The sequence below is a fragment of the Polymorphospora sp. NPDC051019 genome, from assembly GCF_040683055.1.
In the GTDB taxonomy this organism is placed as follows: domain Bacteria; phylum Actinomycetota; class Actinomycetes; order Mycobacteriales; family Micromonosporaceae; genus Polymorphospora; species Polymorphospora lycopeni.
Genome location: NZ_JBFBCH010000001.1, coordinates 703,372 through 760,394, shown reverse-complemented (window position 1 = coordinate 760,394; position 57,023 = coordinate 703,372). Strand labels below are relative to the sequence as shown.

The 57,023-nt window shown below is 71.7% G+C and carries 49 protein-coding genes (1 of these 49 running past the window's edge); 29 read left to right on the top strand and 20 right to left on the bottom strand.

All coding sequences use genetic code 11. The features are described from left to right. Positions 1-72 precede the first annotated feature (72 nt). Both AB0M79_RS03350 and AB0M79_RS03345 read left to right on the top strand, forming a co-directional pair. A complete protein-coding gene (locus tag AB0M79_RS03350; protein WP_364207344.1) occupies positions 73-2,238 on the top strand; it encodes a SpoIIE family protein phosphatase in 2,166 nt (721 codons plus the stop codon). A gap of 9 nt (positions 2,239-2,247) precedes the next feature. Continuing rightward, positions 2,248-2,925: an HAD family hydrolase gene (locus tag AB0M79_RS03345; protein ID WP_364207342.1), complete on the top strand. Its 678-nt coding sequence runs from the start codon at positions 2,248-2,250 to the stop codon at positions 2,923-2,925. Positions 2,926-2,956: 31 nt separating this feature from the next. On the opposite strand, the gene AB0M79_RS03340 is transcribed toward AB0M79_RS03345, so the two are convergent. Continuing rightward, complete coding sequence (locus AB0M79_RS03340) at positions 2,957-3,898, bottom strand: sensor histidine kinase (RefSeq protein WP_364207340.1); 942 nt, start codon at positions 3,896-3,898, stop codon at positions 2,957-2,959. A gap of 333 nt (positions 3,899-4,231) precedes the next feature. Here AB0M79_RS03340 and AB0M79_RS03335 point away from each other — a divergent pair, with 333 nt between their 5' ends. The 3 genes from AB0M79_RS03335 (at position 4,232) to AB0M79_RS03325 (ending at position 7,389) form a co-directional block, all read left to right on the top strand. After that, positions 4,232-5,611: a glycoside hydrolase family 6 protein gene (locus tag AB0M79_RS03335; RefSeq protein WP_364207338.1), complete on the top strand. Its 1,380-nt coding sequence runs from the start codon at positions 4,232-4,234 to the stop codon at positions 5,609-5,611. A gap of 350 nt (positions 5,612-5,961) precedes the next feature. Further along, a complete protein-coding gene (locus AB0M79_RS03330) occupies positions 5,962-6,828 on the top strand; it encodes a helix-turn-helix transcriptional regulator (RefSeq protein ID WP_364207336.1) in 867 nt (288 codons plus the stop codon). A 429-nt stretch (positions 6,829-7,257) separates the two neighbouring features. Next, positions 7,258-7,389 (top strand): hypothetical protein, encoded by a 132-nt coding sequence (locus tag AB0M79_RS03325; protein ID WP_357537875.1) that lies wholly within the window; start codon positions 7,258-7,260, stop codon positions 7,387-7,389. An 11-nt stretch (positions 7,390-7,400) separates the two neighbouring features. Here AB0M79_RS03325 and AB0M79_RS03320 read toward each other — a convergent pair whose 3' ends face one another. Together AB0M79_RS03320 and AB0M79_RS03315 are read right to left on the bottom strand one after the other, a co-directional pair. After that, on the bottom strand, positions 7,401-8,387 hold the full coding sequence (locus tag AB0M79_RS03320; protein ID WP_364207334.1) for a pirin family protein: 987 nt from the start codon (positions 8,385-8,387) through the stop codon (positions 7,401-7,403). A gap of 84 nt (positions 8,388-8,471) precedes the next feature. Further along, positions 8,472-8,936: a MarR family transcriptional regulator gene (locus tag AB0M79_RS03315; protein WP_364207332.1), complete on the bottom strand. Its 465-nt coding sequence runs from the start codon at positions 8,934-8,936 to the stop codon at positions 8,472-8,474. 214 nt (positions 8,937-9,150) lie between these two features. Here AB0M79_RS03315 and AB0M79_RS03310 point away from each other — a divergent pair, with 214 nt between their 5' ends. Together AB0M79_RS03310 and AB0M79_RS03305 are read left to right on the top strand one after the other, a co-directional pair. Beyond that, entirely contained in the window at positions 9,151-10,176 is a 1,026-nt protein-coding gene (locus AB0M79_RS03310; RefSeq protein ID WP_364207330.1) for an aldo/keto reductase, read from the top strand. Then, on the top strand, positions 10,176-10,772 hold the full coding sequence (locus AB0M79_RS03305; protein ID WP_364207328.1) for a DUF1684 domain-containing protein: 597 nt from the start codon (positions 10,176-10,178) through the stop codon (positions 10,770-10,772). The genes AB0M79_RS03310 and AB0M79_RS03305 overlap by 1 nt, the downstream gene beginning before the upstream one ends. A 48-nt stretch (positions 10,773-10,820) precedes the next feature. On the opposite strand, the gene AB0M79_RS03300 is transcribed toward AB0M79_RS03305, so the two are convergent. Both AB0M79_RS03300 and AB0M79_RS03295 read right to left on the bottom strand, forming a co-directional pair. Further along, a complete protein-coding gene (locus tag AB0M79_RS03300; protein WP_364207613.1) occupies positions 10,821-11,363 on the bottom strand; it encodes a general stress protein in 543 nt (180 codons plus the stop codon). 96 nt (positions 11,364-11,459) lie between these two features. Continuing rightward, a complete protein-coding gene (locus AB0M79_RS03295) occupies positions 11,460-12,722 on the bottom strand; it encodes a phosphotransferase (RefSeq protein WP_364207326.1) in 1,263 nt (420 codons plus the stop codon). 352 nt (positions 12,723-13,074) lie between these two features. Between AB0M79_RS03295 and AB0M79_RS03290 the strand changes: the two genes are divergently transcribed. Next, positions 13,075-13,842 (top strand): SigB/SigF/SigG family RNA polymerase sigma factor, encoded by a 768-nt coding sequence (locus AB0M79_RS03290; protein WP_357538144.1) that lies wholly within the window; start codon positions 13,075-13,077, stop codon positions 13,840-13,842. Positions 13,843-14,686: 844 nt separating this feature from the next. Beyond that, positions 14,687-15,667 (top strand): hypothetical protein, encoded by a 981-nt coding sequence (locus tag AB0M79_RS03285; protein WP_364207324.1) that lies wholly within the window; start codon positions 14,687-14,689, stop codon positions 15,665-15,667. Between the two features lie 99 nt (positions 15,668-15,766). On the opposite strand, the gene AB0M79_RS03280 is transcribed toward AB0M79_RS03285, so the two are convergent. Next, positions 15,767-16,846, bottom strand: coding sequence for a M14 family zinc carboxypeptidase (locus AB0M79_RS03280; protein WP_364207322.1), 1,080 nt, complete (start codon positions 16,844-16,846; stop codon positions 15,767-15,769). Positions 16,847-17,172: 326 nt separating this feature from the next. Here AB0M79_RS03280 and AB0M79_RS03275 point away from each other — a divergent pair, with 326 nt between their 5' ends. After that, a complete protein-coding gene (locus AB0M79_RS03275; protein WP_364207320.1) occupies positions 17,173-17,574 on the top strand; it encodes a peptidase inhibitor family I36 protein in 402 nt (133 codons plus the stop codon). Positions 17,575-17,601: 27 nt separating this feature from the next. On the opposite strand, the gene AB0M79_RS03270 is transcribed toward AB0M79_RS03275, so the two are convergent. The 3 genes from AB0M79_RS03270 to AB0M79_RS03260 all read right to left on the bottom strand — a co-directional run bounded on the left by AB0M79_RS03270 (position 17,602) and on the right by AB0M79_RS03260 (position 22,171). Further along, a complete protein-coding gene (locus tag AB0M79_RS03270; RefSeq protein ID WP_364207318.1) occupies positions 17,602-18,420 on the bottom strand; it encodes a MerR family transcriptional regulator in 819 nt (272 codons plus the stop codon). Positions 18,421-18,460: 40 nt separating this feature from the next. Then, the gene (locus tag AB0M79_RS03265) at positions 18,461-18,967 is read right to left on the bottom strand and encodes a hypothetical protein (protein ID WP_364207316.1); all 507 of its coding nucleotides are present in this window, start codon (positions 18,965-18,967) and stop codon (positions 18,461-18,463) included. Between the two features lie 105 nt (positions 18,968-19,072). Further along, positions 19,073-22,171: a beta-L-arabinofuranosidase domain-containing protein gene (locus AB0M79_RS03260; RefSeq protein ID WP_364207314.1), complete on the bottom strand. Its 3,099-nt coding sequence runs from the start codon at positions 22,169-22,171 to the stop codon at positions 19,073-19,075. A gap of 694 nt (positions 22,172-22,865) precedes the next feature. Between AB0M79_RS03260 and AB0M79_RS03255 the strand changes: the two genes are divergently transcribed. Together AB0M79_RS03255 and AB0M79_RS03250 are read left to right on the top strand one after the other, a co-directional pair. Further along, entirely contained in the window at positions 22,866-24,068 is a 1,203-nt protein-coding gene (locus AB0M79_RS03255; RefSeq protein ID WP_364207312.1) for a cytochrome P450, read from the top strand. Between the two features lie 97 nt (positions 24,069-24,165). After that, positions 24,166-25,671, top strand: a complete 1,506-nt coding sequence (locus AB0M79_RS03250; RefSeq protein ID WP_364207310.1) for an aminopeptidase P family protein — start codon at positions 24,166-24,168, stop codon at positions 25,669-25,671. A 63-nt stretch (positions 25,672-25,734) separates the two neighbouring features. Here AB0M79_RS03250 and AB0M79_RS03245 read toward each other — a convergent pair whose 3' ends face one another. Next, complete coding sequence (locus AB0M79_RS03245; RefSeq protein WP_364207308.1) at positions 25,735-27,120, bottom strand: hypothetical protein; 1,386 nt, start codon at positions 27,118-27,120, stop codon at positions 25,735-25,737. A gap of 4 nt (positions 27,121-27,124) precedes the next feature. After that, complete coding sequence (locus AB0M79_RS03240; protein ID WP_364207306.1) at positions 27,125-28,468, bottom strand: MFS transporter; 1,344 nt, start codon at positions 28,466-28,468, stop codon at positions 27,125-27,127. Between the two features lie 1,038 nt (positions 28,469-29,506). On the opposite strand from AB0M79_RS03240, the gene AB0M79_RS03235 reads away from it, so the two are divergent. The 6 genes from AB0M79_RS03235 to AB0M79_RS03210 all read left to right on the top strand — a co-directional run bounded on the left by AB0M79_RS03235 (position 29,507) and on the right by AB0M79_RS03210 (position 35,452). After that, on the top strand, positions 29,507-30,436 hold the full coding sequence (locus AB0M79_RS03235; protein WP_364207304.1) for an acetaldehyde dehydrogenase (acetylating): 930 nt from the start codon (positions 29,507-29,509) through the stop codon (positions 30,434-30,436). Then, positions 30,433-31,458 carry a 4-hydroxy-2-oxovalerate aldolase gene (gene dmpG, locus AB0M79_RS03230; RefSeq protein ID WP_364207302.1) on the top strand — a complete coding sequence of 342 codons (1,026 nt, stop codon included), beginning with the start codon at positions 30,433-30,435 and terminating at the stop codon, positions 31,456-31,458. The genes AB0M79_RS03235 and dmpG overlap by 4 nt, the downstream gene beginning before the upstream one ends. A gap of 62 nt (positions 31,459-31,520) precedes the next feature. After that, positions 31,521-32,330 (top strand): cupin-like domain-containing protein, encoded by an 810-nt coding sequence (locus tag AB0M79_RS03225; protein WP_364207611.1) that lies wholly within the window; start codon positions 31,521-31,523, stop codon positions 32,328-32,330. Then, on the top strand, positions 32,327-33,580 hold the full coding sequence (locus AB0M79_RS03220) for an aminotransferase class I/II-fold pyridoxal phosphate-dependent enzyme (RefSeq protein WP_364207300.1): 1,254 nt from the start codon (positions 32,327-32,329) through the stop codon (positions 33,578-33,580). Before AB0M79_RS03225 ends, AB0M79_RS03220 begins: the two co-directional genes overlap by 4 nt. A 58-nt stretch (positions 33,581-33,638) precedes the next feature. Beyond that, a complete protein-coding gene (locus AB0M79_RS03215) occupies positions 33,639-34,499 on the top strand; it encodes an aldolase/citrate lyase family protein (RefSeq protein ID WP_364207298.1) in 861 nt (286 codons plus the stop codon). Beyond that, entirely contained in the window at positions 34,496-35,452 is a 957-nt protein-coding gene (locus AB0M79_RS03210; protein ID WP_364207296.1) for an ornithine cyclodeaminase family protein, read from the top strand. The genes AB0M79_RS03215 and AB0M79_RS03210 overlap by 4 nt, the downstream gene beginning before the upstream one ends. 3 nt (positions 35,453-35,455) lie before the next feature. On the opposite strand, the gene AB0M79_RS03205 is transcribed toward AB0M79_RS03210, so the two are convergent. Further along, complete coding sequence (locus tag AB0M79_RS03205) at positions 35,456-35,947, bottom strand: MaoC family dehydratase (RefSeq protein WP_364207294.1); 492 nt, start codon at positions 35,945-35,947, stop codon at positions 35,456-35,458. A gap of 150 nt (positions 35,948-36,097) precedes the next feature. Between AB0M79_RS03205 and AB0M79_RS03200 the strand changes: the two genes are divergently transcribed. Next, positions 36,098-37,459: a hypothetical protein gene (locus AB0M79_RS03200; protein WP_364207292.1), complete on the top strand. Its 1,362-nt coding sequence runs from the start codon at positions 36,098-36,100 to the stop codon at positions 37,457-37,459. 10 nt (positions 37,460-37,469) lie between these two features. Here the strand turns inward: AB0M79_RS03200 and AB0M79_RS03195 are convergent, their stop codons facing one another. The 4 genes from AB0M79_RS03195 to AB0M79_RS03180 all read right to left on the bottom strand — a co-directional run bounded on the left by AB0M79_RS03195 (position 37,470) and on the right by AB0M79_RS03180 (position 41,256). Beyond that, complete coding sequence (locus AB0M79_RS03195; protein ID WP_364207290.1) at positions 37,470-38,228, bottom strand: DUF4184 family protein; 759 nt, start codon at positions 38,226-38,228, stop codon at positions 37,470-37,472. A gap of 182 nt (positions 38,229-38,410) precedes the next feature. Beyond that, positions 38,411-38,950, bottom strand: coding sequence for a DUF1349 domain-containing protein (locus AB0M79_RS03190; RefSeq protein ID WP_364207288.1), 540 nt, complete (start codon positions 38,948-38,950; stop codon positions 38,411-38,413). Positions 38,951-39,077: 127 nt separating this feature from the next. Beyond that, positions 39,078-40,262, bottom strand: coding sequence for a HEAT repeat domain-containing protein (locus AB0M79_RS03185; RefSeq protein WP_364207286.1), 1,185 nt, complete (start codon positions 40,260-40,262; stop codon positions 39,078-39,080). Positions 40,263-40,308: 46 nt separating this feature from the next. Continuing rightward, the gene (locus AB0M79_RS03180; protein ID WP_364207284.1) at positions 40,309-41,256 is read right to left on the bottom strand and encodes a helix-turn-helix domain-containing protein; all 948 of its coding nucleotides are present in this window, start codon (positions 41,254-41,256) and stop codon (positions 40,309-40,311) included. Between the two features lie 70 nt (positions 41,257-41,326). Between AB0M79_RS03180 and AB0M79_RS03175 the strand changes: the two genes are divergently transcribed. Then, entirely contained in the window at positions 41,327-42,271 is a 945-nt protein-coding gene (locus AB0M79_RS03175; protein WP_364207282.1) for a saccharopine dehydrogenase, read from the top strand. A gap of 44 nt (positions 42,272-42,315) precedes the next feature. Here the strand turns inward: AB0M79_RS03175 and AB0M79_RS03170 are convergent, their stop codons facing one another. Together AB0M79_RS03170 and mltG are read right to left on the bottom strand one after the other, a co-directional pair. Next, positions 42,316-43,086 (bottom strand): cutinase family protein, encoded by a 771-nt coding sequence (locus AB0M79_RS03170; protein ID WP_364207280.1) that lies wholly within the window; start codon positions 43,084-43,086, stop codon positions 42,316-42,318. Positions 43,087-43,457: 371 nt separating this feature from the next. Continuing rightward, the gene (gene mltG / locus AB0M79_RS03165) at positions 43,458-44,603 is read right to left on the bottom strand and encodes an endolytic transglycosylase MltG (protein WP_364207278.1); all 1,146 of its coding nucleotides are present in this window, start codon (positions 44,601-44,603) and stop codon (positions 43,458-43,460) included. Between the two features lie 163 nt (positions 44,604-44,766). Here mltG and AB0M79_RS03160 point away from each other — a divergent pair, with 163 nt between their 5' ends. Continuing rightward, entirely contained in the window at positions 44,767-45,387 is a 621-nt protein-coding gene (locus AB0M79_RS03160) for a M23 family metallopeptidase (RefSeq protein WP_364207276.1), read from the top strand. A gap of 40 nt (positions 45,388-45,427) precedes the next feature. Here AB0M79_RS03160 and AB0M79_RS03155 read toward each other — a convergent pair whose 3' ends face one another. Beyond that, on the bottom strand, positions 45,428-46,099 hold the full coding sequence (locus tag AB0M79_RS03155; RefSeq protein ID WP_364207274.1) for an NADPH-dependent F420 reductase: 672 nt from the start codon (positions 46,097-46,099) through the stop codon (positions 45,428-45,430). 343 nt (positions 46,100-46,442) lie between these two features. Between AB0M79_RS03155 and araB the strand changes: the two genes are divergently transcribed. The 8 genes from araB to AB0M79_RS03115 all read left to right on the top strand — a co-directional run bounded on the left by araB (position 46,443) and on the right by AB0M79_RS03115 (position 56,452). Continuing rightward, positions 46,443-48,125, top strand: coding sequence for a ribulokinase (gene araB / locus AB0M79_RS03150; RefSeq protein ID WP_364207272.1), 1,683 nt, complete (start codon positions 46,443-46,445; stop codon positions 48,123-48,125). Next, positions 48,122-48,814: an L-ribulose-5-phosphate 4-epimerase gene (locus tag AB0M79_RS03145; RefSeq protein ID WP_364207270.1), complete on the top strand. Its 693-nt coding sequence runs from the start codon at positions 48,122-48,124 to the stop codon at positions 48,812-48,814. Before araB ends, AB0M79_RS03145 begins: the two co-directional genes overlap by 4 nt. Positions 48,815-48,949: 135 nt before the next feature. After that, entirely contained in the window at positions 48,950-49,951 is a 1,002-nt protein-coding gene (locus tag AB0M79_RS03140) for an ABC transporter substrate-binding protein (protein ID WP_364207268.1), read from the top strand. 113 nt (positions 49,952-50,064) lie between these two features. Continuing rightward, positions 50,065-51,606 carry a sugar ABC transporter ATP-binding protein gene (locus tag AB0M79_RS03135; RefSeq protein WP_364207266.1) on the top strand — a complete coding sequence of 514 codons (1,542 nt, stop codon included), beginning with the start codon at positions 50,065-50,067 and terminating at the stop codon, positions 51,604-51,606. After that, entirely contained in the window at positions 51,603-52,670 is a 1,068-nt protein-coding gene (locus tag AB0M79_RS03130; RefSeq protein WP_364207264.1) for an ABC transporter permease, read from the top strand. Before AB0M79_RS03135 ends, AB0M79_RS03130 begins: the two co-directional genes overlap by 4 nt. Then, entirely contained in the window at positions 52,667-53,656 is a 990-nt protein-coding gene (gene yjfF / locus AB0M79_RS03125) for a galactofuranose ABC transporter, permease protein YjfF (RefSeq protein ID WP_357536936.1), read from the top strand. The genes AB0M79_RS03130 and yjfF overlap by 4 nt, the downstream gene beginning before the upstream one ends. 26 nt (positions 53,657-53,682) lie before the next feature. Next, positions 53,683-55,185: an L-arabinose isomerase gene (gene araA / locus AB0M79_RS03120; RefSeq protein ID WP_364207262.1), complete on the top strand. Its 1,503-nt coding sequence runs from the start codon at positions 53,683-53,685 to the stop codon at positions 55,183-55,185. A gap of 280 nt (positions 55,186-55,465) precedes the next feature. Then, positions 55,466-56,452 (top strand): LacI family DNA-binding transcriptional regulator, encoded by a 987-nt coding sequence (locus AB0M79_RS03115; protein ID WP_364207260.1) that lies wholly within the window; start codon positions 55,466-55,468, stop codon positions 56,450-56,452. A gap of 35 nt (positions 56,453-56,487) precedes the next feature. Here AB0M79_RS03115 and AB0M79_RS03110 read toward each other — a convergent pair whose 3' ends face one another. Further along, a protein-coding gene (locus AB0M79_RS03110) for an AAA family ATPase (RefSeq protein ID WP_364207258.1) crosses the window boundary here: on the bottom strand, positions 56,488-57,023 show its 3' portion. Its footprint extends 2,401 nt past the window's final position; only the last 536 of its 2,937 coding nucleotides appear in the window; its start codon lies off the right edge, out of view; it ends in the stop codon at positions 56,488-56,490.

The window sequence follows — 57,023 nt, the reverse complement described above, 5'->3', positions numbered from 1 at the left end:
TCGACCCGCTCCCTGAGCTGCGGCGTCTCCACCGATCGGGCCGGACTCGATTCCGCCGGATAGGCTGCTCCCATGCCAGCCACGGCAGGGCGCACACCCGCGGTTCCCGTATCCGTGCCCGCCGCCCGTACGGCCGGCGGGCCGCACGCGGACGCCCGGCCGGCCCGCCCCTGGTCGCAGACCGGGCTCGGCGACCCGTCCGGTTGGGATCCCGCGCTACGCGCCATCGTCGACCTGGTGCTCGGGTCGCCGGTCGCGATGGCACTGATGTACGGCGACGACCTGACCCTGGTCTACAACGACGCCTACGCGGCGGTGCTCGGGGTCAAGCATCCCGAGGCGTTCGGCCGGCCGGCCCCCGAGGTGCACGCCGACGTCTGGGCGATGCCGGGCGTCGGTGACGTCTTCGAGCGGGTGCGTCGCACCGGTGAACCGTTCCTGGAGACCGAGGCGGCGCTGCCGGTGATCCGGGCCGCGGCCGGCACCCTGGAGCACGCGGTCTTCACCCGCGGCCTGTCGGCGGTCCGCGACAGCCACGGCCGGATCGTCGGTGTGCTCACCGTCGCCGCCGAGACGACCCAGGTGACCCGGCGGTTGCAGGACCTCGGCGAACTCGCGTCGGCGCTGTCGGCGACCCTCACCCTCGACGACGTCGCCCGGGTGGTGCTGCGTTACGCCGTGTCGTCGCTCGACGTCGACCAGGCGTCCTTCGGCGTCGACGACGGCGGCGGGTGGCGGACCACCCGCCGGGTACGCGGCGAGGTCATCGACGAGGCCGACGAGCGGCTCCCCCCGCTGTGGCGGCGGCTGTCCGGCGACTCGGCGGCGCCGCTGATCGTCGCCGCCTCCGACGGCACCGCGACGTTCCGCAGCGACGGCCAGCCGCTGCGGCGCACCGCCCTGGACCGGCACGACCAGAAGGTACGCGCGCTGGCCGCACTGCCGCTGCGCAGCGCGTCGCTGCGGGGTGCGCTCACCTTCGGGCTGGAGGCCGCCCATCCGTGGCCGCCGGCCGAGCGGGCCCTGCTCGCCGCGACCGCCGAACTGGTCGCCCAGGCGGCCGAACGGGCCCGGCGGTTCGAGACCCAGCACGGCACCGCGCAACTCCTCCAACGCAGCATGCTGCCCGAGCACCTGCCCGACATCCCCCGGTTCCGGATCGCCGCCCGCTACGAGGCCGGTGTCGACGGCAACGCCGCCGGTGGCGACTTCTACGACGCGTTCCCGCTGGCCGGCGGGAAGCTGGCGATCGTCCTCGGTGACGTCGCCGGGCACGACGTGCGGGCCGCCGCGCTGATGGGCCAGGTACGCGCCGCGTTGCGGGCGCTCGCGCTGACCGACCCGGACCCGGCGTCGGTCCTGCTCGGCCTGGACCGGCTGGTCGCCAACCTGGCCGCCGAGATGCGCAGCGACGAGATCTTCGTGACCGTCACCTACGGGGTCGCCGACCCCGAGGTGGGCCGGCTGACGCTGGCCAGCGCGGGACATCCCGCTCCCCTGCTGCGCCGGTCGGGCAGCGGGCGGGAGCCGGCGCCGGCCGCCGGATACCTCGACGTACCGCCGGGGCCGCCGCTCGGCCTGGGCGGGCGACGGACCGCCGTCGCCGTCGACTTCGCCCCCGGTGACACGGTGCTGCTGTTCAGCGACGGTGTCGTCGAGCGCCGCGACCGCGGTCTCGCCGAGGGGTTCGACACCCTCGCCGCCGCAGTGTCGGCGGCCGGTGGCTCCGACCCGCGCAGCCTGTGCGCGGTCGCCGCCGGTGCGGTGCCCGGCCCGACCGAGGACGACGTCGCGGTTCTGGCCGTCGAGCACGCCAGCAAGCCGAGCCGGTCGGCCGGTATCCGGGTGCCGGCCGAGCCGACCGCACCGGGCCGGGTACGGCACTGGATGACCGCCCAGCTCACCGAGTGGGCGGTGCCGGAGCCGGTCGTCGCGGCGGCGGTGCTGTGCACCAGCGAGCTGACCACCAACGCGCTCCTGCACGCCGGCACCTCGGCCCGGGTGGAGATCGACCTGAGCCCGGAACGGCTGCTGGTGTCGGTCGCCGACCGGGGCACGCGGGGCACGGTGACCAGGACACAGACCGATCGGCTGAGCAGCCGGGGCCGCGGGTTGTCGCTGATCGAGCAACTGAGCGATGCCTGGGGCACCGATCCGACCGTACGGGGGTCCACCGTATGGTTCGAGATCCTCATCCCCGGCGGTCCGGCAGGAGTCACCCCCGCCGCCGACGGGTAGGGGGACCGGATGGACGCGAACGGCCCGGCCGGAGTGCTCTTCGACCTCGACGGCACCCTGGTCGACACCACCTACCTGCACACGGTCGCCTGGTGGGAGGCGCTGGGCCGGGCCGGATTCGACGCGCCGATGGCGCGGGTGCACCGCGGCGTCGGGATGGGTTCGGACCGGCTGCTCGACCACGTCCTGGGGCCGGAGCGCGACCGGGGTGCCGACGACCGGATCCGGGCCGGTCACCGGGAGATCTTCGCCCGGCACCGGAACCGGCTGTGTCCGCTGCCGGGCGCCGCCGACCTGCTGCGGGCCTGCGCCGACCGCGGGCTGCGGGTGGTCCTGGCCTCGTCGGTGTCCGGCGACGACCTGACCGCGCTGCGGTCCGCTCTCGCCGCCGACGACGCCGTGGCGGCGGCGACCTGCGCCGACGACGCGCCGGAGAGCCGGCCCAGCCCGGACATCCTGGTCGCCGCCCTGCACAAGGCGGGCCTGGCGGCCCGCCGCGTGGTGTTCGTCGGTGACTCGGTCTGGGACGTGGCCGCGGCCCGGCATCTCGACATCCCCTGCGTGGCGCTGACCTGCGGCGGCACCTGCCGGGCGGAGCTGGCCGGGGCCGGTGCGGTCGCGGTCTACGACGATCCGGCCGCCCTGCTCACGGCTCTCGACGAGTCTCCGATCGCGGCTCTCACCTGACGACCGCCGCCCGCGCCGCCGCCGGCCCGGGTCAGCGGTCCATGAGCAGGCGGACCGTCGTCGAGTCGTCGGTCGTGTGCACGTGGACCAGGTCGCACAGCAGGTTGACCAGGAGCAGGCCGCGGCCGCGCTCGGTGGTGTGCGGGGGCGGGATGCGGCCGGCGAGCCGGTCGGTCAGCACGCTCGACCCGGTGATCTCGCACAGCAGCCCGTCCGGCTCGGTCCACACCCGCAGGACGGCCGGTCCCGGCGCGTTCGCGACGGCGTTGGTGGCCAGTTCGTTGACCGCGATCCGCAGGTCGGTCACCCGGCCGGGACGCAGCCCGGCCTCGGTGGCCAGCGCGACGACGAGACCGCGTACGCCGGACAGGCCGGCCGCCTCGAAGACCAGCACGGTCGCCGGCGTGCCGGGCTCGGGCAACGGGCGGTTGAACGCGTCGACGATCCGTTCCGGGTGGGCGTAGCCGAGGCTGGCCCGGCGGTCGCCGCCGCGGGTCAGCACCGGGTGGGTGCTGGCGGCGTCGGCCAGCACGTCGAGGTCGAGCCGCACGGCGTCGTACGGGCACAGGATCCGCACCGGCTGGTCGGCGAACGCGAGGTTGACCAGGGCCTCGTGCTGCACGCACCGCGGATAGTCGGCCGCGGCCCGGCCGGGCCAGATCGGCTCGCCGACGACGCGGACCGGGCGGCCCGGGTGCGAGGCGGTGAAGGCGTGCAGCACGCCGGGGATGATCCGGGCCGGGTTGCGGCCGGCCTCGACCATGTCCACCAGGCGTACGCCCTCGACGCCGTCGAACCGGCGCAGCAGGTGCAGCCCGGGCGCGGGTACGGCGATCAGCACGGGCTCGCCGGCCGCGAGTCCGGCCTCGACGAAGGGCACGGTGGTCTCGAGGTAGTCGTCGTCACCGGTGTAGAACAGCGCCTCGTGCCACTGCGACCCGCGCGGGGGCGCGACGACCGGGCGATCCGTCATCGGCAGCCGCGGGCCCGTACGCCGACGGCGCGGCTAATGACCGTGATGCCCCCGTCGGGACCGGTACCAACGGCGCTCCCGTCGGGGCCTGCGCCCACGGCGTCCTCACCGCGGGGATCGGTCGCGACCGGAAATGCCATCACTGGTTACCCAACCGTCCCTCCCGGCTCATCGGGAGCCTACGCCCTCCGGACCGGCCGGGTCACGCGACGCGGGCGGGCAATCAGGCAGACACGAGGGCTTCACACGAGCGCAACATCCCCGTACGGTGTTGCTTGTCATGGGAGCGCTTCCATGGAGGACGCTCGATACCGTACCCGAGGGGGTCACCGCATGCCCACCCGATCAGCGCTCGCCGCCGGCGCGACCGCCGCCCTGGCGGTGGTCGCGGCCACCGCGGCCGGCATCGGTCTGCTGTCGCCGCAGCCGGCCGAGGCCGCGCAGTCCGTGTTCTACGTCGACCCGCAGACCAACGCCGCCCAGTGGGTCGCGGCCAATCCCGGCGACTCGCGCGCCGGCGTCATCCGTGACCGGATCGCCAACGTGCCGCAGGGTCGCTGGTTCACCCAGTACAACCCCTCCACCGTGCGGGGTCAGGTCGACGCGTTCGTCGGCGCGGCCGCCGCCGTGGGCAAGATCCCGATCATGGTCGTCTACAACATCCCGAACCGCGACTGCTCCAACCACAGCGCCGGTGGCGCTCCCAACCACGCCTCCTACCGCCAGTGGATCGACCAGGTCGCGGCCGGCCTCGGCAACCGGCCCGCCACGATCATCCTGGAACCCGACGTGCTCGCCCTGATGGGCACCTGCATGAACGCCAGCCAGCAGGCCGAGGTGCGGGCCTCGATGGCGTACGCCGGCAAGCGGCTCAAGGCCGGCTCGGCGCAGGCGAAGGTCTACTTCGACGCCGGCCACTCGGCCTGGCACTCCCCCTCGGCGATGGCCGGCATGCTCGTCGGCGCCGACGTGGCCAACAGCGCCGACGGCATCTCCAGCAACGTGTCCAACTACCGGGCGACGAGCGAGGTCGTCAACTACGTCAAGGCGGTGATCGCGGCGACCGGCGCCAACCACCTGACGGCCGTGATCGACACCAGTCGCAACGGCAACGGCCCGCTGGGCTCGGAGTGGTGCGACCCGGCCGGCCGGGCGATCGGCACGCCGAGCACCAACCAGACCGGCGACGCGAAGATCGACGCCTTCCTGTGGATCAAGCTGCCCGGCGAGGCCGACGGCTGCATCGCCGCCGCCGGACAGTTCGTGCCGCAGCGGGCGTACGACCTGGCCGTCGCCGCCGGCCCGCCGCCGACCACGCCGCCGCCCAGCCCGAACCCGACGACGCCGCCGCCCACGACCCCGCCGCCGACCACTCCCCCGCCGACCACCCCGCCGCCGGCCGGTGGCTGCGCGGTGACCTACACCGCCAACGCCTGGACCGGTGGTTTCACCGCCGAGATCCGGGTGACCAACCGGGGCCCGGCGGTCAGCGGGTGGACGCTGACCTTCACCGCCGGGGCCGGCGTACAGCTCAGCAACGGCTGGAACGGGACGTGGAGCCAGTCCGGCAACCAGGTGACGGCGCGCAACGCCGCCTGGAACGGAGCCCTGGCGACCGGGGGCACGACCAGCATCGGCTTCCAGGGCACCCAGAACGGCGCCGGCACGCCGGCACTGACGGGCTTCGCCCTCAACGGGACGCCCTGCGCCTGACCGCCGAACGGCACGCCGCGCGACAGGGATCGCGCGGCGTGCCGCACGTCCCCGCGTCGCGTACCGTGTCCGGTGCGAGGTGGTTGATTCGTCCGCTTCTCAACACCGACCGCCCTAGATCGACGAAGAGGTACGGGTCGGGTGCGGGCTGGTAGGCGGCATCCGTGATACATATGTTCCAGTCCATTGCAGTCGGCGATCAGCACACACCTGATCGTGCAATTTAGGCCCGCGAAGCCTCTCCGCCGCTCGTCCCGCGAAGACGGGCGGCGTCGATAGCGCAGTGGCGACGCTCTCAACGCATCGCGTTTGGAGCAACGCATCCACAGTGCTTTCCGAGAGGTGGTTCGATGCCGTTCAAAGAACCTGTCCAACGCACCCTGCGCGCCCAGTGGCTCGGCCATCAGATGCGCGAGCTGCGCCGCCAGCGGGGGATGACCCTGAAGTCCACCGCCGACTACCTCGGCCGCGACCACTCCGCGCTCGCCCGCTACGAACGCGCCGAATGGCCGTTCAAGCACCACGACGTCGCGGCCCTGCTCGACATATACGGCGTCTTCGACGGCCGCACCCGGGCCCGCCTGCTCCGCCTGTGCCGGGACACCTGGCGCACCAACCAGTGGGACGTCGACTTCACCGACGTGCTCCCCGAGCGCGCCTACGTCAACCACACCTGGCTGACCGGGCACGCCGCCGTGATCTGTGCCTACCACACCCATCTCGTGCCCGACCTGCTCCAGACCCCGGCCTACGCCGAGCGCACGCTGCGGCTGCGGGAGCCGGCCACCCCGGCCGCCGACCGGGCCGCCCGGCTCGACGACCGCATCGCCAGCCAGCGCGCCTTCGAGGCCGGCGGCAACAACCTCTCGGTGGTGCTCGACGACGCCGTGCTCCACCGCGATCTCGGCGACCCCGAGCTGATGCGGGCCCAGCTCGACCATCTCGTCGCCCTCGCCGCCCGGCCACGGATCGAGATCCGGGTCCTGCCCGCGGGTGCCCACGCCACGCCCCGGTTCGACGGCTCGTTCCAGGTCTTCCGGATGCCCGAGCCCTATCCCGAGGTCGCCTACGTGGAGAACCTCGCCGGGCAGATCTACGTCGAGGCGCCGCAGAGCAAGCGGTTCGTCCTCGCCTTCGACCACCTGCGTGACGCCGCCCTCACCGCGGCGGAATCCACACAGCTCATCACCGCGGCCGTGCTCCACCAGCGGGCCTGAGACGCGGCTGCCGGGGCCGGTGCGACAGGCGCGGCCCCGGCAGCCGCGCGGGCGGCCACATGCCCCCGACGGCCGTTCGGCCGGGCACCGACGACCGGTCGGCGCGGTGAGACTGTCGCCACGTTTGGCGCCGCCGCCCGCGCCGGCCACGCGGGCGGAGCCGATCGCGGCGGGGATTCGGCGGTTCGGGCGTGATTCGCCGGGCGCCATCCGGGTAACCCCGTGGCCGGGTCACACCGCCCGCGGCGCCGAGAACGTAGTCCGCACGGGCGGCTCCCCTGAGGTCGACGACGCCCTCACCCCGCAGGACGGCCGGCGGCCGCCCGCACCTGCCGACAGGTGGGCACGGGCGGCACTAAACCGGGATTCCGCCACGTCGACGTCCTCATACCGTCAATGTCACCGGAGCGACGCTGAGGAGCAGCCGCAATGACCACCGACACCATCAACGCCGCCGAAACCGCCCGCCCCGACACCCTCGACACCGAGCGCGGCCTGCTGTTCGCCGTACTCGTGATGGTCCTGCTGGGGGTTGCCGGGATGTTCCTGATCTCCGCCTGACCCGCCGGGCCTCAGGGCCGGTCCTGGCCGCCGGAGTGCGGCACCCGGGCGGCGGGGATGACGCCGAGCTTGCCAGCCTGGTAGTCCTCGAACGCCTGCACCAGCTCGGCCCGGGTGTTCATCACGAACGGGCCATAGTGGGCCACCGGCTCACGGATCGGCTTGCCGCCCATGATGTAGAGGTCCAGCACCGGGGTGTGCGAGTCCTGCGCCCGGTCGGCGGTGAAGGTCAGCACGTCGCCGGGCCCGTAGACCGCCAACTGACCGGTGTGCACCGGCCGCCGGTCGGTGCCGACCGTACCCTTGCCGCCCAGCACGTAGACCAGCGCGTTGAAGTCCGGTCGCCACGGCAGGTCGACCCGCGCCCCCGGCTGCACCGTCACGTGCGTGATGGTGATGTCGGTGTGGGTCGTACCGGGTCCCCGGTGGCCGTCGACCTCGCCGGCGATGACCCGCAGCAGCGCGCCACCGTCTGGTGTGGTCAGCAGCGCCGACTCACGGCCCCGGATGTCCTGGTAGCGGGGCGGGTTCATCTTGGCCACCCGGGGCAGGTTGACCCACAACTGCAGGCCGTGGAAGAGCCCGCCGCTGACGACCAGGTGCTCTGGCGGGGCCTCGATGTGCAGCAGTCCCGAGCCGGCGGTCATCCACTGCGTGTCGCCGTCGGTGATGGTGCCACCGCCGCCGTTGGAGTCCTGGTGGTCGAAGATCCCGTCGATGATGTACGTGACGGTCTCGAAGCCGCGGTGCGGGTGCCACGGGGTGCCCTTCGGCTCGCCCGGCGCGTAGTCCACCTCGCCCATCTGGTCGAGGTGGATGAAGGGGTCGAGTTCCGGCATGGGTACGCCCGCGAACGCCCGGCGAACCGGGAAGCCCTCGCCCTCGAAACCGCTCGGTGCGGTGACGATCCGGCGGACCGGCCGGAAGGCGGTGGCGGCGTCGTCGAGGCGGGGCAGGCGGGGCAGGACGAGGACGTCGTCCACGGTGATCGCTGGCATGGCTTCCTTCTTTCGGGTGGTGGAGCCGGTGGCGCGGGTGGCGCCCCGGGCTCCGGGTTCGCGGTCCGCTCGGGCGGGTCGCGGTCAGTCGCTGGTGCGGGCCGCGGTCAGCCGGTCGCCGAGCCGGGTGAAGACGCGGGTGAGGCAGGCCATCTCGGCCTCGTCGAGGTCGTCCATCAGGTGCCGGCGCACCGACGCGAGGTGGTGCGGTGCCGCCTCGCGCAGGGCGAGCAGTCCGGTGGCGGTGAGCACCGCCTGGCTGCCGCGCCGGTCCTCGGGACAGCTCTCCCGCACGACCAGGCCGCGCCGCTCCATGGTGGAGACGTGGTACGTCAGCCGGCTCGGCGAGAAGACCAGCCGGCTGGCCAGTTCGCCCATCCGTAACCGCTGCCGGGGCGCCTCGGAGAGCAGCACCAGCACGTGGTAGTCGGGCAGGCTCAGTTCGCTGTCGGCCCGCAGGTCCTCCTCGAGCTGGGTGATCAGGCGCTGGCTCGATTCGATGAAGGCCCGCCAGCAGGCCATCTGCGTGTTGTCCAGACTCTCGACCACGCTCCGAGAATAGCACTCCTTCAAATCTGAACAACCCAACCGACGAAGAGCTTCGTCACATCGTCAGCGGGGAATTCCAAACCTGAACAGAATGTTCGTCGGGCGTTGCGTCTTTGGAGCCCCTCCGCCACGACACCGCGCCGACGGAAGCTGGTCGGGACAAAATGCTGTGGGCGGACAGATTGGCGCCCACAACCCAACCGAGAGGCGAGGTATGCGTTACCGCACCCTGGGCACGACCGGCACGGTCGTGTCCACCTACTGCCTGGGCACCATGACCTTCGGCGCGGAGACCGACGACGACGAGGCGTTCGCGCAGCTCGACCTGTTCGTCGAGCGGGGCGGCACGTTCATCGACACCGCCGACGTCTACTCCGCCGGGATGTCCGAGCAGATCGTCGGGCGGTGGTTCGCCGAGCGCCCCGGAATCCGCGACCGGGTCGTACTGGCCACCAAGGGCCGCTTCCCGATGGGGCCCGGCGCCAACGACGCCGGCCTGTCCCGCACCCACCTCACCCGGGCGCTGGAGGCCAGCCTGCGCCGGCTGGAGGTCGAGACCATCGACCTCTACCAGGCACACGCCTGGGACCCGCTGACCCCGATCGAGGAGACCCTGCGGTTCTTCGACGACGCGGTCCGCGCCGGCAAGATCCGTTACGTCGGCGTCAGCAACTTCACCGGCTGGCAGCTCCAGAAGGCCGCCCTGATCGGTCGCCACCTCAACCTCTCACCGGTGGTGACGTTGCAGCCGCAGTACAACCTGCTCGCCCGCGACGTCGAGTTCGAACTCGTACCGGTCTGCGAACAGGAGGGCATCGGCATCCTGCCCTGGTCACCGCTCGGCGGCGGCTGGCTGACCGGCAAGTACAGCCGGGACAGCCGGCCGGCCGGCGCCACCCGGCTGGGCGAGAACCCGCGACGCGGCATGGAGGCGTACGACCCGCGCAACCGCGACGAACGCACCTGGCGGGTGGTCGACACCGTACGCGACATCGCCGCCGAACGTGGCGTCTCGATGGCCGCCGTCGCGCTGGCCTGGCTGGTCGACCGGCCGGCGGTGACCTCGGTCATCCTCGGCGCGCGTACCCTCGCCCAACTGGAGGACAACCTGACCGCCACCGGGCTGACCCTGGACGCGAAGGAACGCGAACGGCTCGACGAGGCGAGCGCCCCGGTGGTGGCCGACTACCCGTACGGCGCACCCGGGCGGGAGCAGCGCGACCGGCGGGTGCCGGGCTGATGGACGACCTCGACCTGCTGGACTGGCGCGAGCAGGTGGCCCGGCTGTACCTCGGCGGGCTCGACCTCGCCGGCTTCCGGGCCGCCCGGGACGCGTTGTTCGCCGGCCACCCGCAGTCCCCGATCCCGCTCGACCGGCGGGCCGACTTCACCGGGCTGGACTACTTCCCGCCCAACCCGGACGCGGTCGTCGACGTGCCGCTGCGCCCCGCCTCCGGCACCGAGACCATCGACACCGGCGGCCCGGACGGTGTCGTGCGATACCGGCGGGTCGGCATCGCGGAGACCCCGTGGGGCCCGCTGACCCTGTGGTGGATCGAGGCGTACGGCGGCGGTCTGTTCGTGCCGCTGCGCGACGGCACGAGCGGACGGGAGACGTACGGCGGGGGCCGCTACCTGACCGACACCGTCAAGGGCACGTACGGCCGCGGCCTGGTCGTCCTGCCCGGCAGCCGGGTACGCCTCGACGTCAACTACGCCTACAACCCGAGCTGCGCGTACGACGACCGGTGGGCCTGCCCGCTGGCGCCGCCGGAGAACCGCCTGGCGGCCCCGATCCCGGCCGGCGAGAAGACGTACCGGCCGGTAACCGCATGATCGACGCGGCCGGCCGGGCGCTCCCCCGGCCGGCCGCGCCATCCGGGCTCAGCGCACCCGCGCCGGCTGTTGTTGCTGGTTCGCCGGCTGCTGCCCCTGGTTCGCCGGCTGGTTCTCGGCCTGCCAGTTCATCCGGGCCAGCACCTGCCGGCCCTGCTCGGCCTGGTCGGCGTCGACCACGACGGTGTAGCGGCCGGCCCGCAGCGAACTCGCCGAGGTGAAATCGCGGCGGCCGCCGGTCATCGCATGGGCGATGGCACCGAAGATGGCACCCCAGACCGCACCGATGATGACGGCGGTGACGATCACCGCCAACCACGCGGTCGTGGCGAAGATGCCGAACAACAGGCCGATGAACAGACCGAACCAGGCACCCGTGGCCGCACCGGCCAGCGCCGCACGACCGGTGGTCATCCGGCCCAGCACCGTCTCGACCAGCGTCAGGTCGGTGCCGACGATCGCCGTGCCCTGGACCGGGAACTTGTTGTCGGACAGGAAGTCGACGGCCCGCTGCGCCGACGCGTAGTCGGGGTAGGCCGCGAGCATGACCGTCGGACGACCGAGGTCGGTCCCGCCGTGAGCGCCCGGCATGGCCGGTTGCTCGCCGGCCGGACCGGCGGGCAGGTTGTCGCCGCCCGGCCACATGGTGGTGGGCATCGTAGCTCTGCTCATCTCTCGCCTCCTTCGTCAACTGATCGGGTTCCCGCCACCTTTTCGAGGTAACGCGGCCGCCCGGGCGAGATGGTCCGGCACGTCGCCGGCGTGGAACGGGTGTTCGGCGGGTTCGATCCGGGCCAGGAAGTCCGCGTAGACGGCCGCCATCCGCAGTTCCGCGACCGGCCGCAGCAGGTCCAGGGCGCGCTCCGGGTCGCAGCCGGGCACGCTCGCCCGCCAGCGGGCCGCCCAGGAACGGGTCAGCGCGGCGGCGACCGCCGGATCGGTCCGTTCGGTGAGTCGCAGGACGTCGAAGGCGGGGTGACCGACCAAGGCGTCCCCCCAGTCGATGACGACCCGCGCGGCCCCACCGGCCCCACCCGCACCGCCGGTCCCGGTGCCGCGGACGTTGCCCGGGTGCAGGTCACCGTGCACGAGCGTGTCCGGGACGCCGCAGTCGGCCACCCGGGCCAGCCGCTCGTCCAGGCCGTCGAGCAGGCCCGCCACCGGTGCCAGGTCGGCGCCGTGCGCGGTCAGTACCCGGCGCACGTACGCCGCCAGGGCCGCGCCCCGCCGGTCGGGTACGCCGGCCGCGACCAGCGCCGCCACGTCGGCGGCCGCCCGGGTCTGGATCTCGTGGTGGTCGACGCCGATCGCCTCGCGTTCGGCCGGGCCGGCGCCGTACCGGTCCTCGCCGCGCACATGGTCGAGCAGGATCCGGCCGGTGCCGTCGGCGCCGAGCAGCACCGGGGCGAGCCGTGGCACCGCCCGGCCCAGCCAGCGCAGCACCGCCGCCTCGTGCGCGAGGAAGCCCGGCACCTGCTTGACCCAGACCGGATCGCCGGCCGGGTCCGCACCGGCGGCGTCTGGACCGGCCGGGTCGAGGCGCCAGATCGCCGACAGGTTCCACGCCCGCCGCTGCACCGGCCGGTACGCCCCCCGGCCGAGTTCCTCCAGCCGGTCCATGGCCCAGCGCAGCGTACGGTCGGGACCGCCCGGGTCGGCCCAGGGCGCCCGCCGGGGGTCCGGGGACAGATCGGTGGCGGCCGGGACCGGCAGCAGTCCGTCCGGGGCGGTGTCGACCTGGGCCAGGTAGGTCACCGTGCCGCCGGGTGGCGCCGGGCGATCGGCGGTGAGCAGCCGCAGCACGGTCACCTCGACGTGGTGCCGGGCGCGGGCGGTGGCCACCACGTCGGCGACGTCCTGCCACCACGGGTCGGGTGCGTCGAACGGGGCGAGGGCACCGAGCGGCGCGCCGGTCGGATCGACCAGGATCAGGTTCACGGTACGGGGCACGGGCCGCGACGCTAACCGCCGCGGCGGTGGCCGGCCATCGGTTTTGCCGGCCGCCACCGGGTGAGCCGGGTCACCCGGCCGGGCGATCGGGCCGGGCGGAACCCGGCCTCGGAGCGCGTCGGGCGCCTACATCGAAGGATTTCGTCGCACAAAATGCCAGGCCTGCCCATCGATATCCCTTTTATCCATCGTCCGTTCGGCTAGATTTCCGGGATACCTTCGGGCTAGGGTTAGACCACTGAACGGCCGAACATGCACCTGAACGACTGACATATCCCGCGGACGGGGTGCAGGGAGGATCACCATGACCGCGACGATCGAGCAGACCGGGACCGCTACCAGGTCCGTGGAAATGCCCGAAGTCAAGCCCGCCGACAGCGCGGCCGAACTGCTGGACGCGATGGCGGCGTTGCCCGCCGACCATCCGTCCCGGCCAGCGCTGCGGGACCGGGCGATCGAGGCCTGGCTGCCGCTGGCCCAGCATCTCGCCCACCGCTACAGCGGCCGGGGCGAGCCGACCGACGACCTGATGCAGACCGCGGCGGTCGGCCTCATCAAGGCGGTCGACAAGTTCGACCCGAGCCGTGGCGTCGACTTCGCCGGTTACGCCATCCCGACCATCATCGGCGAGCTCAAGCGCCACTTCCGGGACCGCACCTGGGACATCCGGGTGCCCCGCCGCCTGCAGGAACTGCGGCTGAGCATCTCCGAGGCGAACAGCACCCTGCTGCAGAGCCTGGGCCGCTCGCCGACGGTCGCCGACATCGCCGCCCACCTCAAGCTCACCGAGGAAGAGGTGCTGGAGGGCCTGGAGGGCGCCCGCGCCTACAACGCGGTGTCGCTGTCGACCCCGACCGGCGACGGCGAGCGGGCCACCGAACTCGGCGACATGCTCGGCGGCGAGGACGGCGAGTTCGAGCTGGCCGAACTGCGGGTCGCGCTCGGGCCGGCACTGTCCACGCTCGACGAGCGTGAGCAGAAGATCCTGACCCTGCGCTTCTACGGCAACCTCACGCAGTCGCAGATCGCCGAGCAGATCGGGGTCTCCCAGATGCACGTCTCGCGGCTGCTCGCCCGCGCCCTGGTGAAGCTGCGCGGCCAGCTCAGCGACACCTACTGACCTTGTTGGTCGGCAAGCGGCGGCCGGATCCTGTGGTGGGGGTCCGGCCGCCGCGCCGTGTCCGGGGGGGGGGGGGGGGGGGGGGTGGGGGGGGGGGGGGGGGCCGGGGGCGCGGCGGGGGGTATACTGGAGCCCCCCCCCCCCCACACGCCGCAAAAAAACCCCCACAGGCGCGGCCCCCCGCGACAGCAATAGGTGGCCGCTGCGCACCCGCTGCACACTCCGCTTGGGTGACCGTCGGGCCATGGCCGGGCCGCACCTGTCGCGACGTCCGGCCCGGCAGACACCGCGCCGGAAAAGTGGCCGGCCGGGCGGGCATCGCGCGGGGCACCGCCCGGCCGGGCGGGCGTCGGGCGGGGACCGGCCGGCCGGGCGGGCGTCGGGCGGGCACCGCCGGCTGAGCGGGTACCACGTGAGGAGCGGCCGACCAGGCGCGCATCGGGCCGGGGAGCGGCCGGCCTCCGGAGTGGCGAAACGGCCCATGAACAGGTGGAGGTAGTCGACCCCCTCCAGCCCGTCGACCCGATCAAGGTTTGGCAACTCGGGCGCGGCGAGCGCCTCCGCCGGCGCACCAGCAGGCGCGCCCGGCACCCAGGCGGACGCCCATCTTCTGCGCCGCCGTCCCGCCTACTGTCCGTGCCGTGCCCGAACACCAGGGCCGGCCACCGACAGGAAACCCGGCCCGCCGGGTAGCGGTGGCACGGTCGTCTCGTCGACATGTTCGGCGAGGAGCCGTCGGTCGGTCGTCCACTGTGCGCGGCGCCGCCGCTCGGCTAGCGTCCTGATCACCGATCCGGGCGACGGTGGGATGCCCGGATCTTCTCCGCGACATCGAGGAGCCGGGATGGATCGAGCAAAGCTGCGCGGGCTCGCGACGCTGGTCGTACCGCTGCTGGTCGCCGTCGTGGGGGTCGGACCACCGGCGTACGCCGCCGACCCGCCCGGCCTGAGTATCCGGACGAAGATCGTCGACGGCGCCACCGCCGCACCGGTACGCGACATCTGCGTCTTCGCCGTCCCGGTGCTGACCTTCCGCCTCCCGGACACCTGCCCGCAGCGCAGCGACGTCGTCGGACAGGTGACCGTCACGGTGCCGGAACCCGGCTCGTACAACCTCTTCGTGCTGCCGGATTCCGGGAGCCGGTACGGCGCGCAGTGGGTGGGACCGGCCGGCGGCACCGGAGCGCAGCAGGGCGCCCGCCGGATCACGCTCGCCGCCGGCGATGCCAAGTCCGTACCGATGATCCGGCTGGACCGGCGGGCGGTCATCAGTGGCCGGGTGGGCCCGGCGGCGGGGGAGGGCACCGTCGGCATCGTCGGCCCCGACCCGTACGGCCGGGTCGATCCGCGTTACGCGCCGATCGCCGCCGACGGTACGTTCCGGATCGACTGGCTCGGCCCGTACGGGTGGCCGCTGCTGTTCCGTACGGATCATCGTCCGTACCAGTGGAGCGGTAACGTCGGCAACCGGCTGCTGGCCGACCTGGTGCCGGCGACGGTCGGCGAGCCGGTTCCCGGCTACCACCACCTCGACCAGGGTGCCCTGGTCACGGTCAGTGTTCCGGAGCCGCCGCCGGTCGGTGGCCGGCTGGTGATCCGCAACGCGGTGACCCAGGACCCGATCGGTGTGGCCGACCGGGTCAGCCCGTGGGCGTTCGCCCCGGTGATGGAGATCCTCGGTGGCCAGCAGGTCAAGATCCAGTGCCTGTGCGGTGACACGGTCCGCTGGCACGGTGGCACCGACTTCGCCAGCGCGACCCCGGTCGTGATCCGTACGCACCAGCCGACGCTGGTCGTCCTGGCCGACCCGCCCGCCGTGAGCTGACCCCCGGCCGGCTTTCCCGCAACGAGAAGCCGGGACCACCGGCGGCGGCCGTCCGGAGACGGTCACCGCCGCCGATGGTCCCGGCGCGGTACGCGTGGATCAGAACTCACACTGCTGCGGGAACTTGTCGCAGGTCTGGATCGTGGCACCCCGGGCGGGGATGTCGGCCCAACGGTTGGCGTCGACCGTGGCCAGCGATCCGTCGGCGATCGCGTCGGTGATCGCCCACAGGCCGTTGACGTTCTGCTTGATGATGTAGCCGCTGCTCTTGTGGCCGATCCCGCCGCGCGACTCGAAGAACATCGCGCTGGTCCGCCAGTTGGCGTACTCGCCGCGCGGGCCGGGGCCGTTGAGCATCGACGCCGAGGTGACGCCCTCGGGGATGTTGATGTACGGGTAGCGGGTCACGTTGACCACGCCGCTCTTGCCGGCGGCGTCGGCGGCCACCACGCCCATCCGGCGGACCGCGTCCCACTGGGCCGGCTGGAGCATGCCGGGGTCGAGCGAGATGCCGACCGAGAAGGTGGTCATCTCGTCGGTGTCACCGACGTAGTAGGTGCCCTGGTGGTGCAGGTCGATCATGTAGTGCGGCAGGAAGTCGGCCCACACGTACCAGAACGCCTGCGACTCGACGGCGCGGTGCCGGGTGTAGTTGTTGTAGGTGTTCTCCGACAGCGGCGGCTGGCCGAGCGAGGCGCGGACCGAGTTGAGCTGGTCGAAGATCGGCCGGTCGACGCCCCAGTCGCGGTTGAGGTCGACGCGGTGCACCTGCTCCTGCCGCTGGTACGCCTCGAAGCCGTCGGGGTTGTACAGCGGGATGACGGCGAAGGTGATCTCCTCGAGGACCTCGCGGGCGTGCTTACCGCCCGAGACCAGGGTCTTCAGGAAGTCCAGGGAGGCTTCCGCGCCGTACGGCTCGTTGCCGTGGATGCGGCCCTGGAGCCAGATCCGGGTCTCGCCGGTGCCGATGTAGGCGACCTGGAGCGGCCGGCCCTGGCCGCTGCGACCGATCTCCTCCACCCGCAGGGCGCCCTTGCTGCGGGCGGCGAGTGAGTGGAGGGTGCTCTCGACCTCGGCGGCGCTGAGCATCGACGCGCGGTTGACGGTGTTCTGGTTCGGGGGGACGAACGGCCCGTCGGCGTTGGCGACGCCGGGCACGAGTGCCGTGGCGAGCAACATCGGGGCTACCAGGAGGAGATTGCGGCGCGTTCTGAACACGGTGACGTTCCCTTCTGAGGGTTGTCGCGGATGACAGGTCTGCGAGCGCCGGGGTGATGGCGTCGCCGTACTGGCACCCAGGACCGACCGGAGCCCGCTGACCAGGCATCCCGGACGTTGGAGATCATCTAACAATGGACGATCATGATCGTCAACGGCCAACATCGGCCGCGGTGCTTTGTCGATCTTCAGGGGATCTGTGCTGTCCGGGTCCCCGGTGACCAGGTTGGCGCATCGAAGTCTGTTAATATCGTGCCGGCCTGTTCGCCAGCCCCCTGGAGGTTCCCGTGTCAGTGCACAGTGGCGTGAAGTCCGTCCTGGCCGTCGTGGTGCTCGCCGCCACGACCGTGCTCACCGCCGCCACCCCCGGCGCGGCCGCGGTGCCTACCGAGCGGGCCGGCGTGACCGCGGGTGACTGCCCGTTCCCGAAGACCGTGTGTCTGTTCGACCAGACCGGCTACGCCGGTGTCCGGTTCACCGTGGCCGCGACCGGTCCGGGCGGCGCCTGCGTCAGCCTGGTGGACCACGGCTTCGGCGGCGGCCGGATCCGTTCGGTGCTCAACTCCGGTTCCGGGGCCGCCGCACTGTTCGCGGGCGACGACTGCGTCGGCGGCCCTTACCAGGTGGCGGGCAACAGCGGCATCGCCGACCTCAGCTCGTTCCAGGCGGAAAGCGTGTGGGTCCCGTAGCGGCCCCCGAAGCGCGCCCCGCCGCCGTCACCTCCAGGTCGCGGACTCCGGGTCGACGCCGCGCGCGCGGGCGTTGGCGTCGATGACGTCGTGCAGCCACCCGGCCAGGCCGGGCTCGAAGCCGTCGTAGTAGGCGGCGAAACCCGGCTCGGTCGTGTACCTGCGGCCCAGGCAGACGTGCATGGAGTGCGTGCAGTCGAAGTACACGCCGATCGACGCCCGGTGCCGCTCGGCGAGCGCGTTCGCCTCGTCGCTTCCGGGCCGGACCCCGGCGCGCCGGGCGGCGGCCAGGTCGGCGTTGAGCGCCTCGACGTCCGTGGTGATCGACCGCCAGTCGTCGGCGGTCCTCCCGGCGGCGCGTTCGGCGTACTGCGCCCACTGGCCGGTCTCGCCCCAGCGCTCGCGCGCCTCCGCTACCCAGGCGGGTCGCCATTGCGCACCGAAGATGGCGACCTGTTCCTCGGCGTTCAGCAGGATGCCGGTGTTCCGGGCCTCGACGATGCGGTCGAGCGCGGCGACCATCCGCTCCATCCGCAGGATGCGTTCGCGGAGCTGGTCGCGCTGTCGGCGCAGGGATTCGGTGGCGTCGCCGCTCGGCGCGTCCAGCAGGTCCGCGATGCGGTCGAGAGGTACGTCCAGTTCGCGGTAGACGAGCACCCGGTGGATGCGGGCCACGTCGGCGGCCGTGTAGAGCCGGTAGCCGGCGGTGGTGCGTGCGGACGGGCGGACGAGCCCGATCGCGTCCCAGTGGTGGAGCGTCCGGACGGTGACGCCCGCGAGGGAGGCCACGGCGCCGACGGTCAGCCCGTCGGTCGCCGCGGTCCCGTCGGCAGGTCGAGGTGTCACGTCACCAGTGTGGCAGCCGGGTCCGGTCGGGCCCGCCGCGTCACGCCGCAGGGGCTTCGATCCCGATGTCCCGCAGGAACTGGGCCTCGGGACTGTCCGGGTCGTACGGGCGCGCGGCGGTCATGATCACCCGGGTGTTCTCCGGCGTGACGACCTCCAACTCCACCGAGTTCCACGGCATGTGCCGCGGCCCCGTCGTCGAACCGGGCAGAAGCTTCTCGCCCGCGGCCGCGATCTCGTCGATCTGGCTCAGCACGCACGAGAAGCTCACGGTCAGCGCCGGAGGTTCGGCGGCGCTTTCGGCCGCCATCAGCAGGACGTCCTGGAACGCCCAGCGCCGCAGGTGCGTGAGCCGGCCGGGAATGGAGAACAGGTCGAAGAAGCCCAGGCCACGGACCCAGAAGTCGGCCGACGCCGCCAGGTCGTCGGTCGGTACCGTCACGAACATCGGCATCCCGTAGATGCCGCGGAACAACTCCGGCGGCACCGCGTCGAGTGCCGGCGTCGGGACGGGGCTGAGGTCGAAGGCGGGAAAGGTGTCGGTCATGACGCCAGCATCGAGCCTCACGTGACGTGAGGGTCAAGTCGCCGCCGATCGAGGTGCCCCGGAGGGCCGCGGTCGACCGCGGCCCTCCGGGGCGGGGCGTACGGTCTACGGGGCGAGTTCCCTGTTGGCGCGACCCGCGTGCGAGACGACGAGGGTCTTCTGCGCCTCGGTGAGGATGCCGGCCGCGACGAACGCCTCGGCAAGCTCGGTGACCTTCGATACGAACTGGCCGTGGTTGCGGAAGGGTGCCTGGTCCCACAGCAGGTCGAGGAAGGTCGGTCCGTCGGTGCCGGGCGACGGGATGCCCGTCACCGGGACGTCGTAGTTCGGGAGGCCGTCGTTGCGCTTGTAGTTCGGCACCCCGGTGTCGATCGACCCGAACACGATCGTCGGCTCGACCCGCCGGAAGTAGGTCGAGGCGGCCTGGGTGTCACTGATGTAGTAGGGCCGCAGGGTGAAGTCGTGCGTGGTGAAGAGCTTGTCGCCCGCCGCCGTGGTGCTCGCGTGGGTGATGGCCGAGCGGCCGTAGTCGCCGTCCCGCTTGAGGTAGCGGTAGAGGGACAGCTCGCGGTAGCTCCCGCCGCCCGGGTTGCCCAGGACCTGCAGGACGAGGGGACCCCAGAAGATCGCCTGGGTGTCCGGACGGTCCAGGGCCCGCTCGATCCGGATGCTGAAGGGCATCCGGATCTCGACGACGTCACCGGACGTCCAGGTCCGGCTCAGGGTCACGTACCGGCCGGACTTCTGGTTGATGTTCACCGGCTCGCCGTTGAGGTTGACGAAGAAGCCCCGCCGCGTCCAGCCCGGCACCCGCAGCTTGAGGTTGAGCCGGCCGCTGCCGGTGACGGTCAGCTTGACCCGGTCGTCCCGGGGGTAGCTCGTCTCCTGCGTGATGGTGAAGCCCTTCTGCGCCCAGGTCAGGGTCGAGGGCACGTAGAGGTTCACCCAGAGCGTGTTGCCCTTGGCGGACTTGAAGTAGATCGTCTCCTGGTACTTCGTGTGGTTCTCGATGCCCGTACCGCCGCAGCAGGTGCCGGTGTTGCCGTAACCCCGGGAGGTGCCGGGTGTCAGCGGCTGGAAGTAGGTGACCTGCGGGTTGCTGACGCTCGAGCTGTCGGAACGGGAGCCGAGGATCATGTTGAGCAGGCCGCGCTCGTAGTAGTCCATGTAGGCCGCGTCGTGCTCGTGGAAGAACAGGTTGCGGGCCAGCTTGATCATGTTGTACGTGGTGCAGGTCTCCGCGCCGCCCTGGGCGATCGCGTTGGCGATGTTGCCCCGGTTCTGGAACATCTCGATGTTGTTGTTGGAACCGGGGTAGTTGCCACCCGTACCACCGTGGGCGAACATGCGGTCCGGGATGACCATGCCGAAGAAGTTCTTCGCGGCCTGGAAGTACTCCTGGTCGCCGCTCTGCTCGTAGACGCTCAGGTAGCCGATGAACTGCGGCACGTGCGTGTTGGCGTGCAGCCGTTCCGGGCGGCGCCGGCCGGGCCGGGTCTCCGGCGTGGTGACCAGGATGTCGCGGTTCTCGACGGTGGCGCCGAACAGCGACTCCCGGTTGTCGAAGGTCTTGGCGGTCGCCAGGTGCTTCGGGTCGCCGGTGATCCGGGCGATCTCGGGGAACACCTCGTTCGCCCCGCCGAACTCACCGGCGATGTAGAGGTCCCACATGTAGTTCAGGTTGTCCCGGGTCAGCGGGCCCTCGTAGTCGGGGTGGTTCTTGTCCCCGAGGGTCAGTGCGAGGTGGGCCCAGTCGGCCATCTTGACGACGACCTCGAGCGCCTTGGCGTTGTCGGTGTGGTAGTGGGCGTCGAGCAGGCCGCGCATGATCTTGTGCTGGGTGTACCAGGGCGCCCAGGTGTTGGTGTCGGCGTTGCCGCCGTAGATGGCCCAGCGGGGCGGCCCGAGCCGCAGCACCGCGTCCTCCGGGATCGCACCCAGGTAACCGGGGTGGGTCGGGATCCACAGGTCGGCCCCGCCGCTGTCGGCGGCCACGACGCCGGCGTCGCGACCGTTCGGCGAGGAGTCCCGCAGGGTGGTGCCGCCCTCCTCCTCGAACCGGTACCAGGCGATGCTCCCGCCCCCGGTGCTCCCGGCGGCCGAGTCCTGCAGCGACTGGACCTCCTGCTGGCTGAGCGCCCGGTCGAAGATGTGGAACTCGTCGACGGTGGCGTCGAGGAACGGGTCGCCGTACTGCGAGCGGCCGATCCAGCGGTTGGCCGGGTTGCTGAGGTTGGCCGGGTTCAGCGTCATGTTGGTGTTGGTGCCGGCGACCTGGCCGTTGACGTACAGCGTGCCGGTGTTCTGCGACAGGGTGACGGCCAGGTGGACCCACTGGCCCGTCGGCAGCGCGGCGTTACCGTTGATCTGCTGTTCCTGGGCGGTTCCGCCGACCGTGATGGCGAACCGCGGGGCGTTGCCCGCGGCGCCGGAGCGGGGGGTCAGGAACATGTTGACCGTGCTGTTCTGGCCGAAGTCGAACAGCCGGCTCCAGTCCTGGGCCGAGGCGAGGTTCACCCAGGTGGCGATGGTGAAGTTGGTGAGCTGGCTGATCGTCTCCTGCGGCAGCGTCACGTACTGGGCCTGGCTGGGTCCGTTGAGGCGCAGGGCGCTGCCGAAGCGGCCCGGTACCCGGCCGATCTCCGGCTCCTGCGGGTTCTCGCCGCCGGGCCCCCCGGTGCCCATCCGGGCGGTGATCGCGGCCTGGCACGCGGCCAGCTCGTCGACCATCCAGTCGAGCTTGCTCTTGAAGATCGGCTCACGCTGGTCGGCGTAGCTCTGCGCGAGCGCCGTCATGAAGTGGCCGGCCCAGTGACCGCTGAGCAGCCCGCCGTTCTCCCAGCCCCCGGGGGTGGACACCCCCGGCGGGTTCGGCCGGCCGGCCTGGTTGTTGAACAGCACGAGGAACCGCCGCTCGTCGAACTGCCGGAGGTAGTTCTTCATGCGGTCGCGCTTTTCCTGGAACAGGCCGTCGCCGAGCGAGACGTCACGCAGCTGGAACGGCCGGACCGGGGCGGTGCCGCCGGGGCCGAGGTCGGGCGGGGTCCCGGGCAACGGGTTCGGGCCGGTCACCGCCTCGGTCGCCGGTGCCGCCTGCGCGGCGGCGGCCGGGAGCGCACCGGCGGCGGCGACCGCGGCCGCGCCGATGGCGGAGGCCTGAAGAACCTGACGACGACTGATGGGGAGCTTCTCGGGTTGAACCACTGAGGATCGTCCTTCCAGGGGTGGGTATGTGTGACGGCTCGGCCTGCCGCCCGCTCGCCGGGCCCGGTCGGATCCACTGGCTGTCGTGGGTCCGGCCCGGGGGCTGGCGGCCATCCCTGACGGCGGCGGTGGTGACCACGGCGGACGGCGGGGCGGGTGTCGCTGGGCAGGTCGGGACGGTGGCTTGGTGAGTCGGCGGGTCTGTCGTGCCGCTGCTCCGGCGCCGGTCCGCCCGTTCCTCAGGTGGGTGGGCCCGGTGCGGCGTCGGACGTACCGCGTGCGGCGCGACTCGGTGGCCTGCCGGAGTGTTCTTGTGCCTCCCGCCGTCGGGCGGGACGAGGATGTTGAGCGTATACTATTGCAATTGCATCCCAGCCTCTCTGTCAAGCGCTGATTCGTGGCGGTAGGAGACCTGCGGCGGCCGTGGCGGGGGTCGTCTCATCGGCGTCGGCAACTGTGGTGTTCAGAGAGTGTGAACGCTAACTTCACCCAGGTCAATCCCTACGATCGAGTAAGAGTTCACGGTTGACACATTCCGGTAACCCAACTATGTTAACGCTCACATACTGTCGCTCGGTAAGTCGTACGCGGCCCGCGGGGCCTGCGACGCGGCCGTCGGAGGCGTGCCGTCCGACGGCATCGCGCGCGCGGCCGTCGAGGTGCACAGTGGACTGTCCTGCCAGGAGGGGGCGACGTGGCCGCCGAGTTCGGCATCTCGGAGTTGTGGGATCCGGTGGTTCGCCGCGATCCGCACGCCTTCTACGACCGGGTACGGGACAGTGGCGGGCCGGTGCTCCAGATCGACCCCAGCGGCGCCCGCTTCTGGGTGATCGCCGGCCACGCCGATGTCCTGGAAGGACTCCGTCATCCGGCGATCGGGCACGAGGTGCACCGGCACTTTCCCGGCAGCCGGCGGCCCGCGCCGCACGAACTGACGGAAGTGGCGCGACTCGAGGCCCGTCAGCTCATCAACCTCGACCCACCCGACCACACCCGCCTGCGGGGGCTGGTCAGCGGTGGCTTCACGGCACGGATGGTTGCCCGGTTGGAGCCGTGGATCGGTGACCTCGCCGATCGGCTGGTCGCGCGGGCCCGCGAGCGGGGAGACGTCGACGGGGTCGCCGACCTCGCCGATCCGGTGCCGGTCAACGTCATCGCCGAACTGGTCGGCATACCCGACGTCGACCGGTCGCGGTTCCGCGCCTGGTCCGCGGCGATCGTGTCGGCCAGCGCCGAAGGCCCGGCGGCCACCCTGGAGTTCGGGGCGTACCTCGACGAGCTGGCGGCCCGGCGCCGGGCCGACCCCGCCGACGACCTGATCTCGCAACTTGTGGCGATCGAGGACCGGGGAGACCGGCTCGACCGCGACGAACTGGTGGCACTGGTGCAGTTGCTGCTCGTCGCCGGTCAGGAGACGACCGTCGACCTCATCGTCAACGGGCTTCGTCTGCTGCTGACCCACCCCGACCAGTGGCGGGCGGTACGAGACGATCCGGCGCTGGCGGAGGCGGTGGTCGAGGAGACGCTGCGGTTCCGCGGGCCGGTCGAGATCGTGCCGCCACGGTTCGCCTTCGCCGACGTGGAGATGGCCGGCGGGCGGATCCCGGCGTTCGACCGGGTGGGGCTCTCGCTGTGGGGCGCCAACCGGGACCCCGCGGTGTTCGACCGGCCGCACGAGTTCGACATCCACCGCACCGACGTCCGGCGGCACATCGCCTTCGGGTACGGCATCCACTTCTGCCTCGGCGCCCACCTGGCCCGGCTGGAGAGCCGGATCATGTTCGAGCGGATCGCCCGGCACCTCCCCGATCTGCGTCTCGCGGTCGACCCCGCCGACCTCGACGGCTTCCGGCTGCACCGGAACGTGTTGCCGCTCCGGGTGGGACCACCCGGCTGACGCCGGCCCGGCGGTGCCGTGTCCGCGTCGTCACCGTCGGTGCGGGTGGCCTGGTCGCGGATCGGGAAACACCCGACCACGTGGCAGAATATCGACCATGACGAGCGACAAGCAGGTGAAGGCCAGCCACCGGAACACCCCGGGCAGCGACGCGTTCCGCGCGTTCATCGCTTCCGGGTGGGCCAGCCGGAGTACCGAACCCGTACCGCGCGCCGAGGTCGCGGACCACGCCGCCCGGCGCCGGGCGGCCGTGTCCGAGCGGTTCCCGGGCGAGCGTCTCGTCATCCCGGCCGGCGGCCTGAAAGTACGCAGCAACGACACGGACTACACGTTCCGGGCACACACCGCGTTCGCCTACCTGACCGGTCTCGGCGCGGACAGCGAGCCGGACAGTGTCCTGGTGCTCGACCCGAAGCCGGAGGGCGGCGGCCACGAGGCGATCCTGTTCTTCCGGCCCCTCGCCGCGCGCGACACCGAGGAGTTCTTCGCCGACGCCCGGTTCGGCGAGTTCTGGGTGGGGCCGCGTCCGACGATCCAGGACATCGAGTCCCGGTTGGGGGTCGGCGCCCGGCACATCGACTCGCTGCCGGACACGCTGGCCAAGGACGCCGGTGCGGTCCAGATACGGGTGGTGCGGGCGGCCGACGACCAGGTGGCCCGCCGGGTCGACGAGGTCCGTGCCGAGGCGGCGACGTCCGCCTCCGGGCCGACCGAGGCGGACGAGGAACTGGCCCGGTTCCTGTCCGGAATGCGGATCTGCAAGGACGAGTGGGAGATCGGCGAGATGCGCCGGGCCATCGCCGCCACCCACCAGGGCTTCGAGTCGATCATCGTCGGGCTGCCGGAGGCGGTCCGCAAGGGCCGCGGCGAGCGTTGGGTCGAGGGACTCTTCGGCCTGTACGCGCGGCACGAGGGCAACGGTGTCGGATACGAGTCGATCTGCGCGTCCGGGGACCACGCCAACACGATCCACTGGACGAAGAACACGGGGCAGGTGCGCGAGGGCGACCTGATGCTGATCGACGCCGGGGTGGAGCTGGACTCGCTCTACACCGCCGACATCACCCGGACTCTGCCGGTCAACGGCCGCTTCACCGAGGTCCAGCGCAAGATCTACGAGGCGGTCCTGGAGGCGCAGGAAGCCGGGATGGCGGCGGTGAAGCCGGGCAACAAGTTCAGCGACATCCACGCCGCCGCCAACCGGGTCATCGCCCGCAAGCTGCACGAGTGGGGCCTGCTGCCCGACGGCGTGACGCTGGAGCAGACGCTGGACCCCGAGAACGGCGGCTGGCATCGGCGCTGGATGGTCCACGGCACCTCCCACCACCTGGGCATGGACGTGCACGACTGCCAGATGCTGCTGCGTAAGGACTACATGGACGGCGAACTGAAGCCGGGCATGATCCTCACCGTCGAGCCGGGTCTCTACTTCAAGGCGGACGACCTGGTGGCGCCGGAGGAGTTCCGCGGCATCGGGGTCCGGATCGAGGACAACGTGCTCGTCACGCAGGACGGCCACGAAAACCTGTCGTCGGCGATGCCGCGCACGGCCGACGACGTCGAGGCGTGGATCGCCCGGGTGCAGTCCGGCGCGGACGAGTGACCACGTCCTGAACTGATTCGCCGGGCACCGGCGGTGCGGCCGCGCCGCCGGTGCCCGATCCGGTCAGCTCTCGTGGAAGGCGGACCCGACGGCCGCGCCGGCACCGAGGCTGACCACGCCGACCGCCGGGTCGGTGCTGCCGCGTACGAAGCATCCGGCGTATCCGTCCTCGCCGACGACGTCGACGTCGCCGAGGTAGATCCCCCAGTTGAGGTAGAGGTCCTGGGCGCCACCGGCGCCGTCCGGGAAGGGTTCGGCCGCCGGGCGGATGCGGCGTTGCAGCACGTACGGGCCGTCCATCGCCGCGGTGAGGTCGGCCTGCCACCGGGCCGGGTCGACCTGCCAGCCGGCGACGATCCCGCTGCCGCCGTGCAGCAGGGTCGGCTTCAGGACCAGGTCGTCGCGGTGCGCCACGGCGTAGCGGAGCAGGTCGACGTCGCTGCCGCCGGGGTCGGTGGTCCGTGGACGTACGTACCGCGTCCAGGGCAGGAGGCGGTCGACGCAGGCGAGTTCCGCGGCGTCGAACAGGGCACGGTGCCGGTCGTCGGAGAGCATGGCCAGCGTTGCCTTGTTGCCGTAGATCTCGGCGTCCAGCCGGCTGAACAGGCCGACCTTCCCCTGGTCGGCGGCTGCCAGGAGCGGTTCCAGTTCGGCCACGGACGCCGGATCGGCGAGGTCCTCGGCGAGGAAATACCGGTAGACGATGTCGACGGTCCGGCCCGCGACGGTGGGGCGGCCGTTCGGATAGGTCAGCTGGCCGGGGTGGCAGGCGATTCCCTCGATGCCGTGTTCGGCGAGCTTCGCGGCGAACACCCGTAGCCGGGGCCCGATGACGGCGAAGTTGTCCACGGTGTCCAGTACGGCGACGACCGGCGGCCGGCCGGCGGGGACCGCCGTGGCGCATTCGGCGAGCATCGTCCGCGCCATGCAGGCCAGCGTGTCGCGGTAGCCCAGCCGGTGCCGGGTCACGAACTCCCGCAGTGGGGCGAAGGTCAGCATGGCCCGGTTGAGGTCGGCGTTCTCGAAGCCGCCGAGCGCGCTCGTGATGTTGAATTCGAGCAGGCTGAACGCCGTACCGTCGTGGTAGAGGTCGGCGCGGCCGAGCGGGACGAGCGACCCGGTGCGGGCACTGCGGGTGATCAGCGCGGTCTGCTGGCCGCTCATGCCGACGGCCTCGGCCAGCGCGGCTAGGCTTCCCCCGAAGATCCGGTCCGGTAGCGAGCGCAGCAGGTCGTAGATGGTGCGCAGGTCACCGGCGACGGTGCGGCGCTCGGCGTCGCCGAGGAAGGCGGGGCCGGCCAGGAACCGGTCCCGGTATGCCAGCGTGAGGGCGGCGGATTCGCGGGCGGCGGCCGTCGGGTCGCCCGCGCCCGCGGCTCCGGCGAGGTGTTCCACGTAGGCGTGCCCCAGCGGTGACCGGTGCAGGTGGGGCGGGCGGGTGACGGTCATGGGGTTACCTTTCCGGCGTGGTGCGCGCGTTCGGCCCGGTGTCGGTGCTGTCCGGCCCGGCGGGTGTCCGGTCGTCGGCGGTGTGGGCGGGGCCGTCGTCCTGCCGGGCCTCCACGACGGTGGTGATCCACCGCCGGCGGGCGCCGCGGACCAGGATCACCGCGATGACCGTCATGACGATCGCGCCGGCGCCGAAGACGGCGGGGGTGCCGGCCTCGGCGGCGACGATGCCGCCGGCCGCCGCGCCGACGGGCAGCCCGCCCCAGGCGATCAGCCGGTAGACGCTGTTGGCGCGGCCGAGCAGGTGCCGGGGGACCAGGGTCTGGCGCAGGACCACCACGACGACGTTCCAGGTCACCGTCCCGCAGGCGAAGAGGGCGAGGGCGATGCCGGCCGCGTACGGCGAGGGCACGAGGGCCAGCACGGCTTCGCTGGAGGCGATCAGGGTGGCGGTGGCGACGAGTGCTCCCTCGCGGCCGAGCCGGTTGGTCAGCAGGGGGGCGATCCGGGAGGCGAGGACGGCTCCGACGGCCTGGCAGGAGAGCATGACGCCGTACCCGAACGGGCTCAGTTCGAGCACCTGGGTGCTGTGCACCACGAGTACGGCGAGCATGGCGCTGCCGGCGAGGTTGATCGTGCAGGAGAGCAGGGCGAGGTTGCGGAGCAGGTGGTGGCGCCACAGCCACTTCGCGCCGGCGAGCATCTGCGCCAGCACGCCGGTGGTGTCGCGCCGTTCGGCGGGCGGTCGGGTGCGGCGCATCCGGGCGAGGAGCAGGGCCGAGCACAGGAACGTGGCCGCGTCGACGCCGAACGGCAGGGCGACGGCGACGCCGAAGAGCAGGGCGCCGAAGAGCGGGCCGACGAAGCCGGTTCCGGCCTCCTGGGCGGCCATGATGCGGGCGTTGGCGGTGGACAGTCCGGACTCGGGGGCGACGAACGGGACGAGGACCTGTGCGGCGTTGCGGCAGAAGACCTCCCCGACGCCGAGCAGGAACATGCACACGTAGAGCAGCGGCAGCCCGCCCCAACCGCCGATGATCCCGGCGGTGAGCACGACGAGCAGGACGGCCCGGGCGAGGTCGACCCGGACCAGCGCCTTGCGGAGGTCGACGCGGTCGACGAGCAGGCCGGCGGGGATGCCGAACAGCACGAACGGGGCGGTGAACGCGACCGAGACGCCGCCGATGAGGCGGGGGTCGTCGGTGAGTTGGGCGGCCAGCAGGGGACCGGCGGCGATCGTGACGCCGTCGCCGATCGCGGAGACGGCGGCGGCGGACCACAGCTTGGAGAAGTCGGCGCCCAGCCGCTGGCGTCGTCCGGCGGCGGTGGGGGTGGCCAGTTTGGTCATGGCGTGGTGCTGGGGCGGGACCCGTCCGGTCCTGTGCTGCCTGGCGGGTGGTGTCCCTGACCAGCCCTGTCGCGGCACGGCCGACGATCCATCGTGTCCCCTTTCGTGCGGTGCGTACGTCGCGGCTTTGCCCGGACCACCGTCCGGAATGCACGTACGCACGAGTGTGATGAGGATAGTCGAAAGGATCGTGGCAGCATCGGTCACGCAGTGTCGCCGGCCGGCGGTGCGGCAACAGATCTTCGGGTTGACGGATCGGGTTTTGGTTTTGTATAGGCATCGTCCGGGACGGTGTGTGACGGTCGACAAAATGCTGGTGGGTGAGTCTGGTCGATGCTGGTTGGCGCCGCTTTGCGGCTGAGTGCCGGCGTAGTCCCGGGTGTCGGGTGTCCCGCTCTCGACTGTCCCGAGGGTGACCCAACACGCAGGTCCGATACCCGTAAATATCTGGTACCGTCGATGACGGCCGGCTGTTGAGGTTGATTGTCACGGATGGTTGTCACGGGTAGTTGTCACGGATAGTGGTCGCGGTTGGTTCTCGCGGTCGGTCGCTTCGTCACAGTGAGGTCCAGCATTGCTGGAGATGAATGCATCCGGGAGTGCTTTCGATTGCTGCTTGGGAATCTCTGAGATTAGTCATATGTCCGTTTGTTGCTTGATGGTGCGGCACGCGCGGCCGAATTGACCCTGTCGAATGGCGGTTTCCGGTCGCAACGCGATCCGTCAGCCGGCGGACCTTTCGTTTCTCGGCGACCCGTCGGCGGTCTGAGAGCCGCCGCATCACCGTGCCGCCCGCCGCTGTCGGTCCGACCTGGACGGGCGGCCCCGGCGGCCACCCGATGGACGGGTACCGGACCCCCTCCAGGCGCCACCACCGCCGGAATGCCGCCGGTCAGGAGTGGCCGGCGCGGATCGAATGGTGAGGACGACGTACATGAGAACCCGTGAACCGGACGCCGGGCGTCACCCGGCCGGTGTCCAGCGATTCCTCGCCCGGCATCCGCGGACCTGCCGACGCCGGCCCCACGGAGGCACGCCGTGAGCCTCACCCCGGATGTGACCACCCCCGGACCGGACCTCGTCGCGCCCGCCACCGTCGCCGTCATCGGCACCGGCGCCATCGGCCAGGACCTGATCAGCAAGATCGACCGGTCCCGGGCGCTGGACTGCCGCCTGGTCGCCGGCCGCAACCCGGACTCGGCGGGGCTGCGGCACGCCGAGCGGTTCGGCTATCCGGCCAGCGCGGCCGGGATCGACGCCATCCTGGCGGCGGAACGCCCGTTCGACATCGTCTCCGACGCCACCAACGCCGCCTCCCACCGGCACCACTGGCGAATGCTGGAGCCGCTGGGCACGCTGGTGGTCGACCTTACGCCCAGCGGGGTCGGGCAGATGGTGGTGCCGACCGTGACCGGGGTCGGGGTGGCGACCGGGCGCAACGTCAACCTGATCAGTTGCGGCGGTCAGGCGTCCGTCCCGATCGTGCACGCGCTGGCGACCAGGTTCCCCGCGACGTACATCGAGGTCGTCTCGACCGTGGCCAGCACCATCGCCGGCCGCGCGACCAGACTGAACCTCGACGAGTACGTGGCGACCACCGAGCACGCCGTCACCACGTACTCCGGGGTCCCGGCCGTCAAGGCGATCCTGAACATCAGCCCGGCCGTGCCGCCGGCGACGTTCCGTACGGCCGTGCACGCCCGGATACCCGGCGCCGATCCGGCGGCGATCCGGGCCACGGTCGACGAGGCCGCCGCCCGGGTGCGTTCCTTCGCCCCCGGCTACGCGGTCACCGCCTGCACCGTCGTCGACGACCGGGTCACGGTCGCCGTGCAGGTGCTGGCCCACAGCGACGTCCTGCCCCACTACGCCGGCAACCTCGACATCATCAACTCCGCCGCCGTCATGGTCGCCGAGCAGCACGCGGCGGCGACGGGCCGGACCGTCCGGGCGGAGGCGCACCGGTGAACGACGTACTCATCTACGACCCGACCCTGCGCGACGGTCAGCACGCGGTCCGTCACCAGCTCGGGGTCGACGCCATACGCCGGTACGCCGAGGCCGCCGACGCGGCCGGCATCCCGGTGGTCGAGGTCGGCCACGGCAACGGGCTGGGAGCCTCGTCGCTACAGGTCGGACTCGCCGCGGTCGGCGACGACGAAATGCTCTCCACGGTCCGCGAGGCCCTGCGGCACAGCCGGATGGGTGTCTTCATGCTGCCCGGCTGGGGCACCTCCACCGACCTGCGGCGGGCCATCGCCCGCGGCGCCGACGTCGTCCGGATCGGCGTGCACGCCACCGAGACGTCGCTCGCCGAACGGCACCTCGGCGTCCTGCGCGACGCCGGCGCCGAGGCGCACTGCGTGCTGATGATGAGCCACGTGGCCACCCCCGGGGAACTGGCCGAGCACGCCGCGCGGGCCGTCGGATACGGGGCACAGGCGGTGGGGATCATGGACTCGGCCGGCTGGTTCCTGCCCCCGGACGTCACCGCCCGGATCGCGGCGATCGGGTCGGCGGTCGACACGCCGGTGATCTTCCACGGGCACGACAACCTCGGCATGGCGGTCGCCAATTCCGTCGCCGCCGCCCAGGCCGGTGCCTCGATCATCGACGGCTGCGCCCGCGGCTTCGGTGCCGGGGCGGGCAACACCCAGCTCGAGGTGCTGGTGCCGGTCCTGGAACGCAGCGGCTTTTCGACCGGCATCGACCTCTACGCGCTGCTCGACGCCGCCGACCTGGCCGAGCGTGAACTCATGCCGGCCCCGCCGGTGACCGCGTCGATGACCATCGTCAGTGGCCTGGCCGGGGTGTTCTCCGGGTTCAAGCACCGGGTCGTCGAGCTGTCCGCCCGCGCCGGTGTCGACCCGCGCGACGTGTTCTTCGAACTCGGCAGACGGCAGGCCATCGCCGGCCAGGAGGACCTGATCGTGGACGTGGTGGCAGAGCTGAGCGCCCGTACCGGGCGCGTGGCGGCCCTTCAGAAGTAAGGACAGGCAACATGGAGAAATCGGATGCGGTAGCCGGGACGGCGGGAGTGCCGGTCACCCGGATGTCGTTCGACGAGTTCAACGCCGCCGGCCCCGGCGGCCTGTTCCGGGCCGATGTCCCGGTGGTGATCAAGCTGCCGGACAGCGTCCAGGGGCTGGGCCGCGAGGGGGTGGCGCAGCGGCTGGGCAACATGCTGGTCACCCTCTTCACCGAGCCGAGCGACAAGAACCACCCCGGACGCTGGGAGACCCGCGACATCCGGCTGCGCGAGTTCTTCGCCGACGAGACGTACATGACCAGCCCGGACACCTGGCACCGGATCGTGTCGAACATCCGCAACAGCCCCGCCGACGTCAACGCCGTCATCGGGTTCGACGCCGAGAAGTTCTTCGGGTACGGCCGCTCGCTGTACGCGGCCAACCTGTGGATCAGCCACCGCGGCGTGTTCACCAAAAGTCACTTCGACGAGTTCGAGAACTTCAACATTGCACTTGAGGGCCGCAAGCGGTTCATCATCGCCCCGCCCGGCTCCCGGGAGTACTACCCGCGGTCGGTGCTGCGCGGCTTCGGCGACAAGTCGCAGGTGTTCGACATGGACAACGTCGACACGCAGCGCTACCCGAGGCTGGTGCCCAAGCTCGCGCAGCGCCGCGACCTGATCCTGGAGGCCGGCGAGATGCTCTACCTGCCGCTGGGCTGGTGGCACCAGGCCGAGTCGCTGGACGAGGTCAACGTCAACGTCAACTTCTGGCTGAAGTCGGCGAAGATCTTCCGCCGGCCGCACGTGCTCGGCGTGGCGCTCTACACCTACGCGTACCGCAAGCTCACGCGCGTCTACCACTACAAGCCCACCGAGGTGCAGTCGTCATGAGCGAGCGCAAGACCATCACGCCCGCCCACCGGTACCGCAACAACGACAAGCTCGTCGGGATCGGGAACATGTTCTGGAACATGAGCGAGGAGCACGGGGTCGCCGGGATCGTCGGCGACCTGAACGACGGTGTGCTGCGTACCGCCGACGGGCACGAGTTCGTCAACTTCACCGTCTGCTCCTACCTGGACCTGGACACCCATCCGAAGGTCATCGACGGGGCGGTCGCCTCCCTGCGGCGCTTCGGCGTGCTGGACCACTGCATCCCGCGTACCCGGGTCCAGACACCGGTGCTGCTCGAACTGGAGGACTCGCTGGGCGAACTGTTCGGCGCCGAGGTCGTCACCGCGATCTCGACGGCGGCGGCCAGCACCGGTCTGCTGCCGCTGATCTCGTCCGGGCACCTCGGCAACGGTGTGCGGCCCCTGATGGTCTTCGACAAGAACGCCCACGTGTCGCTGGCCAACGCCAAGCCGGCCTGCGCCGACGAGACCGAGGTCGTCACCAGCCGCCACCACGACCTCGACTTCCTCGAGGACATGTGCCGCACCTACGAACGCGTCTGCTACGTCGTCGACGGGTCGGACAGCCTCGGCGGCTACGCCCCGGTCCGGGAACTGGCCGAGCTGCAGGACAAATACAACATGATGGTCTTCTACGACGACTCGCACTCGCTGTCGGCGTACGGGGAGCGGGGCATCGGCTACGTCCGCTCGCACTCGCCGGCGCTGGACCAGCGCACCGTCACCGTCGCGACGCTGAGCAAGGGCTTCGGGGCCGGCGGCACCGCGATCCTGATCGACGGTTATCCGAAGGAGACGCGGCGGATCATCGAACGCTTCGCCGGGCCGCTGGGCTACTCGCAGAAGATGAACGCCGCCGCGGTCGGGGCGGCGATGGCGTCCGCGGAGATCCACCGCACCGAGGAACTGACCGAGTTGCAGGAGCGGCTGTACGCCAACATCGCGCTGTTCGACTCGTTGCTGGCGACCGAACAGGCCGGCAGCACATACCCGATCCGGGTGGTGCCGATGAGCGACGAGACGGTGATCGAGGCGGCGCAGCGGGTCTTCGCGGCCGGCTTCTACGTCTCGCCGGTCTTCTTCCCGATCGTCGCCCGTGGCACGGCAGGGCTGAGGGCGATGCTGCGGGCCGGCCAGACCGAGGAGCAGATCCGGCAGCTGTGCGCGGTGCTCGTCGAGGCCGGCGCCCGGCCGGCCGCCGCCCGGCCCGAACCGGTGGCGCCATGACCGAGCGCAACAGATCCAGTGTTGGTCATGGGTCCGCCGAGCAGGGCGAGGTGGGCGCATGACCGAGCGCAGTGAGGTGGGGATTCCGCGGAGCATCCTCTACACCCCGGCGCTGTCGCTGGACCGGGTCGTCAAGGCGTGGAACTACGATGCCGACGTCCATCTGATCGACCTGGAGGACTCGGTGCCGCCGGCGGAGAAGCCGGCCGCGCGCACCGTGTGCCGGGACGCGCTGGAGAAGGCGCCCAAGCCGGCGAACATCGCGGTTCGGATGAACGAACTGCGCGGTGTCGCGGCGGTGCAGGACCTGGTCATGCTCACCGAGTCCCGGGTACGGCCCGGGATCGTCATGATGACGATGGTGACCGACGCGGCCGAGATCGAGGTGGTCCGCCGGATCCTGGCGTCGGCGGATGCGCACCCGGAGATCTACGTGACGGTCGAGACCGTGGAGGCGGTCGTCGACATCGACCCGATCGCGCGGGCGGCGGACGGCCTGGTTCTCGGCTCGGCCGACCTGGCCGCCACCCTCGGCGTCGGGATCACCTGGGAGGCGATGCTCGCCGCCCGGCAGGCGATGGCGCTGGCCTGTGCCCGCTACGGCATCGCGTGCATCGACACCGCCAACTTCCGGCTCACCGAGCCGGCGGTCCTGGCCGAGGAGACCGCCCGGATCCGGACCCTCGGCTTCCACGGCAAGGCGACGGTGCATCCCAGCGAACTCGCCGTCATCAACCAGGCGCTGCGGCCGAATCCCGACGACCTGCGCCTGGCCCGCCGGGTGACCCAGGCCGTCGGGGCGGCGGGCGGCGGGATCGCCGTACTCGACGGGAACATGGTGGGCCCGCCGTTCGCCCGTATGGCCCGCGACACCGTGGCCCGTGGCGACGCGTGGACCGCCCGGTTCGGTGCCGGATGACCGGCCCGGTGACGGTCACCGCGGCCGGCATGGCGGGCAGCCGCCGCCTGATCCGGGTGATCGACACACTGGGGGAGATGTTCGTCGACCTGGCCGCCGGCCGGACCCGGTCCCCGGCCCGGACGGTGCTCGAGCACGGTCCGCAGCGGGTGCTCCTGGTCAGCCCCGCGATCTGGGAGCAGCGCGGTGTCGGCAGCGTCAAGATCACAACGCTGACCCCGGACAACCCGGAGCGCGGGCTGCCGCTGATCCACGGCGTCGTCGCGTTGACCGACCTGACCACCGGGCAGATCACCGCCCTGCTGGACGGTGCCGAGTTGACCGCGATCCGCACCGGCGCGGTCGCCGCCCTGGCGACCCGCTGGTGCACCGCCGACGACGCCGACGATCTCGCCGTCATCGGTGCCGGGGTGCAGGCCCGCTCGCTGGTCCGCGCGGTCGCGGCGGTGCGTCGCATCCGTACCGTGCGGATCTTTTCCCGGACCCGGTCCCGGGCCGAGGAGTTCGCCGACGAGGTCCGCGACACCGCACCCCATCCGGTCCGGGTCGAGGTCTGCGACACGGCCCGGGCCGCCGTCCGGGACGCGCCGATCATCTGTACGGCGACGTCGACCAGTGCCGACAGACCCGTGCTGGCGGCGGACTGGGTGGCGTCCGGGGCGCACGTGAACGTCATCGGCGGCACGCATCCGGACGCGATCGAGGTCGAACCCGCCCTCCTCACCGACGCGGTCGTCGTCGTCGAGGACCGGACCGCGGCCCGTGACGGCGCCGGTGAGGTGCGGGCGGCCCTGGCCGCCGGGCTGATCCGTCCCGACGACCTGTGCGAGTTGGGTGCGCTGGTGACCGGCGAGGTCCGGGCCGGTGGCCGGACCTCGGTCCTGCGCACCGTCGGGATGGCGATCGAGGACACCGCCGCCGCGGTGGCGCTGCACGAGGCGGCCGGCGGATAGGGCTCAGGAGTGGTCGCGGCGGCGGACCATGAACGACCGTTCGAAGACGATGACGGTCTCACCGGTGGATTTCTCGCCGGTCGTCTCGACCGTGACGATGCCCAGGCCGGGCCGCGACCCGCTCAGCCGCTTGTGCAGGATCCGGCTGGTCGCGTAAAGGGTGTCGCCGACGAACACCGGGTCGCGCAGCCGGACCTTGTCCCAGCCGAGGTTCGCCACCGCCCGCGCCGACAGCGCCTGCACCGTCATCCCGCCGACCAGACACAGCGTGATCCCGCTGTTGACCAGGACGCGACCGTAGTCGGTGCCGCTGCCGTAGTGCTCGTCGAAGTGCAGCGGATGCTGGTTCATGGTCAGCAGGGTCAGCCAGGTGTTGTCGGTCTCGGAGATGGTGCGGCCCGGCCAGTGCCGGATCACCATGCCGGGCTCGAAGTCCTCGTAGTCGCCGCCGTGTTCCTCGCGGTATTCGTTGCCTCCCACATGACGCAGCGTCATGCACAACCCTCCGGGTTCCCGCGTCGAAGCGGCCCACGCCACATGAATGCTAGTCTATTGATCTTATCGTCCTGGATGGATCAGGCTCGTTCTGAACGGATCCGCTCGCCGGGCCGACCGGCCCCGCACACAGCCTCCGGGGAGCGTCACATGGCCACGTTCGACGACGCGCGCGCTACCCGGCCGGCCGGGCACCCGTGGTTCGGCAGCCACCGGCTGACCCCGGCCGCGCCGGCCGACACGATCCGCCGGATGCTGCGCCACGAACTGCGCGACACCGGCTGGCCCTACCAGCGGGTCCTGCCCGCCGCGCCGATGGCCATCCCGCGCGCCTCGTACGCCGAGGTGTTCCGGGCGTCCACCGCGCTGCTCGACCTGCTGCGCCGTACCGCCCTGGAAACCGCGCCCACCACCGAAGGCAGGCTCGCCGCCTACCGGATGCCGCCCACCGAGGACCGGCTGTGGATGTCCGACCCGTTCGTCGAGGAACGGTACGCCGACAGCGTCGTACGGCCGGACCTCGTCGTCGGCCCCGACGGGCCACGGATCCTGGAGTTCAACGTCAGCGGCGCGCTCGGCGGCGTACTCGAGACGCACTCCCGCCTCGAGGTGTGGCGCCGCCTGCACGCCGACGAACAGGGGCGCGTCCCCTACGGCTCCCCGGACCCGTTCGCCGTACGCGCCGACATGTTCCGGTCGTTGTGCGCCGAACTGGGGGTGGCGCCGCGGGTCGCCGTCGCCGGCAGTGCCCGCGTGCACGGCGTCGAGAGCCGCTATTTCCAGGTCGAGGCCGAACACTTCAACAGCCACGGGCTGACCGCGCGGTTCTTCGAGCCGGAGGAGCTGGTCGAGGCGTGGGACTGTGCGCCGCATCTGCGCTATCCCGTCGGGCTGCGTAACTTCACCATCCCGGACTGGCTCGACGCCGGCCTCGACACCTCCCCGGTCCAGGACGCGCTCGACCACGGCTGCCTGCTGGTCGGCACCCAGACGTCGACGTTCCTGCACAGCAAGCTGACCCTCGGCCTGCTGTCGGAGGGCCGGCCCTGGATGACCACGGCCGAGCGGACCCTCGTCGACAGATACCTGCCGTGGACCCGGGTTCTCACCGACCGCGGCACCACCCGCGACGGCCGCGACGTCGACCTGCTCCCGTACGTGGTGAGGCACCGGGAGGGGTTGGTGCTCAAGGCCGGCCTGGGGGAGAGCGGCAAGCAGGTCGTCCTCGGGCGCGACGTCGATCAGGCGGCGTGGGAGGCCGCCGTCGACGCGGCGGCCGACGGCACCAGCATCGTGCAGGAGTTCGTGGTGCCGCAGACGTGCCGGGTCACGCTGATCGCCGACGACGCGGACGAGCCGTACGACGCCGAGGTCGCCCCGGTGCTCGGGCCGCTGCTGTTCGGCGGCCGCCCCGCCGGCCTGTTCTGCCGGTTCTACGGCGACGGCTCGGCCGGGATCGTCAGTGTCCGGGCGGGCACCAGCAGTTCCGACAACTGCGTGGTGGCGGTCTGACCCGGTCGGGTCAGCGCGGGGCCGGGCCGTCGCGTCGGGCCAGCACGGCGTAGCCGGCGGCCAGGACGATGACGGCCGCCAGTCCGGCGCCGCCGCCGTTGGTGACGGCCAGGAACACCATTCGCCGCGGTGTCACGTCCTCGGTGAGGGCCAGGGCGGCTCCGATGACAGTGGTGAGCCCGATGGCCGTCCAGGCCGCCGCCACGAGCATCCGGCCGGCCGGCGGCCGCTGCCCGGTCGCGTTCCGGGGCGGTGCCGTACGCCACCACCGGAACAGCCAGATCGCCACGGCGACGGCACCGGCCACCGTGCTGGCGTACTGCGCCCAGCGGTAGCCGGCCATCCCGAGGTGCGGCTCGGCCAGCCAGCCGATGTGGGTGGCCCCCCACATCCCGTCGTGGGTGAACGAGTCCCACAGCACGTGGGTCGCCGCGCCGGCCGCCAGCGAGACGACAAGCATCGGCGCGAGGCGGACCGGCCGGGGCCGGGGCGTCGCGGGCCGGACCAGGCGCTCGCGCAACCGGGCCGGTGAGATCGCGGTCAGGAAGCGGGCGAGCAGGCCGTGCCACAGGGCGAATGCCAGCAGACCCAGCAGCACGTCGACGCCGAGGACGCCGGCGACCGAGTGGGTCAGCGTCGCCGACACCGGCAGCGGCAGGTAGTAGGGCAGGTCGGGAACCATGCTCCCGACCACCAGGGCGGACGGCACCAGCCACGCCACCCGCGCCAGCGGCAGCACGGCCGCGATGTGACTACCCGTGAACGGCACGCCATCTTCCCGTTCGTCGACGACGGTCTAGCGCCGGGACCTCGCGAAGGCGATCAGACCCGCCGCGACGGCGACCACGACGACAAGACACAACAGCGCGAGTACGTGCACCGGCCTGATCGCTCCCACGCGCGGACCCTAGCAACGCGACGGGCGTGCCGGCCAGCCCGCGTACCGGGTGGTCAGGAGCCGTCGCGGGGGTCGGTGAGGGTCGACGAGGTCACCGCGACGTCGGTGAAGGAGGTGGTCAGCCCGTCACCGGTCGGGGACTGGCTGCTCACCCCGACCCGGTGGCCGTCGACCGGGCCGAGCGTGAAGAGGCGGGCCAGCGACCAGCGGACCCCGTCCGCGGAGTGGTGGAAGGTGTAGACCTCGCCGACGCGGGAGACCCGCAGCCAGGTCTCGCCCGGCACCGGGACGGCGACGCCGTTCGCGTCGTCGGAGACACCACGGGTGACCACGGTGACGATGGTGTCCGCGCCCTCCGGGGAGCGTTCCAGGGCCAGCTTCGCCCACGTGTCCGGGCCACCGTGCACGAAGAGCGCCCCGGCGTCGAAGGTGGCCCGAAGCTGCGCTCGTACGCGTGCCCTCAGTTGGAAGTCCCCGTCCGGCGCGACCAGGCGCAGCGGTGCGCTGGCGGTCGCGGCCCCGGTGGCGGGATCGATGAACCAGTCGGTGCCGGCGTCCGCGCTGAGCGGTCCGGTCAGGCTTTCGATGTCCACGTCCATCTCCTCGGTATGGCCGTGCTGGCGGAGTTCCCGGACCGCCGGGATCCGAGGGGCCGCACGGCAGGATCGAGTATCGACGGCTGACGCTCCAGCGTCCAGAGTGGACGAAGTGGGCGGCGGCTCATCGGTCGGCGGGGCCGGCCAGGTGCTCCAGTTGGTTACCGGCGATCCGGCGTACGGTCTGGTCCGGGTCGTCGGCGTAGCGGTGGAGGATGTCCGCGGCGGCGTCGGGCGCGAGGTGCCGGACGGCGAGCGCGACCCGCTGCCGGACCGCCGGGTCCGGGTCGTTCGCCAGCCCGACCACGAGCGTGGCCAGGTGTGGCGATCGCTTGCCGGCACCGGCGAGCCCGCCGACGGTGGCCGCCCGCACCGCCGGCTCGCCGTCCTCCGCCAGGGTCGTCAGCGCGGGGATGACGCGCGGATCGGAGTCGACGGCCTTCGCGAGCGCGACGGCGGCCCGGGCCCGTACCTCCGGGTCGAGGTGGGCGGCGAGCGCCAACAGCGGGTCGACCGCGGCCGGCCCGCCGACCGAGCCGAGGGCGTTCCGGGCGGTGTCGCGGACGTGCCGGTCGGGGTCGCGGTGCAGCCGAAGCAGCGCGGGCGTCGCCTCGGCGCTGCCGATCTGCCCGAGGGCGTACGCGACCAGGGACCGTACCCGTGGTTCCCCGGCGGTGGCGAGCGCGGCCAGCGGGGCGACGGCGTCGACCCGGCCGGTGCCGCCGAGCCGGCTGATCGCCGATGTCCGGACCTGCTCGTCAGCGTCCCGGAGCGCGAGCACGAGAGTGCGGAACGCCCGGTCGTCGCCGGCGGGATCGTGGATCGAGCCGATCGCCATGGACCTGACCCGCGGGTCGGGGTCGGTCGCGGCGGCGGCCAGCAGTTCGGTGTCCCGCGCGTCGGTCAGGAAGCCGAGCGCCCACAGCCCTTCGCGGCGCAGCTCGGCGGTGTCCGCCCCGGCGAACTCGAGCACCGTCCGGCGGGCGGTGTCCGGATCGCCGTGCAGAAGTTCGATGATCTCGGTGCGCAGGCCGTCCTGGTCGTCGCCGAGGTCGCGGCCGGCGGCGCGCAGGAGGACCGGGAGCGCGGCGCCGCCCTGGATGCCGGCGAGGATGCCGGCGACCAGGTCACGGCCGTAGAAGTTCCTTTCGTCGAGGAACCGGTCGAGGGCTTCGTGCAACAGGGGTACGAGAGTGGTGTCCCCGGATTCGGTCAGCGCGGTGAGGGTCGGCTCGATGTCGTCGTAGTCGGCCTCCAGGTCGACCGCATGCCGGACCACGGCTGCCAACGACGCACGCCTGTCGATCATCCGGGCAGCCTGCCACAGCCGGCCGTCGGTGTCTCGCCCGATCCGGTCAGTCGGTGCGCGCGCGGGTGAAGGTCTGGCGGTAGGCGGCCGGCGGTACGCCGAGCTGATCGCTGAAGTGGCGGCGCAGCGTGGTGGCGGTGCCCATCCCGGTGCGGGCGGCGATCTGCTCGACGCTGAGGTCGGAGGTTTCCAGCAGTTCCTGGGCGCGGCGGATCCGTTGTGTGTGCAGCCAGCGCAGCGGGCTCGTCCCGGTGACGGCGGTGAAGTGCCGGGTCAGGTTGCGGGGGCTCATCCCGGCCTGCCGGGCGAGTTCGCGTACGGTCGTCGGCCGGTCCAGGCGGGCCAGGGCCCAGGTCATCAGGTCGGCGAGGACGTGGTCGCGGCCGTGGGCGACCGCCGCAGGAATGTACTGCGCCTGTCCGCCGGGCCGGTGCGGGGGCACGACCAGGGTGCGGGCCAGGGCGTTGGCGACCGCCGTGCCGTGGTCGCGCCGGACCAGGTGCAGGCACAGGTCCATGCCGGCGGCCTTGCCCGCCGAGGTGAGCACGTCGCCGTCGTCGATGTAGAGGACGTCCGGATCGACCCGTACGACCGGGTACCGGTCGCGCATCAGGGTGGTGTGGGCCCAGTGGGTGGTCGCCGGCCGGCCGTCGAGCAGGCCCGCCTCGGCGAGGACGAAGGCGCCGGTGCACAGCGACGCGATCCGCGCGCCGGCCTCGTGCGCGGCGCGGACGGCGGCGACGAGGGTCGGCGGCGGCGGTTCGGCGGCGTCGCGGCACGACGGGACGATCACGGTGTCGGCCTCGACCAGGGCGTCCAGGCCGCGCCGGATGCCTGCGTTCAGCCAGCCGCCGACCCGGGCGCCGTCGTCGCCGCAGATCAGGAGGTCGTACCAGGGGTCGGCGAGCCCACGGTCGATGCCGAAGACCTCGCAGGCCGCGGCGAGTTCGAACAGCGGTGTTCCGTCGGTAACGGCCAGTGCCACCCGGTGCATGTCCGAAACTGTACGGGGCGTGGCGTTACGGACACTCGTACCCGGGCTTGGTCGACGCGAGGCTCGGTGGGTGAGCAGACACATCGCGGTGCCGGGCGCTACCGGCCGTACCGGGCGGTTCGTTCTCGCCGAGCTTCGCCGGCGGGGACTGACGCCGATTCCCTGTGACCGAACCACAGATCTCGACGTGGCGCTGCGACGCGCCGACGCGGTGATCAACTGTGCCGGGCCGTTCGCGGCCACCGCCGAACCCGTCATCGCGGCCGCGGTCCGGGCCGGCATCCCGTACCTCGACGTCACCGCCGAGATCGAGGTCGTCACCGACACGTTCGCCCGCCACGCCGGGGCCGCCGTCCCGATCGTGCCCGCGGTCGCGTTCTACGGCGGTCTCGGCGACCTCCTGGCCACCGCCGCGCTCGGCGACGCCCGCGCCGCCGAGGAGATCGTCGTCGCGTACGCGTTGAGCAGTTGGCGCCCCACCGCCGGAACGCGGGCGACCGGGGTGGTGTCGGCGCAGCGCCGTGGTGGCCGCCGCGTCGTGTACGAGGGCGGCCGGCTGGACTACCGCGACGGCGCCGCGCCCCGGACCACGTACGAGTTCACGACCGGGGTACGGCCGGTGGTCGGCGAGTTCACGATGGCCGACAGCGCCACGATCCCCACCCACGTCGACGTGGCGCGCATCGAGACGTACATGACGTCGAACGCGGTCGACGACCTGCGTGCCGACGACCCGTCGGGGCCGGTGGCCGTCGACGCGAGTGGCCGGTCGGCGCAGACGTTCCACGTCGAGGTCGTCGCGCGTACCGGTAGGGTGGCGCGGCGGGCGACCGCGGTGGGCCGTGACATCTACGCGGTGACCGCGCCACTGGTGGTCGAGGCGGCCGTACGGATCCTGGCGGGGGAGGGTGCCGCGCCCGGGGTGGCGTCGGCCGGTGCGCGGTTCGACCCGGACGACTTCCTCGGCTCGCTCGATTCGCACGCCCTGACTTTCGGACCGGCGGAGACGGTCTGACGGCCCTCAGGTCCGGATCTGTTCGACGAGCGCGAGGAGTGTGCTCAGAGCTTGGAGAGGACGAAGCTCTGCGCCGCGGTCTGGACGGCCGACGTCTGGTACCTGGTGCCGTGGACGTCGTTGGGGTCGCTGATGTTCTGGCACCACCTGTCGCCGGCGTAGCAGTAGGAGCGGAGGCGGCTGTTGAACTCGCTCAGCACACCCACGGCTCGCGGCCAGGTGCCGTTTCTCGTGCCGGTGCCGGCGTTGAAGGGCTCGCCCGCGCGGTAGGTGGGGTCGCCGAAGAAGACGACCGCCGCGATGCGGTTCCGGTACGTCGCGGCGATCCGGTTGCCCGAGTCGCTGGCGAGCGCGTCACCGATGACGTGCGCGCCCTGCGAGTATCCGACCAGGACGAACCGGGTGCTCGACGAGCAGGTGGTGCCCAGCGAGGTGACCAGGTTCTTCAGGTTCGTCGTGCCCTGCCCCTGGCTGATCGGGTAGATCGGTGCGATGGCCTTCGCCGGATACTTCAGTCCGGTGCGGCGCGCCGTCAGCGAGGTCCCGGTGACCACGCTGGAGGTCAGGTTGAGCCGGCTGCCGAAGCCGCCGGTGGCGTAGTCGTACGACCCTCCGCCGGAGCCCGCGGCCTCGTCGGTGCCCCGGACGCCGATGACGATGACCCGGGGGCAGGTCGCCGACGAACTGACCGCCTGGGCCGGCACCGCGACGGCGGTGCCGGCTGCCACGCTGGCCAGCGCCATCCCGGCCGCGGTCGCGACCCGGCGCAGCCCGGTGGTGGACGGTCGGCGGCCCGCTTGACGTGATTGCCGCATCGGCAGCCTCCTATGGGCGGAGTGGGGCCGCCAGGATGACACGGCAATTCAGGTGTCGCCAGACTTGACTTCCGGTCGATGAAAGGGTGCCGGCACAGTGGACTCGTCAGCCGCCCGACCGGGCGGCCGGTCCGGCGTGACGGTGCGGGGCCGGCCCGGCTCGCACCGGGACTCGTTCCGGTGTCAGCGCCCGCGTCGCCGGCCCTGGTGGAACCGGTGGTCGCGGTGGATCAGCGCGACGATGCTGGCGCGGTCGTCGGGGCGACCCTCCTCGCCACCCGGTGGTCCCAGCGCCAACTTCTACCACACGCGTCGGCGACCGGCGCCGGGACGACCCTCCACAAGGGATCACATCGGGTTGCCGGACCGGGTCACAGGACGCCGTTCTCGCGGGCGATGGCCTCGTTCTTCAGATGGTCGGAGTAGTTGTCGGCGAAGGCCGAGCGGCCGCTCTTGTCGATCGCGACGAAGAAGGTCCAGTCGCCCGGTGGCGGGTCCATCGCGCCTTCCAGTGCCAGCTTGCCCGGGTTGTTGATCGGGGTCGGGACCAGGCCGCGCAGCTTGCGGCTGTACGGGTTGTCGACGCCGAGCAGTTCGTCCTGGGTCATCTCGGCGGAGGTCTTGGTCGGCTTGCCGGTGACCTCCAGCCAGTAGTTGACCGTGACGTCCATCTCCAGGCAGCCGCAGGGAAAGTCGCCGTAGGCCCGGTTGTAGGCGACCCGGGCGACCTTGCCGAGGTCCTCGGTGGTGCCCGCCTCGGCCTGGGCGAGCGAGGCGACGATCAGTGCCTCGTACGGGGAGATGCCGCCGCGTTCGGCCTCGACCCGTTCGGCGAACCGCATCTCGCCGGTGACGGTGAGGAAGTTCTGCACCATCATCTTCAGGATGCCCTCGGCGGTCACGTCCTCGCCGAGTTCGTAGGTGTCCGGGTAGAGGAAGCCCTCCACCGAGCGGGTCACCTTCTTGCCGTCGTTGCGGGTGAACCACGAGTCCGGTACGCCCAGGGCGACCGGGTCCTCCGCCGCCTTCCGGAAGTCCTCCACCGGCAGTCCGGTTTCCTTGGCGAGCAGGTCCAGGGTCTGTTTGGTACTGCGGCCGTCGGGGACGGTCACCCCGTTGAGGATCTTGTTGTCGAGGTCCAGCAGCATCGCCAGCGCCGCCTCGGCCCTCATCTCCCTGCGCAGCGTGTAGCGGCCGGGCTGGATGCCCTGGCTGCGTGGGTCGTCGCGGGCGGCTTTCACGAACGCCTTGGCGCTCTTGACCACGCCGGCGTCGACCAGGGTGCCGGCGATCTGGGCGGCGCTCTCGCCGGCACGTACCTCGACGGTCACCTCGCCGGTGCCGTCGCCGCTGTGGTCCGGGGCGGCGAAGAACATGTTGAAGCCGAACCAGCCGACCCCGCCGACGAGGACCACGGCGACCACCAGAGCGACGATCATCTTGCCCGGACCGCCGGGACGGCGATGCCGGCCCTTCCCGGTCCGTTCGTCGTACGCGAGGTCCAGTTCATCGATCATGTACGTCCGCCTCCGCTTCGCGGTGAACCAGCGCGGCAGGGTATCCCCGGCCGGTGAACGCCCGATGGCGCCCACCCCGGACATTCCGCCGAGACAGCGTACGAGAGGAAAATACCGCCCCATCCACCACCGCACCTTGCCGGTGTCTGCCATGCTCGGAGCGGTGACGACCGGTCGCCCAGGCAGATCCCGCCCCCGTCGGGGCCGCCTTCTTCTCCTACTTCTCGCGCTCGGCGCGCTCGGCGCCGTCCTCGCCGTCGCCGTCGCCGTGCCGCTGCTACGGCCGGGGCCGCGACCGCACTTCCAGCTTCCGGTGGCGTGTGGAGAGCTGTGGCAGCTCGGTACCTACCCCGGCCACGACGACTACGACGTCGACCTGTTCCCCATGGAGGGGGAGGCGTGGGGGCGACCGGTGCTCGCGTCGTACGCCGGCCGGGTCACCGCGGCGGGCGTCAACGGGACGCTGGGCGGCCGTACGCCGCAGGATCCGCAGGGGCCGCGGGGCCGTGGCGGCGGTTACTGGGTGAAGATCGACCACGGTGGCCGGTGGGAGACGCAGTATCTCCACCTGCTCGAACCGCCGCTGGTCGAGGTCGGTCAGCGGGTCGCCCGGGGTGAGCAGATCGGGCTGGTCGGCAGCACCGGCAACTCGGGCGCGCCGCACCTGCACTACGAGCAGCGCCGGGGCTGGCAGAAGGTCGAGACGTACTTCGACGGGGCGCCGTCCGGCATCACCCACGACGACAGCGAATACACGGTCACCCGGACGAGCAACAACTGCTGACGGCGGCGGCCGCCCGGGTTTGGGCGGCCGCCGCCGCGGGTCAGGCCCGGGTGGCCGCCGCCACCGCGTCGCGGATCGTCCGGGCGTCGGCGGGGGTGCCCGACGGGTCGTCGAAGGCGCCGTACGGGGTGACGTAGACCGGGGTGTCCCGCTGGGTGCGCCAGTTCTCGGCGAGCGGCCCGATGTCGACGGTGTCGAAGCCGATGCTGTCGAGGAACTCGGCAACCGCCCGCTTCGCGGCCGGGTCGTCACCGGCGACTGGCAGCGCCGTGCGGTCGGCCGCGCCCGCCGGGCGGGCCAGCGACGCCAGGTGCGCGAAGAAGATGTTGTTGAAGCCCTTGACCACCAGGGCGTCGGTGAGGTGCCGCGCAAGCAGTTCGCCGGTGGTGGTGGAGCCGTCCTCGAGTTCGGCGATCCGGCCGTCCCGCTCGGGGTAGTAGTTGTTGGTGTCGACGACCACCTTGCCGGCCAGCGGTCCGGCCGGGACGTCCCGGTATGCCTTCAGGGGCACGGTGACGACCACGATGTCGCCGGCCTCGGCCGCCTCGGCAGGAGTGCCGGCACGGGCCTTCGGGCCGAGTTCGTCGACGAGTTCCGCGAGCGTTTCGGGGCCGCGCGAGTTGCTGAGCACCACGTCGTGGCCGGCGGCGACCGCCAGCCGGGCGAGCGTGCCGCCGATGTGTCCACTGCCGATGAGTCCGATTGTCGTCATGCCCGTGCGAACCCCGCCGTCGGGCGCTGGGATTCCGGGGCGGCATCGGCTGTGACCGATGGCACAGGGGGTCGGCTGTCGCCGTATCCGGGCGTTGCCCGGGTCTGTGATCGCTAACATAGCGGCTACCAGGCGGTCGGGCAAGCCCTCGGATTCGTCCGTCGGCGGTCGCGTGGCTGGGCTCCCATTTCCTACCGGCCAGTTGGCAGCCGTTTGGTCTCGGTGTCCGACGCGGTGGCGCAAGCATCTTCCGGTCTCCGTTACGGAGATGTTGCCGGAAGGTGTCTTGACCCCATCGTTGTGAGCGCTAACACTGAGCTTCGTCTACGGGTTGGAGATGGACATGAGCGATGTGGACGCGCCGGGCGACCGGTATGTCGTCGGTGTCGACTACGGCACCCTGTCGGGACGCGCGCTGGTGGTCCGGGTCGGCGACGGCGCCGAGATGGGCACCGCCGTTTACGAGTACCCCCGAGGCGTCATGGAGGCCGCCCTTCCGGACGGCGGACGGCCCCTGCCACCGGACTGGGCACTACAGGACCCGGCGGACTACGTCGGCGTACTGCGGCACGCCGTACCCGCGGCCCTGGCCGACGCCGGGGTGGATCCGTCCCGTGTGATCGGCATCGGCACCGACTTCACCGCCTGCACGGTGCTGCCGACGCTCGCCGACGGCACCCCGCTGTGCGAGGTCCCCGAGCTGCGCGACCGCCCGCACTCCTGGGTCAAGCTCTGGAAGCACCACGCCGCCCAACCGCACGCCGACCGGATCAACGCGCTGGCCCACGAGCGGGGCGAGCCCTGGATCAACCGGTACGGCGGCAAGATCTCGGCCGAGTGGCAGTTCGCCAAGGGACTCCAGATCCTCGACGAGGACCCGGAGGTCTACCGGCGCGCCGAGCGCTTCGTCGAGGCCGCCGACTGGATCATCTGGCAGCTCTGCGGCACCGAGACCCGCAACATCTGCACCGCCGGCTACAAGGGCATCCGGCAGGACGGCCGGTACCCGTCGGCCGAATACCTGGCGGCGCTCGACCCCGGCTTCGTCGACTTCGTGGGCAAGCTGGACGGCCCGCTGATGGCGATGGGCGAGCGGGCCGGCTCGCTCACCGCGCGGGCCGCGGCGTGGACCGGGCTGCCGGAGGGGATCGCGGTCGCCGTCGGCAACGTCGACGCCCACGTCACCGCGGCCTCCGCCCAGGCCCTGGAGCCGGGACACCTGGTCGCCATCATGGGCACCTCGACCTGTCACGTCGTCAACGGCACCGGCCTCGGCGAGGTCCCCGGCATGTGCGGCGTGGTCGAGGGCGGGCTGAGCCCCGGCATGTGGGGCTACGAGGCCGGGCAGAGCGGTGTCGGGGACATCTTCGGCTGGTTCGTCGAGCACGCCGCCCCCGCCGGGGTGGCCTCGCACGAGCGGCTGTCGGAACTCGCGGCGGCCCAGCCGGTCGGGGCCCACGGCCTGGTCGCCCTCGACTGGTGGAACGGCAACCGTTCCCTGCTGGTCAACCACGACCTCAGCGGCCTCATCGTCGGGATGACGCTGGCCACCCGCCCACAGGACGTCTACCGGGCGCTGCTGGAGTCGACGGCGTACGGGACCCGCATGATCATCGAAGCGTTCGCCGACGCCGGAGTGCCGGTACGGGAACTGGTGATGGCCGGCGGCCTGACCGCCAACCCGCTGCTGATGCAGATCTACGCCGACGTCACCGACCGGCCGCTGAGCATCATCGGCTCGGCCCAGGGCCCCGCGCTCGGCTCGGCGATCCACGCCGCGGTGGCCGCCGGCGCCTACCCGGACGTCTACGCGGCGTCGAAGGCGATGGGCCGGGTGCACCGCAACGTCTACCGGCCGCAGGCCGACCACGTGCGGGCGTACGACGCCCTCTACGCCGAGTACCGGCTGCTGCACGACCACTTCGGTCGCGGTGCCAACGACGTCATGTCCCGGCTGAGGGCGATCCGTAACGCCGCCGCCGACGGGGCGGCACCGGCCACGACCCCCCAGGAGGTGGCGGTATGAGCGTCCAGTCAGGACAGCAGATCGCGCGGCTGCGGGAGACGGTCGCCAGGCTGCACGCCGAGCTCACCCGGTACGGGCTGGTCGCCTGGACCGCCGGCAACGTCTCCGCCCGGGTACCGGGCCGGGACCTCATAATCATCAAACCGAGCGGCGTCGACTACGACGACCTCTCCGCCGACAACATGGTCGTCTGCGACCTCGACGGCGCCGTCGTCGAAGGCGACCACTCCCCGTCCAGCGACACCGCCGCCCACGCCTACGTCTACCGGGCCATGCCGGAGGTCGGCGGGGTCGTCCACACCCACAGCACGTACGCCACCGCGTGGGCCGCCCGTGGCGAGGCGATTCCCTGTCACCTGACCGCGCAGGCCGACGAGTTCGGCGGGGAGATACCGATCGGGCCGTTCGCGCTGATCGGCGGCGACGACATCGGCAAGGGCATCGTCTCGACCCTCACCGGACACCGTTCGCCGGCCGTGCTCATGCGCAACCACGGCGTCTTCACCATCGGCCGGGACGCCCGCGCGGCCGTCAAGGCCGCGGTGATGTGCGAGGACGTCGCCCGTACGGCGCACCTGGCCCGCGCGCTCGGGCAGCCGGTGCCGATCGATCCGGCCGACGTCGACGCCCTCTACGACCGCTACCAGAACGTCTACGGCCAACGCCCGGTGTCGCCGACGAACACCTAGCCGGGCGACACCCACGGCTCGGCCGGCGCACCGTCTCGCGGTGCGGCCGCGACCACACCTGAACCGCACCAGCCCGTGCATCCCCCCGGGTCCACGCACGGACAGGTGTATCCACCACCCCCGGAAGGAGATCCGATGAGAGGCACGAAGAGGTTCCGACTGGCCCGCCCCGTCGCCGCGGCGCTCGGCGCCGTACTGCTCGTCGGCGGCCTGGCCGCCTGCGGCAACAGCGACACCGGCGGCGACGCCGCCGACGACGGCAAGATCACCCTGGGCTTCTCCCAGGTCGGCGCGGAGAGCGGCTGGCGTACGGCGAACACCACCTCGGTCAAGGAGGCGGCCGCCGCCGCGGGCATCGAGCTGAAGTTCGACGACGCCCAGCAGAAGCAGGAGAACCAGATCAAGGCCATCCGCAACTTCATCCAGCAGAAGGTCGACGTGATCGCCTTCTCGCCGGTGGTGGAGTCCGGCTGGGACACCGTGCTCAAGGAGGCGAAGGACGCCGACATCCCGGTCATCCTGACCGACCGCGCCGTCGACTCGGCCGACAAGACGCTGTACAAGACCTTCCTCGGTTCGGACTTCGTCAAGGAAGGCCGGCTTTCCGGCGAGTGGCTGATCGAGGACAAGAAGGACGCGACCGGCGACGTCAACATCGTCGAGTTGCAGGGCACGACCGGGTCGGCGCCGGCCAACGACCGCAAGAAGGGTTTCGCCGAGGCGATCGCGGCCGACCCCAAGCTGAAGATCGTCGCGTCGCAGTCGGGTGACTTCACCCGGGCCGGCGGCAAGCAGGTCATGGAGCAGTTCCTCAAGGCCAACCCGAAGATCGACGTGCTGTTCGCGCACAACGACGACATGGGCCTGGGTGCGCTGGAGGCGATCACCGCCGCCGGCAAGGTGCCCGGCAAGGACATCACCATCATCACCATCGACGCCGTACGCGACGGCATGCAGGCCCTGGCGGACGGCAAGTTCAACTTCATCGCCGAGTGCAGCCCGCTGCTCGGCCCACAGCTGATGGACCTGGCCAAGAAGGTCCACGCCGGTGAGACGGTGCCGCCCCGGATCGAGACCGAGGAGACCACCTTCACCCAGGAGCAGGCCAAGGAAGCCCTGCCCAACCGCAAGTACTGACCGGGGTCCGGGACCGCCGCCCGCTTCGGCGGCGGTCCCGGGCGCCGCCCGGCCCCGACCGGCCGGGCGTACGGCCCCTCCGCACCGGCACAACCAGAAGAGGATCTGATGGGATGACGGATAGCCGTCCGGTCCTGACGATGACCGGGATCAGCAAGACCTTCCCCGGGGTACGCGCACTCCAAGACGTCGACTTCCGGCTCTTCCCGGGCGAGGTACACGCCCTGATGGGCGAGAACGGCGCCGGCAAGTCGACCCTGATCAAGGTGTTGACCGGCGTCTACGGCATCGACGAGGGCACCATCACCCTCGACGGGGAGCAGGTGGCCTTCAGCGGTCCGATGCGGGCGACCGCGGCCGGGGTCAGCACCGTCTACCAGGAGGTCAACCTCTGCACCAACCTGTCGGTCGCGGAGAACATCTTCATCGGCCGGGAACCCCGCCGCTTCGGCGCCGTCCGCTGGGGTGAGGTCCGCCGTCGCGCCCGGGCCCTGCTCGCCCGCCTGGAGATCGACATCGACGTCACCGCGCCGCTGGGGACGTACTCGCTGGCCGTGCAGCAGATGGTCGCGATCGCCCGGGCGATCGACGTACAGGCGCGGGTGCTGATCCTGGACGAGCCGACGTCCAGCCTGGACGCCGGCGAGGTCGCGCAACTGTTCCGCATCATGCGCCAGTTGCGGGACGAGGGCATCGCCCTGCTGTTCGTGACCCACTTCCTCGACCAGGTCTACGGCATCGCCGACCGCATCACCGTGCTGCGCAACGGTCGGCTCGTCGGCGAGTACCCGACCGCGGAACTGCCGCAGCTCACCCTGGTCGAGAAGATGATCGGCAAGGAGCTCGACGTCCTCGAACGGCTGGAGGAACAGCCGCGCCCCGACGTGGCCGCGCTGGAGAGCGGGACCCCGTTCGTGGAGGTGGCCGACCTCGGCCGCAAGGGCGCGGTCGAGCCGTTCAGCCTCACCATCCACGCCGGCGAGGTGGTCGGCCTGGCCGGCCTGCTCGGCTCCGGTCGCACCGAGGCGGCGCGGCTGCTGTTCGGCGCCGACCGCGCCGACCACGGCCACGCCTCCGTCAGCGGCCGGCGGGCGGCGCTGCGCAACCCCGTCCAGGCCATCGGCCACGGCATCGGATTCTGCTCGGAGAACCGCCGCGCGGAGGGCATCATCGCCGACCTGTCGGTCCGCGAGAACATGATCCTCGCGATGCAGGCCGCGCGCGGCTGGCTCCGGCCGATCCCGCGCCGCCGCCAGGACGAGCTGGTCGACAAGTACGTCCGGGCGTTGAGCATCCGGCCGGCCGATCCGGACATGCCGGTACGCAACCTGTCGGGCGGCAACCAGCAGAAGGTGCTTTTGGCCCGGTGGCTGATCACCGAGCCCCGGCTGCTGATCCTCGACGAACCCACCCGGGGCATCGACATCGGTGCGAAGGCCGAGATCCAGAAGCTGGTGGTGCAGCTCTCCGACGGCGGCATGGCCGTGCTGTTCATCTCCGCCGAACTGGAGGAGGTGCTGCGGCTGAGCCACAAGGTCGTGGTCATGCGCGACCGGGAGATGGTCGCCCAGCTCACCAACGACGACACCGTCGACGCCGACCGCGTCATGCAGACCATCGCCAGCGGATCCGAGCGGGAGGAGGCGACCCGATGAACGACGTACGCAGCCGCTACCGGGCGCTGATCGGTCACCGGCTCTTCTGGCCGGCCGCCGTACTCGTGCTCATGCTGGCCGCCAACACGATCTACCGTCCCGGGTTCCTCGCGATCGAGGTCAAGGACGGCCACCTCTACGGGACCCCGATCGACATCCTGCGGTTGAGCGCGCCCCTGATCCTCGTCGCGCTGGGCATGACCCTGGTCATCTCGACCGGCGGCATCGACCTGTCCGTCGGTTCGCTCTGTGCCATCAGCGGCGCCGTCGCCTGCGTCTACATCAGCGGCCAGCCCGACCAGAACAGTCTCGCCACCGTCCTGACCGCGCTGGCCCTGGCGTTCGGGGTCGCGCTGGCGCTCGGTGCGTGGAACGGAGTCCTGGTCGCCGTCATCGGCATCCAACCGATCATCGCCACCCTGATCCTGATGGTGGCCGGCCGGGGCCTCGCGCAGCTGATCACCGAGGGCCAGATCGTCACGGTCAACTCCGGGCCCTACCGGGCGATCGGGCTCGGTCACCTCCTCACCCTGCCGCTGGCGATCTTCATCGCGCTGGCGGCGGCCCTGCTGGTGGCGGTGATCACCCGCCGTACCGCACTGGGCATGATCATCGAGTCGGTCGGCGGCAACGCCGAGGCCAGCCGCCTCGCCGGCATCCGCTCCGGCCGGATCATCTTCCTGGTGTACGTGATCAGCGCCGGCTGCGCGGCGGTGGCCGGGTTCATGATGACGGCCAACGTCTCCAGCGCCGACGGCAACGCCGCCGGCCTCTGGGTCGAACTCGACGCGATCCTGGCCGTCGTCATCGGCGGCACCGCGCTGGCCGGCGGCCGGTTCTTCCTCAGCGGGACGATCCTCGGCGCGCTGATCATCCAGACCCTGACCACGTCGGTGTACGCCATGAACATCTCGCCGCAGACCGCCCTGCTGTTCAAGGCGGTCGTCGTCATCGCCGTCTGCCTCGTCCAGGCCCCGGCGTTCCGCGCGAAGTTCACCCGCCGTCGCAACACCCCGCCCCGGCCGACGGCCCCGCAGCGGCAGAAGGAGCAGGTGCCGGCATGACCAGTTCGACCCTGACCACCGGCCGCCCACGGCCCCGGCTGCCCCGCCGGCACATCCCGGTCCTGGCCACCCTGGCCCTGCTCCTGGTCATGTACGGCATCGGCGTGTCCCAGTACCGGGCCTTCTCCAACGTCCAGGTCGTCTTCAACATCTTCATCGACAACGGGTTCCTGCTCGTCGTCGCGGTCGGGATGACCTTCGTGATCCTCACCGGCGGCATCGACCTGTCGGTCGGCTCGGTCGTGGCGATGACGGCGATGGTCTCGGCGTGGCTGCTCGAGGGTGGCCTGCCCGCGCTGCCGGTGCTGCTGATCGCGCTCCTCATCGGACCGACGCTGGGCTTCCTGATGGGCTGCGCCATCCACTACTTCGAGATCCAGCCGTTCATCGTCACCCTCGCCGGGATGTTCTTCGCCCGGGGCATGTGCACCTTCATCAGCGACCGGTCGATCCCGATCACCGACGGCTTCTGGACCACGATGTCCCAGCAGCGCATCGGCGATCCGCGTGGCAACTTCGTGTCGATCAGCGTGCTCATCGCGTTCGTCGTCGTGCTCGTCGCGGCCTGGGTCCTGGCCTACACCCGCTTCGGCCGCAACGTCCACGCGATCGGCGGTAACCCGCAGTCGGCCCTGCTGATGGGGCTGCCGGTCGGCCGTACCCGGATCGCCGTCTACACCATCAGCGGCCTGTGCTCGGCGATCGGCGGCATCCTGCTGTCGTTCTACACCCTGTCGGGCGCGCCGCTGATCGCCGTCGGCATGGAGCTCGACGTGATCGCGGCGGTCGTCATCGGCGGCACCGTCCTGACCGGTGGGTCGGGTTACGTCTTCGGCACCGTGCTCGGGGTGCTGGTCCTGGGCGTGATCCAGACCCTGATCACCTTCGACGGCAGCCTCAACTCCTGGTGGACCAAGATCGTGATCGGCGGTCTGCTCTTCGCCTTCATCCTCCTGCAACGCCTCATCGGCATCCGCTTCAAATGATCGCCCCACTCGCGGAAGGCAACCCCATGGCACCCCACCCTGAACCCGAGGTTTGGTTTCTCACCGGCAGCCAGGCCATGTACGGCGAGGACACCCTGCGCCAGGTCGCCGACCAGTCCCGGCAGATCGCCGCACTGCTCGACGACTCGGCGGACATCCCCGCCCGCGTGGTCTGGAAGCCGGTCCTGACGACCAGCGCCGACATCCTGCGGGTCTGCCGGGACGCCGCCGTACAGGGGGCGGTCGGGGTCATCGCCTGGATGCACACCTTCTCGCCGGCCAAGATGTGGATCGGCGGCCTCGACGCGTTGCAGACACCACTGCTGCACCTGCACACCCAGGCCAACGTCCTGCTGCCGTGGGACGAGATCGACATGGACTTCATGAACCTGAACCAGGCCGCCCACGGCGACCGCGAGTTCGGATTCATCCAGACCCGACTCGGCGTCGCCCGCAAGACCGTCGCCGGACACGTCACCGACCCGCGCGTCGCCACCCGCGTCGGTGCCTGGACGCGGGCGGCACTCGGCTGGTCGGCGATGCGCAGCCTGCGGCTGGCCCGGTTCGGCGACAACATGCGCGACGTCGCCGTGACCGAGGGCGACAAGGTCGAGGCCGAACTGCGCTTCGGTGTCTCCGTCAACACGTACGGCGTCAACGACCTGGTCCAGGTCGTCGGCGAGGTCACCGAGGCGCAGGTCGACGACCTCGTCAAGGAGTACGACGACACCTACCGCGTGGTCGCCGCGCTGCGCCCCGGCGGCGACCGCCACGACTCCCTGCGCTACGCCGCCCGGCTCGAGATCGGCCTGCGGACCTTCCTCGACGCCGGCGGGTTCAAAGCGTTCACCACCAACTTCGAAGACCTCGGCGGACTGCGCCAACTGCCCGGCATCGCCGTGCAACGGCTGATGGCCGACGGCTACGGCTTCGGCGGCGAGGGGGACTGGAAGACCTCCGTCCTGGTCCACACCCTCAAGGCGATGTCAGCCGGCGTCCAGGGCGGCACCTCGTTCATGGAGGACTACACCTACGACCTCACCCCCGGCGAAGAGTTGATCCTCGGCGCCCACATGCTCGAGGTGTGCCCCACCATCGCGGCGGGCGTACCGGACGTGGAGATCCACCCGCTCAGCATCGGCGGCCGGGAGGACCCGGTCCGGCTCGTCTTCGACGCGGCACCCGGCCCGGCGGTGGTGCTCGGCCTGGCCGACATGGGGGAGCGGTTCCGACTGGTGGCCAACGAGGTCGACGTCGTCGCGCCGCCACAGCCGCTGCGCCGCCTGCCGGTGGCCCGCGCCGTCTGGCGGCCCCGCCCGCACCTGCCCGGCTCGGCCGAGGCGTGGATCACCGCCGGCGCCCCGCACCACACCGTGCTGTCCCAGGCGGTGGGGGTCGAAGAACTGACGGACCTCGCCGAGATGAGCCGCACCGAACTGGTCGTCATCGACGCGAACACCGACCCCCGCCGGTTCGCCGACGAGATCCGCTGGAACCAGGCCTACTACCGGCTCGCCCGGGGCTTCTGACCGGGCTGTGACGGAGGTGTCCTCGTCCATGCCCGAGGCGCCTCCGTCGCGTCTCCGGGCCCGGCCGTCCCGGGCCCGGACGCGCCGAACGGACGACGTGCTTTCCGTTGCGGCGGAGGCGGTTGCCGTAGACTACGGTGATCGCTATCCACCCGGACGATGAGCGCTGAAGTGGACACCGCGAGAGGGGTTTCGTTTCTCGGGTCGCTCCGGACATCGTGGACGGAGCCACGACGACCGACGGGCAGGCGGGGAGTGGATGGCCGTGCGTGATCCTGCGATGACGGACGTGGCTCGCCTCGCCGGAGTCTCCCACCAGACGGTGTCCCGGGTGCTCAACGGCCACCCCAACGTCCGCGAGCAGACCCGGCTGCGCGTCCAGGCCGCGATCGCCGAGATCGGCTACCGGCCCAACCCGGCGGCCCGCGCGCTCGTCACCGGCCGCTCCCAGGTGATCGGCGTGGTCGCCCAGAACACCACCCTCTACGGCCCGGCCTCGCTGCTCGCCGCACTCGAACAGGAGGCCGCCGAGGCCGGCTTCGCCGTCAGCGTGGGCAGCGTACGCAATCTCGACCACCGGTCGATCTCCGCCGTGGTCGAGCGGCACCTCGCCCACCGGGTCGCCGGCATCGTCCTGATCGCCCCGGTGGAGTCGGCCGGTGAGGCACTCGAACGGCTGCCCAAGGACATTCCGCTGGTCACCATCGACGGGGACCCCAACCGGCCGGTGCCGCTGGTGACGGTCGACCAGGTGGCCGGTGCCCGGCAGGCCACCCGGCACCTGCTCGACGCCGGGCACCGCACCGTCTGGCACGTGTCCGGGCCGTCCGACTGGTTCGACAGCGTCGGGCGCATCGAGGGCTGGCGGGATGCCCTGCACGCCGCCGGGGCCGAGGTGCCACCGCTGATCGCGGCGGACTGGTCCGCGGCGGCCGGTTACCGGTGCGGGCAGATGCTGGCGCGGATGCCGGAGGTCACCGCGGTCTTCACCGCCAACGACCACCTGGCCCTCGGCGTACTGCGGGCGCTGCACGAGCACGGCCGCCGCGTGCCGCACGAGATCAGCGTGGTCGGCTTCGACGACGTGCCGGAGGCCGCATACTTCATCCCACCGCTGACCACCGTCCGGCCGGACTTCGGCGCGGTGGCCCGGGCGAGCATCGGGTTGCTGCTGACCCAGATCGAGTCCGACAACGGTGGGGCGCTGCGCCAGACCATCGCGCCGACCCTGGTCGCCCGCGACAGCGTCGCCCCGCCACCCGGCTGAGCCGCCGCCCGCCGGATCGCTTCCCGCCGTCGGCGCTACCCGGCTGGCTCTCCATGGCCGGGCGCGGGCATGGCGGCGGCATAGTCGCAGAGCGCGGACCGGTGCGGATGATCCAACTTGCGCAGCAGGCTCGCGACGTGCTTCTCGACGGTGCGGTGCGACAGGTAGAGGCGGCGGGCGATCTCCTTGTTGCCGTGCCGTTCGGCGAGCAGGAGCAGCACCTCGTGCTCCCGTACGGTCACCCCCCGCTCCCGTAACCGGGGCGGCAGCAGGTCGTGCCCGGTACGGCGCTGCGGGGCCCGCTGCCCGGCCCGGCGGATCAGGGTCCGGCAGGCGGCGGCGACCCAGGGCGTACCGATGGTCTGAAAATGGAGTTCGGCCTCCCGCAGCCACCTGGCCGGGTCACCCCAGCCGTGCTCCAGCGCGGCCTCCGCCACCAGCCGCAGGCCCAGGCGGTGCGCGGTCGGGAAGACCGCCGCCGCCTCGCGCGCCCTGGCCAGCGCCGTCGCGGCGGGGCTGGCCGCACCCGTGGCACCGAGCAGCACCGCGTCCGCGAAGTGGACGAACTGCC

What these genes read in the sequence shown, in the direction of transcription:
- AB0M79_RS03350 (WP_364207344.1), top strand. Translation starts at nt 73, where the DNA reads ATGCCAGCCACGGCAGGGCGCACACCCGCGGTTCCCGTATCCGTGCCC.
- AB0M79_RS03345 (WP_364207342.1), top strand. Translation starts at nt 2,248, where the DNA reads ATGGACGCGAACGGCCCGGCCGGAGTGCTCTTCGACCTCGACGGCACC.
- AB0M79_RS03340 (WP_364207340.1), bottom strand. Translation starts at nt 3,898, where the DNA reads ATGACGGATCGCCCGGTCGTCGCGCCCCCGCGCGGGTCGCAGTGGCAC.
- AB0M79_RS03335 (WP_364207338.1), top strand. Translation starts at nt 4,232, where the DNA reads ATGCCCACCCGATCAGCGCTCGCCGCCGGCGCGACCGCCGCCCTGGCG.
- AB0M79_RS03330 (WP_364207336.1), top strand. Translation starts at nt 5,962, where the DNA reads ATGCCGTTCAAAGAACCTGTCCAACGCACCCTGCGCGCCCAGTGGCTC.
- AB0M79_RS03325 (WP_357537875.1), top strand. Translation starts at nt 7,258, where the DNA reads ATGACCACCGACACCATCAACGCCGCCGAAACCGCCCGCCCCGACACC.
- AB0M79_RS03320 (WP_364207334.1), bottom strand. Translation starts at nt 8,387, where the DNA reads ATGCCAGCGATCACCGTGGACGACGTCCTCGTCCTGCCCCGCCTGCCC.
- AB0M79_RS03310 (WP_364207330.1), top strand. Translation starts at nt 9,151, where the DNA reads ATGCGTTACCGCACCCTGGGCACGACCGGCACGGTCGTGTCCACCTAC.
- AB0M79_RS03305 (WP_364207328.1), top strand. Translation starts at nt 10,176, where the DNA reads ATGGACGACCTCGACCTGCTGGACTGGCGCGAGCAGGTGGCCCGGCTG.
- AB0M79_RS03300 (WP_364207613.1), bottom strand. Translation starts at nt 11,363, where the DNA reads ATGCCGGGCGCTCACGGCGGGACCGACCTCGGTCGTCCGACGGTCATG.
- AB0M79_RS03290 (WP_357538144.1), top strand. Translation starts at nt 13,075, where the DNA reads ATGCCCGAAGTCAAGCCCGCCGACAGCGCGGCCGAACTGCTGGACGCG.
- AB0M79_RS03285 (WP_364207324.1), top strand. Translation starts at nt 14,687, where the DNA reads ATGGATCGAGCAAAGCTGCGCGGGCTCGCGACGCTGGTCGTACCGCTG.
- AB0M79_RS03280 (WP_364207322.1), bottom strand. Translation starts at nt 16,846, where the DNA reads ATGTTGCTCGCCACGGCACTCGTGCCCGGCGTCGCCAACGCCGACGGG.
- AB0M79_RS03265 (WP_364207316.1), bottom strand. Translation starts at nt 18,967, where the DNA reads ATGACCGACACCTTTCCCGCCTTCGACCTCAGCCCCGTCCCGACGCCG.
- AB0M79_RS03250 (WP_364207310.1), top strand. Translation starts at nt 24,166, where the DNA reads ATGACGAGCGACAAGCAGGTGAAGGCCAGCCACCGGAACACCCCGGGC.
- AB0M79_RS03245 (WP_364207308.1), bottom strand. Translation starts at nt 27,120, where the DNA reads ATGACCGTCACCCGCCCGCCCCACCTGCACCGGTCACCGCTGGGGCAC.
- AB0M79_RS03240 (WP_364207306.1), bottom strand. Translation starts at nt 28,468, where the DNA reads ATGACCAAACTGGCCACCCCCACCGCCGCCGGACGACGCCAGCGGCTG.
- AB0M79_RS03225 (WP_364207611.1), top strand. Translation starts at nt 31,521, where the DNA reads ATGTCGTTCGACGAGTTCAACGCCGCCGGCCCCGGCGGCCTGTTCCGG.
- AB0M79_RS03220 (WP_364207300.1), top strand. Translation starts at nt 32,327, where the DNA reads ATGAGCGAGCGCAAGACCATCACGCCCGCCCACCGGTACCGCAACAAC.
- AB0M79_RS03215 (WP_364207298.1), top strand. Translation starts at nt 33,639, where the DNA reads ATGACCGAGCGCAGTGAGGTGGGGATTCCGCGGAGCATCCTCTACACC.
- AB0M79_RS03210 (WP_364207296.1), top strand. Translation starts at nt 34,496, where the DNA reads ATGACCGGCCCGGTGACGGTCACCGCGGCCGGCATGGCGGGCAGCCGC.
- AB0M79_RS03205 (WP_364207294.1), bottom strand. Translation starts at nt 35,947, where the DNA reads ATGACGCTGCGTCATGTGGGAGGCAACGAATACCGCGAGGAACACGGC.
- AB0M79_RS03200 (WP_364207292.1), top strand. Translation starts at nt 36,098, where the DNA reads ATGGCCACGTTCGACGACGCGCGCGCTACCCGGCCGGCCGGGCACCCG.
- AB0M79_RS03185 (WP_364207286.1), bottom strand. Translation starts at nt 40,262, where the DNA reads ATGATCGACAGGCGTGCGTCGTTGGCAGCCGTGGTCCGGCATGCGGTC.
- AB0M79_RS03180 (WP_364207284.1), bottom strand. Translation starts at nt 41,256, where the DNA reads ATGCACCGGGTGGCACTGGCCGTTACCGACGGAACACCGCTGTTCGAA.
- AB0M79_RS03170 (WP_364207280.1), bottom strand. Translation starts at nt 43,086, where the DNA reads ATGCGGCAATCACGTCAAGCGGGCCGCCGACCGTCCACCACCGGGCTG.
- mltG (WP_364207278.1), bottom strand. Translation starts at nt 44,603, where the DNA reads ATGATCGATGAACTGGACCTCGCGTACGACGAACGGACCGGGAAGGGC.
- AB0M79_RS03155 (WP_364207274.1), bottom strand. Translation starts at nt 46,099, where the DNA reads ATGACGACAATCGGACTCATCGGCAGTGGACACATCGGCGGCACGCTC.
- araB (WP_364207272.1), top strand. Translation starts at nt 46,443, where the DNA reads ATGAGCGATGTGGACGCGCCGGGCGACCGGTATGTCGTCGGTGTCGAC.
- AB0M79_RS03145 (WP_364207270.1), top strand. Translation starts at nt 48,122, where the DNA reads ATGAGCGTCCAGTCAGGACAGCAGATCGCGCGGCTGCGGGAGACGGTC.
- AB0M79_RS03140 (WP_364207268.1), top strand. Translation starts at nt 48,950, where the DNA reads ATGAGAGGCACGAAGAGGTTCCGACTGGCCCGCCCCGTCGCCGCGGCG.
- AB0M79_RS03135 (WP_364207266.1), top strand. Translation starts at nt 50,065, where the DNA reads ATGACGGATAGCCGTCCGGTCCTGACGATGACCGGGATCAGCAAGACC.
- AB0M79_RS03130 (WP_364207264.1), top strand. Translation starts at nt 51,603, where the DNA reads ATGAACGACGTACGCAGCCGCTACCGGGCGCTGATCGGTCACCGGCTC.
- yjfF (WP_357536936.1), top strand. Translation starts at nt 52,667, where the DNA reads ATGACCAGTTCGACCCTGACCACCGGCCGCCCACGGCCCCGGCTGCCC.
- araA (WP_364207262.1), top strand. Translation starts at nt 53,683, where the DNA reads ATGGCACCCCACCCTGAACCCGAGGTTTGGTTTCTCACCGGCAGCCAG.
- AB0M79_RS03115 (WP_364207260.1), top strand. Translation starts at nt 55,466, where the DNA reads ATGACGGACGTGGCTCGCCTCGCCGGAGTCTCCCACCAGACGGTGTCC.